44 protein-coding genes (1 of these 44 running past the window's edge) are annotated in these 57,671 nt (G+C 50.0%); 25 read left to right on the top strand and 19 right to left on the bottom strand.

The window, feature by feature from the left end; translation table 11 throughout:
* The 8 genes from sufC to B157_RS0120880 form a co-directional block, all read left to right on the top strand.
* A protein-coding gene (gene sufC / locus B157_RS0120915; protein WP_020605262.1) for a Fe-S cluster assembly ATPase SufC crosses the window boundary here: on the top strand, positions 1–747 show its 3' portion. It extends 3 nt beyond the left edge of the window; 747 of the gene's 750 nt are visible here — the last part of the coding sequence; the start codon falls outside the window, past its left edge; it ends in the stop codon at positions 745–747.
* A gap of 87 nt (positions 748–834) precedes the next feature.
* Entirely contained in the window at positions 835–2,157 is a 1,323-nt protein-coding gene (sufD, locus tag B157_RS0120910; protein WP_020605261.1) for a Fe-S cluster assembly protein SufD, read from the top strand.
* A gap of 175 nt (positions 2,158–2,332) precedes the next feature.
* Positions 2,333–3,571, top strand: a complete 1,239-nt coding sequence (locus B157_RS0120905; RefSeq protein WP_020605260.1) for a cysteine desulfurase — start codon at positions 2,333–2,335, stop codon at positions 3,569–3,571.
* A gap of 21 nt (positions 3,572–3,592) precedes the next feature.
* The gene (locus B157_RS35820) at positions 3,593–3,799 is read left to right on the top strand and encodes a hypothetical protein (RefSeq protein ID WP_020605259.1); all 207 of its coding nucleotides are present in this window, start codon (positions 3,593–3,595) and stop codon (positions 3,797–3,799) included.
* Positions 3,787–4,116 (top strand): type II toxin-antitoxin system RelE/ParE family toxin, encoded by a 330-nt coding sequence (locus B157_RS0120895; RefSeq protein ID WP_020605258.1) that lies wholly within the window; start codon positions 3,787–3,789, stop codon positions 4,114–4,116. Before B157_RS35820 ends, B157_RS0120895 begins: the two co-directional genes overlap by 13 nt.
* Positions 4,082–4,528 (top strand): SufE family protein, encoded by a 447-nt coding sequence (locus B157_RS0120890; RefSeq protein WP_020605257.1) that lies wholly within the window; start codon positions 4,082–4,084, stop codon positions 4,526–4,528. The genes B157_RS0120895 and B157_RS0120890 overlap by 35 nt, the downstream gene beginning before the upstream one ends.
* Before the next feature lie 20 nt (positions 4,529–4,548).
* The gene (locus B157_RS0120885; RefSeq protein ID WP_020605256.1) at positions 4,549–4,860 is read left to right on the top strand and encodes a DUF59 domain-containing protein; all 312 of its coding nucleotides are present in this window, start codon (positions 4,549–4,551) and stop codon (positions 4,858–4,860) included.
* Positions 4,861–4,958: 98 nt separating this feature from the next.
* Positions 4,959–5,390 carry a BrxA/BrxB family bacilliredoxin gene (locus tag B157_RS0120880; protein ID WP_026308854.1) on the top strand — a complete coding sequence of 144 codons (432 nt, stop codon included), beginning with the start codon at positions 4,959–4,961 and terminating at the stop codon, positions 5,388–5,390.
* Between the two features lie 116 nt (positions 5,391–5,506).
* Here B157_RS0120880 and eboC read toward each other — a convergent pair whose 3' ends face one another.
* Entirely contained in the window at positions 5,507–6,382 is an 876-nt protein-coding gene (eboC, locus tag B157_RS0120875) for a UbiA-like protein EboC (RefSeq protein ID WP_020605254.1), read from the bottom strand.
* A 72-nt stretch (positions 6,383–6,454) separates the two neighbouring features.
* The gene (locus tag B157_RS0120870) at positions 6,455–7,387 is read right to left on the bottom strand and encodes a TatD family hydrolase (RefSeq protein WP_020605253.1); all 933 of its coding nucleotides are present in this window, start codon (positions 7,385–7,387) and stop codon (positions 6,455–6,457) included.
* Between the two features lie 158 nt (positions 7,388–7,545).
* On the opposite strand from B157_RS0120870, the gene B157_RS0120865 reads away from it, so the two are divergent.
* Both B157_RS0120865 and B157_RS0120860 read left to right on the top strand, forming a co-directional pair.
* The gene (locus B157_RS0120865) at positions 7,546–8,226 is read left to right on the top strand and encodes a DUF4136 domain-containing protein (protein WP_026308853.1); all 681 of its coding nucleotides are present in this window, start codon (positions 7,546–7,548) and stop codon (positions 8,224–8,226) included.
* A gap of 6 nt (positions 8,227–8,232) precedes the next feature.
* Entirely contained in the window at positions 8,233–8,886 is a 654-nt protein-coding gene (locus tag B157_RS0120860; RefSeq protein ID WP_020605251.1) for a hypothetical protein, read from the top strand.
* A gap of 71 nt (positions 8,887–8,957) precedes the next feature.
* Here the strand turns inward: B157_RS0120860 and B157_RS0120855 are convergent, their stop codons facing one another.
* Entirely contained in the window at positions 8,958–9,632 is a 675-nt protein-coding gene (locus tag B157_RS0120855) for an EboA domain-containing protein (protein WP_026308852.1), read from the bottom strand.
* Between the two features lie 140 nt (positions 9,633–9,772).
* On the opposite strand from B157_RS0120855, the gene B157_RS0120850 reads away from it, so the two are divergent.
* From B157_RS0120850 to B157_RS0120835, 4 genes are all read left to right on the top strand, one after another.
* Positions 9,773–11,581, top strand: a complete 1,809-nt coding sequence (locus tag B157_RS0120850) for an SGNH/GDSL hydrolase family protein (RefSeq protein ID WP_020605249.1) — start codon at positions 9,773–9,775, stop codon at positions 11,579–11,581.
* 228 nt (positions 11,582–11,809) lie between these two features.
* A complete protein-coding gene (gene ileS, locus B157_RS0120845) occupies positions 11,810–15,277 on the top strand; it encodes an isoleucine--tRNA ligase (RefSeq protein WP_020605248.1) in 3,468 nt (1,155 codons plus the stop codon).
* Between the two features lie 262 nt (positions 15,278–15,539).
* A complete protein-coding gene (locus tag B157_RS0120840) occupies positions 15,540–15,941 on the top strand; it encodes a hypothetical protein (protein WP_245565176.1) in 402 nt (133 codons plus the stop codon).
* Positions 15,942–16,029: 88 nt separating this feature from the next.
* Entirely contained in the window at positions 16,030–18,363 is a 2,334-nt protein-coding gene (locus tag B157_RS0120835; protein WP_020605246.1) for a metallophosphoesterase, read from the top strand.
* 6 nt (positions 18,364–18,369) lie between these two features.
* Here the strand turns inward: B157_RS0120835 and B157_RS0120830 are convergent, their stop codons facing one another.
* From B157_RS0120830 to B157_RS0120805, 6 genes are all read right to left on the bottom strand, one after another.
* Entirely contained in the window at positions 18,370–19,263 is an 894-nt protein-coding gene (locus B157_RS0120830) for a 1,4-dihydroxy-2-naphthoate polyprenyltransferase (protein WP_026308850.1), read from the bottom strand.
* A gap of 106 nt (positions 19,264–19,369) precedes the next feature.
* Positions 19,370–19,990 (bottom strand): glutathione peroxidase, encoded by a 621-nt coding sequence (locus B157_RS0120825; RefSeq protein ID WP_020605244.1) that lies wholly within the window; start codon positions 19,988–19,990, stop codon positions 19,370–19,372.
* A gap of 22 nt (positions 19,991–20,012) precedes the next feature.
* Positions 20,013–21,797, bottom strand: a complete 1,785-nt coding sequence (gene argS, locus B157_RS0120820) for an arginine--tRNA ligase (protein WP_020605243.1) — start codon at positions 21,795–21,797, stop codon at positions 20,013–20,015.
* A 171-nt stretch (positions 21,798–21,968) separates the two neighbouring features.
* Positions 21,969–23,501 carry a SusD/RagB family nutrient-binding outer membrane lipoprotein gene (locus B157_RS0120815; RefSeq protein ID WP_020605242.1) on the bottom strand — a complete coding sequence of 511 codons (1,533 nt, stop codon included), beginning with the start codon at positions 23,499–23,501 and terminating at the stop codon, positions 21,969–21,971.
* 22 nt (positions 23,502–23,523) lie between these two features.
* Positions 23,524–26,760: a SusC/RagA family TonB-linked outer membrane protein gene (locus B157_RS0120810; protein WP_020605241.1), complete on the bottom strand. Its 3,237-nt coding sequence runs from the start codon at positions 26,758–26,760 to the stop codon at positions 23,524–23,526.
* 153 nt (positions 26,761–26,913) lie between these two features.
* On the bottom strand, positions 26,914–29,328 hold the full coding sequence (locus B157_RS0120805) for a penicillin acylase family protein (protein WP_020605240.1): 2,415 nt from the start codon (positions 29,326–29,328) through the stop codon (positions 26,914–26,916).
* Positions 29,329–29,480: 152 nt separating this feature from the next.
* Between B157_RS0120805 and B157_RS0120800 the strand changes: the two genes are divergently transcribed.
* A complete protein-coding gene (locus B157_RS0120800; RefSeq protein WP_245565174.1) occupies positions 29,481–29,969 on the top strand; it encodes a hypothetical protein in 489 nt (162 codons plus the stop codon).
* A gap of 19 nt (positions 29,970–29,988) precedes the next feature.
* Here the strand turns inward: B157_RS0120800 and B157_RS0120795 are convergent, their stop codons facing one another.
* The 4 genes from B157_RS0120795 to B157_RS0120780 form a co-directional block, all read right to left on the bottom strand.
* Positions 29,989–32,346: an ABC transporter permease gene (locus B157_RS0120795; RefSeq protein WP_020605238.1), complete on the bottom strand. Its 2,358-nt coding sequence runs from the start codon at positions 32,344–32,346 to the stop codon at positions 29,989–29,991.
* 78 nt (positions 32,347–32,424) lie between these two features.
* Positions 32,425–34,836 carry an ABC transporter permease gene (locus B157_RS0120790; RefSeq protein WP_020605237.1) on the bottom strand — a complete coding sequence of 804 codons (2,412 nt, stop codon included), beginning with the start codon at positions 34,834–34,836 and terminating at the stop codon, positions 32,425–32,427.
* 71 nt (positions 34,837–34,907) lie between these two features.
* Positions 34,908–37,340 carry an ABC transporter permease gene (locus B157_RS0120785; protein WP_020605236.1) on the bottom strand — a complete coding sequence of 811 codons (2,433 nt, stop codon included), beginning with the start codon at positions 37,338–37,340 and terminating at the stop codon, positions 34,908–34,910.
* 12 nt (positions 37,341–37,352) lie between these two features.
* Entirely contained in the window at positions 37,353–39,725 is a 2,373-nt protein-coding gene (locus tag B157_RS0120780; RefSeq protein WP_020605235.1) for an ABC transporter permease, read from the bottom strand.
* A 39-nt stretch (positions 39,726–39,764) separates the two neighbouring features.
* On the opposite strand from B157_RS0120780, the gene B157_RS0120775 reads away from it, so the two are divergent.
* On the top strand, positions 39,765–40,208 hold the full coding sequence (locus tag B157_RS0120775) for a PDDEXK family nuclease (RefSeq protein ID WP_020605234.1): 444 nt from the start codon (positions 39,765–39,767) through the stop codon (positions 40,206–40,208).
* A gap of 6 nt (positions 40,209–40,214) precedes the next feature.
* On the opposite strand, the gene B157_RS0120770 is transcribed toward B157_RS0120775, so the two are convergent.
* From B157_RS0120770 to B157_RS0120750, 4 genes are all read right to left on the bottom strand, one after another.
* Complete coding sequence (locus tag B157_RS0120770) at positions 40,215–40,739, bottom strand: hypothetical protein (protein WP_026308849.1); 525 nt, start codon at positions 40,737–40,739, stop codon at positions 40,215–40,217.
* Between the two features lie 21 nt (positions 40,740–40,760).
* Positions 40,761–41,438 carry an ABC transporter ATP-binding protein gene (locus B157_RS0120765; protein WP_020605232.1) on the bottom strand — a complete coding sequence of 226 codons (678 nt, stop codon included), beginning with the start codon at positions 41,436–41,438 and terminating at the stop codon, positions 40,761–40,763.
* Positions 41,439–41,479: 41 nt separating this feature from the next.
* Entirely contained in the window at positions 41,480–42,727 is a 1,248-nt protein-coding gene (locus B157_RS0120760; protein WP_026308848.1) for an efflux RND transporter periplasmic adaptor subunit, read from the bottom strand.
* A 236-nt stretch (positions 42,728–42,963) separates the two neighbouring features.
* Positions 42,964–44,664, bottom strand: coding sequence for an ArnT family glycosyltransferase (locus tag B157_RS0120750; RefSeq protein ID WP_020605229.1), 1,701 nt, complete (start codon positions 44,662–44,664; stop codon positions 42,964–42,966).
* Between the two features lie 249 nt (positions 44,665–44,913).
* Here B157_RS0120750 and B157_RS0120745 point away from each other — a divergent pair, with 249 nt between their 5' ends.
* The gene (locus B157_RS0120745) at positions 44,914–46,344 is read left to right on the top strand and encodes a sigma-54-dependent transcriptional regulator (RefSeq protein WP_020605228.1); all 1,431 of its coding nucleotides are present in this window, start codon (positions 44,914–44,916) and stop codon (positions 46,342–46,344) included.
* 31 nt (positions 46,345–46,375) lie between these two features.
* Here the strand turns inward: B157_RS0120745 and B157_RS0120740 are convergent, their stop codons facing one another.
* On the bottom strand, positions 46,376–47,152 hold the full coding sequence (locus B157_RS0120740) for a lysophospholipid acyltransferase family protein (protein WP_020605227.1): 777 nt from the start codon (positions 47,150–47,152) through the stop codon (positions 46,376–46,378).
* A gap of 187 nt (positions 47,153–47,339) precedes the next feature.
* On the opposite strand from B157_RS0120740, the gene B157_RS0120735 reads away from it, so the two are divergent.
* From B157_RS0120735 to B157_RS0120700, 8 genes are all read left to right on the top strand, one after another.
* The gene (locus B157_RS0120735) at positions 47,340–48,287 is read left to right on the top strand and encodes an acyl-ACP desaturase (RefSeq protein WP_020605226.1); all 948 of its coding nucleotides are present in this window, start codon (positions 47,340–47,342) and stop codon (positions 48,285–48,287) included.
* A 1-nt stretch (position 48,288) separates the two neighbouring features.
* On the top strand, positions 48,289–49,659 hold the full coding sequence (locus B157_RS0120730) for a sensor histidine kinase (RefSeq protein ID WP_020605225.1): 1,371 nt from the start codon (positions 48,289–48,291) through the stop codon (positions 49,657–49,659).
* 395 nt (positions 49,660–50,054) lie between these two features.
* The gene (locus B157_RS35815) at positions 50,055–51,410 is read left to right on the top strand and encodes a site-specific integrase (protein WP_041952222.1); all 1,356 of its coding nucleotides are present in this window, start codon (positions 50,055–50,057) and stop codon (positions 51,408–51,410) included.
* 72 nt (positions 51,411–51,482) lie between these two features.
* Positions 51,483–52,325 carry a hypothetical protein gene (locus tag B157_RS0120720; RefSeq protein WP_157618526.1) on the top strand — a complete coding sequence of 281 codons (843 nt, stop codon included), beginning with the start codon at positions 51,483–51,485 and terminating at the stop codon, positions 52,323–52,325.
* A gap of 82 nt (positions 52,326–52,407) precedes the next feature.
* Positions 52,408–52,707, top strand: a complete 300-nt coding sequence (locus tag B157_RS0120715) for a helix-turn-helix domain-containing protein (RefSeq protein ID WP_020605222.1) — start codon at positions 52,408–52,410, stop codon at positions 52,705–52,707.
* A complete protein-coding gene (locus tag B157_RS36935; RefSeq protein ID WP_020605221.1) occupies positions 52,704–53,228 on the top strand; it encodes a VRR-NUC domain-containing protein in 525 nt (174 codons plus the stop codon). Before B157_RS0120715 ends, B157_RS36935 begins: the two co-directional genes overlap by 4 nt.
* A gap of 65 nt (positions 53,229–53,293) precedes the next feature.
* Complete coding sequence (locus tag B157_RS0120705; protein WP_020605220.1) at positions 53,294–54,529, top strand: AAA family ATPase; 1,236 nt, start codon at positions 53,294–53,296, stop codon at positions 54,527–54,529.
* 103 nt (positions 54,530–54,632) lie between these two features.
* Entirely contained in the window at positions 54,633–55,550 is a 918-nt protein-coding gene (locus B157_RS0120700; protein ID WP_084761850.1) for a BT4734/BF3469 family protein, read from the top strand.
* 313 nt (positions 55,551–55,863) lie between these two features.
* Here B157_RS0120700 and B157_RS0120695 read toward each other — a convergent pair whose 3' ends face one another.
* The gene (locus tag B157_RS0120695; RefSeq protein ID WP_020605218.1) at positions 55,864–56,853 is read right to left on the bottom strand and encodes a phospholipase D-like domain-containing protein; all 990 of its coding nucleotides are present in this window, start codon (positions 56,851–56,853) and stop codon (positions 55,864–55,866) included.
* Positions 56,854–57,671 lie beyond the last annotated feature (818 nt).

Below are 57,671 nucleotides of genomic sequence, written 5' to 3'. Positions count from 1 at the left end.
TTATCCATCAGTAATTTACATGCCTCCATTGGCAACAAAGAAATACTACGAGGTCTCGATCTGGAAGTCAATGCCGGTGAGATACACGCCATTATGGGTCCGAATGGCGCGGGCAAGAGTACATTAGCCTCGGTACTTGCAGGTCGTGAAGATTATGAAGTAACGGATGGCAGCGTACGTTATGATGGAAAGGATTTACTGGACATGGCTATTGAAGAGCGCGCTGCCGAAGGCATTTTCCTGGCGTTTCAGTATCCGGTAGAAATTCCAGGAGTTAGTACAACCAACTTTCTGAAAACGGCCCTCAACGAAATCCGTAAATACCGCGGTCAGGAACCACTCGACGCTGTTCAGTTTCTGAAGTTGATGAAAGAAAAAATGAAGCTCGTCAACATCGACCAGTCGTTGCTGAGCCGTTCATTGAACGAAGGGTTTTCAGGCGGAGAAAAGAAGCGGAACGAAATATTTCAGATGGCCATGCTCGAACCGAAACTGGCTATTCTGGACGAAACGGATTCTGGCCTGGACATCGACGCGTTACGTATTGTGGCCGATGGTGTTAATCAACTCCGGTCTCCCGACCGGGCTACGATCGTGGTAACCCACTACCAGCGCCTTCTGGATTACATTGTTCCCGACTTCGTACATGTGCTGTACAAAGGACGAATCGTAAAATCAGGGCCTAAAGAACTGGCTCTCGAACTCGAAGAAAAGGGCTACGACTGGATTAAAGCCGAAGCAAACTGATGGATGAAGTATTATATATGATGTATAAAGCGTCTTGCTGACTGATACATACCATATACCATACATCATACACCATACATCAAAGATATGACCCCCTACGCATCCTATAACGATTTTAAAGAGCAATTGCTGGCCTCTTTCCGGGACAATGAAGAACGGATGAATGGTGAGCGAAAAGCGCCGTTGCACCAAATCAGACGGGCGGCCCTCAGGCAGTTTGACCAGTTGGGTTTTCCCACTATCCGGCACGAAGAGTGGAAATACTCGAATGTGAGCGGTCTGATGAAACAGGCTTTTGAGCTCGATGGAACAACAACGCTGACACCAGGTGACCTAGCCCCGCTCGAAATTCCAAACCTCGACGGTACTATTCTGTACTTTGTCAACGGTCGTTACCATCCGGAGCTTTCACGCATTGCCAGTCCTGCCAGTCAGTTACAGATTACAAGCTTTGCCAGTGCCCTCAAAAGCGAACCAGACCTGATAGACAGGCACTTTGCCCAGTACGCCAACTACCAGGAAAACAGCTTCACGGCCCTGAATACAGCCCTAGCCAGTGATGGCGTTGTGGTGCGGGTTCCGGACAATACAACGGTGGAACAACCCATTATCCTTCGCTTCATTACCGACTCCCGGACGAAGAACATTGCCTCGCAACCCCGTAACCTCATCGTGGTAGGCAGGAATTCAGAACTGATGCTGGCGGAATCTTATCGTACCCTGGGCGAAGGAGCCAGTTTTGTGAATGTCGTGACCGAAATTGTGCTGGACCACGATGCCCGGATGCAATACTACAAAGTGCAGGATGAGACCGAGAAGGCTTACCATATTGGCACGACGCAGGTTAACCAGAAGGACAATAGCCACTTCTATTCCGCAACGGTAACACTCAATGGCAGCTTTGTACGCAACAATCTGAATATCAGGCTCGACGGGCAATATACCGAAGCATTCATGTATGGCTTATACATGCCAAACGGTCGTCAGCACGTAGACAACCACACGCTTGTTGACCACGCCATGCCTAATTCGTATAGCAACGAACTCTACAAAGGCATTCTTGACGACAACAGTACGGGCGTATTCAACGGCAAGATTTTCGTTCGGCCTGACGCGCAGAAAACGAACGCCTACCAGTCGTGCAAAAATGTGGTACTGTCGCCCGGCGCAACGATGAATACGAAGCCCCAACTGGAAATCTATGCCGATGACGTGAAATGTTCGCACGGCACTACCACGGGTCAGCTCAACGATGAAGCCCTGTTTTACATGCGTTCACGCGGTATTCCCAAAGACGAAGCCCGGACACTGCTGCTCTACGCCTTCTCGCAGGACGTGCTGAGCCAGATCAAAATTCAGCCCATCCGCGAGTATCTGGAGCGGGTAGTAACAGCTAAACTGGGTAAGTAATTTCGCAGAAGGAATAATGGATAATGCACCGCGCAGGCGGCCCCGAATGAGTAATGGCTCTCAGTCTGGCATTCGGAGCCGCCCGAGCGGTGCATTATCCATTATTCGTTGAAAGGAGCACCTTTCCGCCTTCCAAATTGTTGTCTCTTTAGTAAAACACTTCCTACTATTGCCCATGCAATCAGCCATAGACAACGTCCTCGATATTCAGCAAATCCGCCGGGATTTCCCCATCCTTCATCAGGAAATAAACGGTCGGCCCCTGGTTTACTTCGACAATGCGGCTACCACTCAGAAACCGCAGTCAGTTATTGATGCCCTTACCCGGTATTATGAAGGCTATAATGCGAACATTCACCGGGGTATTCACCATCTGGCCGAGCAGGCAACGGCGGCTTTTGAAGACTCGCGCCGGGCGGTTCAAACGTTTTTGAATGCCCGACACTGGCAGGAAATCATTTTTACGTACGGTACTACCGACGGTATCAATCTGGTAGCTGACAGCTATGGTCGGCGGTTTTTAAAAGCGGGGGACGAGATAATTATCTCTACCATGGAGCACCACTCCAACATTGTTCCCTGGCAGATGCTCTGCGAGGAACGGGGCTGTGTGCTGCGGGTAATTCCGGTTGATGAAAATGGCGAACTGATTCTGGAGGAATACGAAAAGCTCCTTTCCGAAAAGACCAAGCTAGTTTCGGTGGTTCACGTTTCCAATTCGCTTGGCACCATCAATCCGGTCAAAACCATCATTGATAAGGCGCACGAAGTGGGTGCCGTTGTGTTGATTGATGGCGCCCAGGCCAGTTCGCACATGGAGCTGGACGTACAGGCGCTGGACGCTGATTTCTATGTTTTCTCGGCCCATAAGTTGTACGGTCCAACGGGCATGGGTGTTCTATATGGTAAGAAAGAAATTCTGGACGCCATGCCGCCCTACCGGGGTGGGGGCGAAATGATTAAGGAGGTAACGTTTGAAAAGACGACCTACAACGATATACCGTACAAATTTGAAGCAGGTACGCCTAATATTGCCGATGTAGTAGCGGTGAAGAGCGCGCTGGAGTATATGGCCGACTTGGGAAAAGAAATTATAGCCGCCCACGAAAACGACTTACTTCAGTACGGTACGGAGCAACTGAACGAGCTGGACGGATTGCGGATTATCGGACAGGCCAAACACAAAATTGGCGTCATTTCCTTTGTACTGGAAGGCATTCACCACCAGGATACGGGCGTTATTCTGGACCAGCAGGGCATCGCCGTCCGGACGGGACATCACTGCACCATGCCGCTGATGCAACGCTTCGGCATTGCCGGAACTACGCGGGCCTCCTTTGCCGTTTATAACACCAGAGACGAAATTGACCGGCTTATAGTAGGGTTGAAACGGGTTCAGAAGATGATGTTGTAAGCAACAAACTCCACGAAAGATATGACACCGATAGTAACTGAAACGCTGCTCAGCAAAGCGCAGGTTCTGGATAGCCTAAAGGAATTACCGGACCAAATATCTGCTGACGCGCTAATTGAGCACATTTTGTTTATTCAAAGTATTGCGACTGGAATTGAACAGGCAGAAGCGGGGCATGTAACACCTCACAAAGATGCTATGCTTGACATTCGCTCATGGAAGAAATAAAGCTTGTTTGGGAAGATAAAGCCAAAGAGAACGCTCGCACTATATATGGCTATCTGTTTGAAGGGAGTGCAACTTATGCAGCAAGCTGGGCAGATGAAATTGAACGTAAGCTAGACAACCTACTTGTTTTTCCCGAAATGGGACGAATGGTACCTGAACTAAATGTTTCATTTATCCGCGAGATATTTGCAGGACAGTACAGGATCGTTTACACATTTCAGAATAATACCATTACGATTGTTACTGTTCGGTCCATGCAGCAACCACTCGGAAAATATAAATATGACAATCAACGAGAAGCAGGACGAAATCATTGAGGAATTTGACTTGTTCGACGATCAACTCGACAAGACGCAGTATATCATTGATTTAGGCAAAAAACTGTCCCCAATGCCGGAAGCCCAGAAAACCGACGAAAACCGGATTATGGGCTGTCAGTCAAAAGTATGGGTGGATGCTGAACTAAAAGATGACCGGGCTGGCGTGCCCCGGCTGTATTTTTACGGAGATAGCGAACCGACCGCCCAGATTTCTAAAGGCCTGGTTGGCTTGCTGGTCAGGGTCTTGTCGGGGCAGAAACCAGAAGACGTTGCCAATGCCGACTTGTATTTTATCCCTCAGGTAGGCATGGGTAATCTGATTACCTCGTTGCGGGCTGGTGGACTGGCCTCTATGATTGAACGCATGAAAGCATTTGGAAAGGCCTATTCCGTGGCCGAGAACAGGTAGCAATGATACAGACAATGACAATGACAGACGAAGAACTAAAAGAACAGGTTGTACTGGCTCTCAAAGGCGTATATGATCCCGAAATTCCGGTGGATGTGTACGAACTGGGCCTCATTTACGACATCAAGATATTCCCGGTTAACAATGTCTATATCCTCATGACACTCACCTCCCCCTCCTGCCCATCGGCAGGCGAGATTCCGGCAGAGATTGAAGAGAAGGTACGGGCTATAGAGGGAGTGAGCGACGTTAGCGTCGAACTTACGTTCGATCCCCCCTACTCCACCGAACTAATGTCGGAAGTAGCCAAACTGGAACTGGGATTTATGTAAAAAAAGTTGGTCAGTTAAACAGTCTGCCAGTCGATCATCGTTATCGAATTGTGTGACTTTTACTGACCGACTACCAACTGTTTAACTGATAACTAATTATGTATCCTCCTCATTTGCTTATCCCCATGCGGGAAGACCTGACCAGTGTTGGGTTCGAAGAATTAACCACTGAAGAAGAAGTGGTCAACACCATGGAAAATGCCGAAGGTACCATGCTTGTCGTGGTCAATTCGGTATGTGGCTGTGCCGCCGGTGCGGCCCGTCCGGGTGTGAAGGCGGCTCTGGCAGCCAGCCCGGTAAAACCAGACAAAATGGTATCCGTATTTGCCGGTGGTGACCTGGAAGCCACGGCTAAAATGCGCGAATACCTGTTACCCTATCCTCCATCGTCGCCAGCCATCGGCATTTTCAAAGATGGTGATCTGGTGCATTTTATTGAGCGGCACCACATTGAAGGCCGTTCGGCGCAAATGATTGCCCAGCACCTGGAAATGGCCCTGGAAGAGTTTTGCACCCCAGCGAACGCTTAGATACTAGTGTTCATTTTTTAGTCATTGGTTGTCATTTTCCGTCATTAATTGTCATTAGGTCGATAACAACGACGAATGAACACGAATGACGAAAAATGATAGCCAATGACTTTTTTTTAGGTTACAGCAAATACTTTGGCCATCAATCGGGATAGTGGCAACAGGCAGAAAACCAGGAAAGCCAGCGGAAAGGAGGCAAAAGCCGCTACCCAGGCCGCATTCATAACGATGAGGGACAACACACCTGCTTTTACCGCCAGGCCAATATTCCGCCCTACGGGATCTTTCACGGCCCGCCAGAGGGGAGGGAAGATGTAGTAACCAAACAGGAGTAAAAAGGGAAGCGCCGTTCCCAACTGCTGCTGCCGTTGCGCCAGGGCTGCTACACAACCAATTACCAGCGCATACAGTAACCCCGCCACCCGGAGCGTAACCGGACTTCCGCCGTGTACCTCTCCCCGGCTAATCATTGTAATAGCCGCAATGTAGGCAATGGGCACTACACCAACCCAAATCCAGGGTATCACCTCTTCGGGTAAAATGCTAACACCCAGCAATAAGTTAAGGCCACGACAAAGCCCCATATTGACCGGCCCCAGCCAGGAATGATGCTTTCCGAAGCGATCATATACTAACGAAGCAACCGTAATGCCAATGGCCAGGAACCCGGCGGTCTGGTTAACCAGAAACGAAGCGGCTATACCTACAAACAGCAGGCCAATACCCAGCAAAACAGCTGTTTGTTTTTGAACAACGCCACTTGGAATGGGTCTCTCGGGTCGTTCGATGGCATCCAGTTCGGCATCAAAAACGTCGTTGAATACGACTCCTCCGCCATACAGACCAACCGTGGCCAGCGCAAGCCAGCCAACGGGAGCAGCGGCTGGTTCAGGCAATAAAAAATAACCCGCGATAGCCATACCGGCCAGCACATCGGCAATGGCAGTAACCAGATTTGCAGGCCGGGTGAGGGAGAGAAGCGCTTTTAACATAAAGAGCGAAAGAGTGAACGGGTGAAAGAGCAAAAGCTATTCGGCAGTAATCGCTCTTTCACCCGTTCACCATTATTTAATTATCGTTGATTCTTTATCTACCCTCGGTGCCTGACCGCCACGCAGTACAGAACTACCATTGAAACGCTGACTCTGGTCGATGCCGATGGGCTGGGTAAGTTCTTCCAGACTAAGCTGGCCACTCTGTGCAAAGGCCGTAACGGCATTCGTAAACGTTACGAGTTTGATAGCTTCGTCCGAAATACCACGCTGCTTCATCAGGGCGGCTGTTTTGGGTACGGCCAACGGATCGCTGATACCCCAGTCGGCAGCGGAGTTGATCATGATACGTTCCGGTCCATACTGCTTCACAATCTCTACCATACGCTCATTACCCATTTTGGTGAACGGATAAATGGTAAAGCCCGCCCAGAAGCCCCGGTCGAGCACGTCCCGAACCGTTTCTTCATTGTTATGATCAACGATCACCATGCCCGGCTCCAGACCGTGTTCCAGCGCAATTTCCATACTACGGATAGTACCCTGTTTTTTATCCCGGTGGGGCGTATGGATCTGTACGGGCAGACCCGCTTCTTTGGCCAGGTCCAGTTGCGCCCGGTAATATTTCTCTTCGGCGGCTGTCTGGTCATCGAACCCAATTTCACCTACGCCCACCACGCCTTCTTTGTAGATGAAGAGCGGCAGGATTTCCATGACCTGCTCAGCCAGCTCTTCCTGATTGGCTTCTTTGGAGTTCAGACCGATGGTACAATAATGCCGAATACCAAACTGCGACGCCCGAAATCGCTCCCATCCGACGAGACTGGCAAAATAATCGCGGAAAGAGTCGATACCCGTGCGAGGTTGCCCCAGCCAGAAAGCGGGTTCAATCAGGGCAACCACACCTGCATCGGCCATAGCCTGATAATCGTCGGTGGTTCGGGAGGTCATATGAACGTGCATATCGAAAAACGACATACCGCGAATGGAATCTATAAAATCCATAATACGTCTGGGTTAACCGCGTTGGCCTGTGCGGTAATGAGCGGGCAAAGTTCTTAAAAATCTGTCTTCTACCCATATGATTTTTAGGCAGATTTTAATGCAATTCTATAACCTTCATCATAGTCTATTCGTTTTATAGATAGACAACAAATAAACGTATGAATACAAGTAAACAACACACAGTAGGGAAAGGTAGTATCTGGATGATCCTACTTTTGCTGGCCGCAGGTGGGGTATTGACCAGTTGCCGCGACAGTGCCATTAATGATCTAAGCCCTGCTGACAGCCCGGTATACATTACCAACTACGACAATTCGATCAACTTTAGTCAGTATAAAACGTTCAGCCTGCCCGACTCAGTCGTTATTCAGTCGAATGACAACTACCAGACCGTTCGGAGTAGCGTTGCCGATCAATTTGTTTCGAATGTAGCCGCAGCCCTGACCGCCAGGGGGTATCAGCGCGTGGCGAAAGGCCAACCCGCCGATCTGGGCGTTGCCGTTATCCGGGTCGATAATCAGTACACGGGTATCGCGTCGAATCCGTATTCCTACTACTCAAACTACTGGGGTGGTGGCTATGGGTACGGAGGGCTGGGTGGCTATGGCTATTCGCCCTATTATCAAAGCTATTACACGTATCAGGTATCGGAACAGTACTGGGAGATTCAGATGGTCGATTTAAAAAATGCGCCCACCACTTCCGGTACCGACAAACCCCAACTGAATGTTATCTACGATGCAACAGTGCGGGGATCCGATGTTACCGACACGCAGGCCGTTAATACGGCTACTAATGCCATTTTTAGTCAATCGCCTTATTTGAAGGCTGCTCAATAAAAAATCATGAAACGTATCATTGCACTCATTACCCTGCTCAGTCTGACAACTGCGGCCTGGGCACAGTATCAGAATATTTATTCCGGCGAATCGTCCCTGTATGATCGCTATGTCACATTCAACATTGCCGCCCGATACGGTGTATCCATGCCATTGGGTGGTCAGAAAGGGTACATCGACAAGCTATCGCCGACCAACCTGGCCCTGGAAGGGGAATGGTTATTTCCGCAGCGGTTTTCGGTAGGCATCAAAACCGGTTATCAGTACACAAGCCAGCGGATACCCCGGCAGGTATATCAATACGACAATCAGTCAGTTTCAGCCGTGCAGACCCGCACGCTGTCCGTAATTCCGGCTATGGCTTCCCTGTCGTATTATTTTGCCGGGAATGCTGATGCCATCCGACCCTACATACAAATGGCGGGTGGTGGTGCTTACATTGATTATACAAACTATTTTGGCCCATTATCCGATCAGAAAAATGGGTTTAAAGGAGCCATCGCGCCCGCTATTGGGCTGAAATACTATGGCAAACGGGAGCAGGGGTTGGGTGCCGAAATTCAGGCGCAATACCAGAACATCTTCTTCAACTACGACCAGCTAAAAGACTCCGCGCCATCGCTGATGCTTTCGGCCGGTATTTCGTACCGGTTCCACTAAGGTTGGTGTTTTCAGTTTATGGTTGGCTGACGCAAACATTACTTTTCATATGCATCAGCCAGCCATAAACCTTACATCAACTCCTCAATGTGAGGGGGTAAACTGCGCCCGGCAGCCCGGCGTTCGGCGGCATAGTCCGCCAACGTTTGAGCGAGCCGGGCGTTTTTGCGTTCATTCAATCCGGTAATCTGCGTAACGTCTTTATCCGTAAAGAAGGCTTTCAGCACCATCTGATTCCAGGCTGCCTCGTCGAAATAATCCCGTGGATATGGATTGTGCAGCATAATAGCCGATTGTACATCGGCAATATTATTCCGAATGCCTTCGGTTGCCTGAAACCGCCAGGCTTCCGGATGAGCCAATACCGGCAGGGCCGAGTAAAGAGCCACCAGCTCATTGAGTTCGCCCGCCTTAAAAAGCTGGCTGATGGTGTTGACGTACGCAGTCTGATCATCGACCGGCAGTTGAAGTAACCACCAGACCCGTGCCAGCCGATCCAGCGTCCACCCCGTCACCGTGAATCCTGGCCGAACGCGCTCCAGTGCGAAAGCCATGTCGGCCGGAACCTCAATGGGTTGTTTACCTACAAAACGCGGCAAAGCTGTGAACACACGATAGAAGGTAGCGTTCTTTGGTTCAGCCTGTAACGCATCCGTCTGCTGACGCAGGTAGGTGACCGCTTTTTCGCTGTTAGCTTGCTGTTCAATGAGGTAAAACAGCGTCTGGCTCATTTGGGAGATAGTCATAGGACAAAAATAAGGGCGGAATTCGTACCCTTATGCATCAAAATCACATTAGTAGTTGCCTATACTTGCCTTTCATCAATCAGAACACGTTCTGACTGTCTGGTTTCGTTTCGCGTAACTCCTACCCTTCACGGTTACTCATGAAAAAAATAGTACTCATTTTAGTCGCATTCCTTTGTTCAGCGAACCTGATCATCCTTGCCCAACCGGTAACGGACTATGTTTGGTGGAATCCTGCCCAGAGCACTATACCCGTTATTGAAGGGCAGGGATGGTCGGGGAAGGATGTCCAGAACCCCTACGACAGGCTACCCGCTAAGGCCGAAAAAAGCGTTCGCCCAGTGGTATGGAACTTAGCGCATAATGCAGCCGGGCTGATGATCCGGTTTCGGGCCAGTACAGACCAGGTTGTAGTCCGATACACGGTTTCAGGCAAACAGGCACTCCCGCACATGCCCGCTACGGGCGTTAGCGGGGTTGATTTGTACGGGGTAAACAGCGACGGCGACGCGCTTTGGTGTGCGGGTAAATACACGTTTGGGGATACCATTCAATACCGGTTTACCAACCTGGAGCCGAACGATGCCTACCATAAAAAAGGGCGTGAATACCGACTTTACCTGCCTTTATATAACTCCGTTCAGTGGCTCGAAATCGGAGTACCGACGGGTGTAACGCTAACACCGTTGCCCGTTCGGAACGATAAGCCCATCGTTATTTACGGCACGTCCATTGCGCAGGGTGCCTGTGCCTCGCGGCCGGGTATGGCCTGGACCGCTATTCTGGGGCGCAAACTTGACCGGCCCGTTATCAACCTCGGCTTTTCGGGCAATGGTCGGCTGGAAAAAGAAGTCGTTGAGTTGCTCCCGGACATCGACGCAAAACTGTATGTGCTGGACTGCCTGCCGAACCTGGTAGCAACGGTCGGTATTAAACCCGACGAAATAAAAGCCCGGATTAGTGAATCGGTGAAAACGCTCCGGAAACAAAAACCCAATACGCCGATTCTGCTGGTTGAACACGCGGGGTATTCGGAGGGCGGCCTTAACCCCGGCCGACGGCGACTTTACACGGAAGTAAATGAGTTGATGCAACAGGCGTTTGCGCAACTGAAAAGCGAGGGCATTCAGAAGCTGTATCTCCTGCCCAAATCGGCCATTAATCTGGATGCCGATGCCACGGTAGATGGCACCCACCCTACTGACCTGGGCATGCAGCAATACGCTGATGCCTATGAACGCATCATTCGCTTTATCCTGAACGAACCCGTCGGTGAACTGTCCACCATGAAGCCCCGAACGCAATACCGGGATGCCAATGTATATGACTGGGAAACTAGGCACAACGACATTTTGGACCGGCTGAAAAATAAACCACCCCGCATTCTTTTCTTCGGTAACTCCATAACCCATTTCTGGGGGGGTGAACCCCAGGGGGCCCCGGCAAGGGGAGCCGATAGCTGGAATGCGGTCATGAAACCCCTGGGCGTTCAAAATATGGGCTATGGCTGGGACCGGATTGAAAACGTGCTTTGGCGGGTTTACCACGGGGAACTGGATGGTTATGCCCCAGCCCAAATTATGCTGATGATTGGCACCAACAACCTGCAACTCAACACAGACGCAGAAATCAGTGACGGTCTTGCCTTTCTGATACGGGCTATACAGGCCCGACAGCCCAATGCCGATATTTTGTTGATTGGCATATTACCCCGCCAACAACTGGAAGGGCGGGTGGCAGCTCTGAACCATCGCATCGCCCAGGTAGCAGGCGAACTAAACGCAACGTTCATTCAGCCGGGCACCATGTTCTTACAGCCCGATAGTAAAATCAACGAGTCGCTATTCGGTGACGGCCTGCATCCCAACGCTGAAGGCTATCGGCAGTTGGCCACCAAATTAGTACCTTATCTGAAAGCGACCGAACCAGTCATTAAAGGGAAGAAATAAGCCAGCGTCGCTCAAACATCCGTATAACACAGTTCCCCCCCTGTAGATACACCTGATGGGTACGTTGAACCGTACACCCACTGTCTGGTGTTGACATGTGGACGGCCCGTTGACCCGACCGTATACAGCCGACAGGTTTTCCGGCTCCCGTCGTTTCCGTATCTTTGCCGCTAATTTTACCCGCACGCCCGTTGACAATCCGTATGCAGGGCGCGCGTTTTTTCGCTTATGACCGTCGTGAAGTACCAACAATACGAATCCCTCGATTACGCACAGCTAGCCGCCGAGGTGCTGACTTACTGGAATAAAAATCAGGTGTTTGAGCAGTCCGTCGCTATTCGCGATGGGCAACCCGGCTACACATTTTACGAAGGCCCGCCGTCGGCCAATGGAGCACCCGGCATTCACCATGTGATGGCCCGGACGATAAAAGATATTTTTTGCCGCTACAAAACCCTGCAGGGCTTTCAGGTAGAGCGCAAAGGAGGCTGGGATACGCACGGCCTGCCCATCGAATTGCAGGTCGAAAAAGAACTGGGCATCACCAAAGACGATATTGGCAAAACCATCAGCGTTGAGGCATACAACCAGAAATGCCGCGAAACGGTCATGCGGTTTACGGACCAGTGGAACGGCCTTACCCAGAAAATGGGCTACTGGGTAGACCTAGACAACCCGTACGTCACGTACAAAAACGAGTACATAGAATCCGTCTGGTGGCTGCTCAAGCAACTATATGACACAAAGGTTGATGGGCAGCGAATGTTGTATAAAGGGTACACCATTCAGCCGTATTCGCCGAAGGCCGGAACGGGCCTGAGCTCCCACGAGTTGAACATGCCGGGTACGTACAAAGACGTACGCGATACCACCGTTGTGGCTCAGTTTAAGGTGAAACCCACCGGTAAATCGGGCTTCCTCTTTTTCGATTCGATGGATGCCGATATATTCATCCTGGCCTGGACCACTACGCCCTGGACGTTGCCCGCCAACTCAGCGCTGACGGTGGGCGCCAACATCGACTACGTGATGGTGAAGACGTTTAACCCGTATACCCACCTTCCAGTACACGTGGTGCTGGCCAAAAACCTGGTGAGTCGCTGGCTGAACGAGAAAGGGCAGGTCGATTCGCCCAATGATCCGGCTTTTGGGACGTATTTACCAACCGCCGGACCGGTGATACCCTGGGCCATTGTTTCTGACTTTAAAGGAAAGTTTCTCGAAGGCATCGAGTACGAGCAATTGATGCCGTACGTTACGCCGGAAATACCCGCTTTTCGCGTTATCCTGGGCGATTTCGTCACGACCGAAGACGGTACCGGTATCGTGCATACCTCTCCCACCTTCGGGGCCGACGACTTTCGGGTGGCGCAGGCGGCTGGCATCCCACCCATTATGGTGAAGGACGAAACGGGAAAAGATGTCCCCATTGTGGATAAACACGGTCAGTTCGTAGCGGAAATCACGGATTATGCGGGTCGCTACGTAAAAGAAGAGTATTACTCCGACGAAGAACGGGCCGACCCCGATTTCAAGCCGACGGATGTGCTGATTGCCATCCAACTGAAAGAGGAAAACAAAGCCTTTCGGGTAGAGAAGTACGAACACCCCTACCCGCACTGCTGGCGCACAGACAAACCCATTTTGTATTATCCGCTCGATAGCTGGTTTATCCGGACAACGGCCAAAAAAGACCGACTGGTCGAACTCAACAAAACCATCAACTGGCAACCCGAAAGCACCGGAACGGGCCGCTTTGGCAACTGGCTCGAAAACCTCGTGGACTGGAACCTGAGCCGCAGCCGCTTCTGGGGTACACCGTTACCCATCTGGCGGAGCGAATCTGCCGTTGGCGGTCGCCAGGAAGAGGTATGCATCGGTTCAGTTGCGGAACTCATCTCAATGAGTGAGTTAGCGAATGAGCAAATGAGCGAATGGGTTCGGGAAGGCAAAACTAAATACCAGCCTTACATTGATAAGAACACCGCGTTTTTAAACGCGCATACCAACGGGAGCTACGACCTCCACCGTCCTTATTCAGACGAAATTTATTTTGTGTCGGAAAGTGGTCAACTTATGCAGCGCGAACCTGACCTGATCGACGTCTGGTTCGATTCGGGGGCAATGCCCTATGCGCAATGGCATTATCCGTTCGAGAATAAGGACGTGTTCGCCAAAGCGTTTCCGGCCGATTTCATCTCGGAAGGGGTGGACCAGACGCGGGGCTGGTTCTTTACCCTCCACGCCATTGCGGGGATGCTCTTCGATTCGGTTGCCTTCAAAAATGTCGTATCAACCGGCCTGGTGCTAGACAAAAACGGGAACAAAATGTCGAAGCGGCTGGGTAATGCTGTCGATCCGTTCGAAACACTGGCGAAGTACGGTCCCGACGCCACGCGCTGGTATATGATTACCAACGCCGAACCGTGGGACAACCTCAAATTCAACAGCGAAGGCATTGGCGAAGTGCAACGGAAACTGTTTGGCACGTTGTCGAATACCTATAATTTCTTTGCGCTTTACGCCAACCTGGATGCCTTCTCCTTTTCCGGGCGCACCGTGCCCGTAGCCGAACGCCCGGAGCTTGACCGCTGGATTATATCCAAACTACAATCGCTGATACTGGAAGTAGAAGAGCAGTTTGAAACGTATAACCCAACCAAAGCAGGCCGGGCCGTTCAGGAATTTGTCAACGACCAGTTATCGAACTGGTACGTTCGCCTGTCGCGCCGGCGCTTCTGGTCCGGGGTCGCGTCCGACGGTGAAATGACCCCCGACAAACGGGCGGCTTACGAAACGCTGCACGAGTGCCTCTCAACGGTAACGCAGTTAATGTCGCCTATCGCGCCGTTTTATGCGGACTGGCTCTACCGCAACCTGAACCCGGAGGCAACGTCGGTACACCTGACGGATTTCCCGATGGCAGAACAGGCTTTGATTGATACAGAACTGGAGCGTTCGATGGAGTTGGCCCAGCAGGTATCGTCGCTGGTGCATTCGTTACGGAAAGGACACAAATTAAAGGTCAGACAACCGCTGAGCCGGGTGTTGATTCCGGTATTGAATGCTGATACCCGTCGGCAAATTGAGCACGTATCGCTCATCGTTATGTCGGAGGTGAACGTGAAAGCCATTGAGTTTGTCGATGATGCCAGTGGTATTCTGAAAAAGCGAGTGAAGCCTAACTTCAAAGCCCTTGGTCCTAAGTTTGGTAAACAGATGAAGGAGGTGGCAACCATCATTACCGCTATGACGGATAATCAGCTGAAAGAACTGGAGACGGTGGGTAGCTGGCAATCGCCCGTGGGTACCTTATCACTGGCCGATGTCGAAATCGTGACGGAAGATATTCCGGGCTGGCTTGTGGCTAGTGATGGTGGATTAACCGTTGCGCTGGATGTGAACCTGACGGATGAGCTACGCGGAGAAGGAATTGCCCGTGATTTTGTGAACCGCATTCAGAACCTGCGTAAAGACAGTGACTTCCAGGTAACCGACAAAATCAGGATTCAACTGGAACGGAACGACGAAACCCTGGCCAATGCCATCGAAGCCAATAAGGTGTACATCTGCCAGGAAGTACAGGCAGTATCGCTCGATTTGGTTAATAACCTGAATGGCACCACAGACGCGAATGCGGTAGCAGAAATCGAAATGGATGAGTTCCAGCTACGCGTTACGGTACAGCGGGCGTAGTAAATTTTATTTTTCAGGAAAAGCCACTTCAAAAGAAAGTGGCTTTTTTATTTATATATTTCTAATTTTGTAAACATATAAAAACTATTTGTTACCAATAAATTATATCGGCACGGATTTTGTACACATCATAACCATTAGTGAATAGTCGTTTCATTGCTGTTTTCGGGCCAATGAAGCGGTCAAACTATAAACAATTATCCTGACCCATTTCATAAGTATGTCCGCGTTGATTCGTTACGCCCACTAAATTTTTACAACATTGGTAGAACATTTACGTACAACATTACACACGTTTGTCAATAATTATCAGGCCGTTATGTGGCGGCTACGCGAGTGTTCGCTCAATGATGAGCAGCTGGGCAATGCCGTAGGTTTAAGTGGCAATGCTATCCGAAACCGGCGTTCAAAACCTGGTGTCTGGAAATTATCCGATGTGGAACGGTTAGCCACTCACTTTTCCCTCCCCGTTACGGCCTGTAACCAGCTGGAACAGGCACTCAAAGATTTACCAAAAACTATGAGAACGCTTCCGTCCGACGAACGCCGACGAACTGAACGACAACTGCTTACGAAAATTGCTCAACTGGAACTGTATAATCAGAGCGACTGGCCAGTTAAGTGCTTACTGAAAATGCATCAGGCCTTGTACAAAGGGTTTTAGGGAACAGATGACCCCCGGATAGATTAAATTGTCGGCAGTAAATATCGGTCAGGCAGTGTAAATTTACGGTGACTTCATTCTTCATCGTATGCGAACCTGTATCTACCTGGCTATATCATTTCTACTTTTTTTTAGCGAAACTACTTTTGCCCAATCCCCGACTATAACGCGAGGGCCGTACTTGCAGGTCGTTACGCCCACATCGGTTATTGTCCGGTGGCGTACCGACCAGCCAACTACGGGGCGCGTATGGTATGGACCGTCAGCCAATCAGTTGACAGCCAGCGTACGCGAATCGCAGCCCACTCAGGAACATGTAGTAACGCTCACCGGCCTGCAACCCAATACGCGCTATGCATACGCGGCCGGTTACGATGATACGCAACTAGCTGCCGGTCCGGGTTATTACGTTAAAACAGCAGCACCGACCGGCGACAAAAGCCCGGTGCGCTTATGGGTACTGGGCGATTTTGGTAGCGGTACCGACAACCAGCGAGCCGTTTACCAGGCCTACCAGAATGCTACCGCAAGCCACCCGGCCGACCTTTGGCTCTGGCTGGGCGATAATGCCTACTCCTACGGGCTGGAAGATGAATACCAGCGAAACGTTTTCTCGGTGTACGGGCCTACCTTTCGGAATACCCCGTTGTTTCCCTCCCCCGGCAATCACGATTATGCTGGAAGCGAGACGAATTTCAATATTCCCTACTACAACCTGTTTTCGTTTCCCCAGAATGGTGAAGCCGGGGGCGTTCCTTCCGGCTCCAAGTCCTTTTATTCGGCCAACTACGGTACTGTTCACCTAATCTCCCTCGATTCGCAGGGGCGGCAGGATGGGCTTCGGCTATACGACACCACCAGTACGCAGGTGCAGTGGCTCAAACGCGACCTCGAAGCGAATCGTACATCAGCCAACCCCATTCCCTGGACAATCGTTATTTTTCACCATCCACCCTACAGCAAGGGCAGCCACGACTCCGATACGGAGGAATCCATGCGGCTCCTCCGGGAAAACCTGACGCCCATTTTTGAACGCTATGGAGTCGATTTGGTCATGAACGGTCATAGCCACGCGTACGAACGTACGTATCGCATCAAAGACCTGCGCGGATTGGCCGCTACCTTCAACAGGGACGTAAACGTAACGGCCAACACAACCGGCCGCTACGACGGCTCGCCCAACTCCTGCCCAATCCTTACCAGGCAGGGTACTGTTTACGTAGTCAATGGGTCGGGCGGGCAATTAGGTGGACAATCACCCGGTTTTCCGCACCCTGCTACCGTGTACAACAATGTTACGACCGGTGGCTCCATGCTGCTGGACGTGACCGATAATCGCCTGGATGCCCAGTTCCTGCAATCGGACGGTACGGTGCAGGAGAAGTTCACCCTTATGAAAAATGTGAACCGAACCACTACCCTCACCGCTGAATATGCCGATACGCTTCAGTTAGGGGCTTCCTGGCCGGGAGAATACCAGTGGCCGGGTGGGCAAACCAGCCGCAATATCCGGTACGTAGCCGACAAAGCGGGGACCTATCCGGTTCAGGTTACGGATAAGCAGCAATGCCTCACCGATCAGTTCACGCTAACCGTCCAGCAACCGCCCAAACTAACGACCAAACTCGCTGCCGCTACCGCCGTTTGTGCGGGTGGCATCGTAGCCGTAACGGCTACGCCCGAAAATACGACCAAAGCGGCTGGCTGGCAGTACGATGTGTTACTCTCCGACGCGTCGGGTAATTTCACCACCGAACAGGTTGTTGGGTCGGGTTCGTTAACTAACCTAAAAGCAACCATTCCGGCTAGTGTGCTGCCCGGTGCAGGCTACCGGTTGCGCGTCAGACCACGCGGCATTTCGTACGCGCAACTTACGGCAAGTGATGTTTTTTCGGTAAAGCCGTTACCAACCGCTACGCTGTCCGGCTCGACGACCGTGTTGCAGGGACAGTCCATTTCGCTAACCCTTGCCTTTACAGGCGATGGCCCCTGGACGGGCGCGCTATCCGATGGCACTACGTTTTCTAGTAGTGTATCACCAACCATTCTAACGGTTCAGCCGACAAAATCCGTCAGTTATTCCATTACCAGCGTGGAGAATAGTTGTGGGAAAGGGACCTACTCGGGTCAGGCTTCTATAACGGTACTGCTCCCAACGGCTGAAGAAATATTTGCCGACGGCCAGCTTCGCATTTATCCGAACCCGGCTCACGACGTGGTACAGGTCGATTTAGTCGTCAACAAGAAACAGGAAGTTAGCCTAACGCTGATTGACCAGCAGGGCCGAACGGTCGTGCAAAAGCCGTTTGGCGTAGTGCAGTCGCTTTCCGAAACCATAGCCCTGCCACCGGTTACGGGAACCTATATGCTCAAAATTCAGGCAGGTTCAACTACGCTCACGCGGAAGGTAGTACGGCAGTGAAGCCCTTCAGAGAATCTGTCCGATCCCAAACAGGAGGACGAATAGCAGCGTCGTTAGGGCCAGTTGGCCCAGCCGGGCGTTGAGTTCTGCCGGGCGTTTGTGGGTGGCAATGGCCCGCCCGTTCAGAATAAAAAGCGGGAACGCCAGTATATACACGTAACTAAACCAGTTGGCCCCCGTCAGGAATGAATACGCCACTGCGCAGGCCATCCCGGCAATGAGCAGCCCCCAGTGGTAGCGAATGGCCAGCAGCAAGCCCAGACGTGCCGGAATAGACCTTTTTCCGGTCATGGTGTCGGTTTCAATATCCCGAATGTTGTTGACGTTCAGCACGCCCGTAGCGAACAAACCAACGCTCGTAGCGGGCAGAAGCAACAATATATTGAACGAAAGCGTGTGTAGAAAATACGTTCCCAGAACGCCCACCCAGCCGAAAAACAGTAGTACGGCAATGTCGCCGAAACCCGCGTAACCGTAGGGGCGTTTGCCGTTGGTATAGCCAATTGCAGCCGCTATACTCAATATACCCAACACCAGAAAGAACCAGAAAACAGACGCACCGGCCTCCCGAAAGGCCAGCACGAGCAGGCTGATTCCGCAGACCAGCGACAGCACCGACGTCAGCACAATACCGCGCATCATGGCTTCTTTAGTGATATCGCCCGTGGCTACTGCCCGGCGGGGCCCAACGCGCAGTTCGGTATCTTTACCCGAAACGGCGTCGCCATAGTCATTGGCGAAGTTGGAGAGAATTTGCAGGAAAATGGTCGTCAGAGCGGCCAGCAGCGCAATGGGCCAGCTAAACTTGTGCGCAGCCGATGCCAGAAAGCTTCCGAGAATGATACTAGCCAGCGAGAGCGGCAACGTGCGCGGCCGGGCAGCCGCAATCCAGGACTTCATCATTTTCAATGAGTGAGTGAATGAATGAGCGAATGGGCGAATGAATTTTGCGCAAGCTATTCAGCGCACCACTCATTCACTCATTCGCTCATTTACTCATTCCTAATTACATACCAACTGCCTTTTTGAATTCGGGGCTGTCGGGCTTTACGCTGGATGCGAAGAAGTTCGTCAGTTCGCCTTTTTCGTTGACGACGTACTTACAGAAGTTCCAGGTTGGTACTTTGTCGTTCCAGCCGTTCAGCGACTTTGTTGTCAGCCACTTGTAGAGCGGAGCCTGATTGGCACCCAAAACGTCTACTTTCTCGAACATCGGGAATGTAACGCCGTAATTTTTTTGACAGAAGGCGCCGATTTCTTCGCTCGTGCCCGGTTCCTGACTACCAAAGTTATTGGCAGGGAAACCCAGTACCACAACTTTGTCGCCGTGTTCTTTGTAAAACTTTTCCCAGTCGGCGTACTGTGGCGTGAAGCCGCACTTAGATGCTACGTTCAGGATAACCACTTTCTTGCCCTTGTAGGCGTTCAGTGCTACGGGCTTACCTTCCAGTGATTTAACCGTAAAATCGTACAAACTTTTGGTGGGGGCAGCCGCATTTTTCGGCGCACTGACCATTTCGCTTTTATCCGCGAAGAGGCCTTTAACAAGTGTTGATAGTGACATAAAACTGGTGAGGGTCACGACCAGCGCGACACCGATTAGCGTAAAAACAAGATTCTTTTTCATCCTTAATTTAACGGTTTGGGGGTTACATCTTCTCCGGTACTTCTATGCCCAATAAACCCATTGATCGCTGAATAGTTTCACCAACAACTCTGGCCATCGTAAGGCGGGTTTGTAGTGTTAACGGATTGGCTTCCTTGAGTATAGATAACTTATCGTAAAACTGGTTAAACGTTTTGGCCAGTTCGTAGGCGTACTGCGCAATGTACGAGGGCGCATAGTCTGCACCTGCTTCGGCCAGCCGCTGCGGATACTGACTCAGCAAAAACAACAACTGCTGCTCCACCTCATCCAGTTGTCCGGCTTCGACCGTATCACTCAGCACAATATCCATCTCGGCTGCCTTCCGCAAAATAGACCGAATCCGGGCGTGAACGTACTGGATATACGGCCCCGTATTCCCGTGCAAATCCACCGATTCTTCCGGATTGAACTGCATCCGTTTCTGCGGGTCTACTTTCAGCAGGTAATATTTCAAGGCACCCAAACCAAGCATTTGGAACAAAGCCGATTTCTCCATTTCGCTAAACTGGTCGAGCTTTCCCTTGGCGGCTTCGTCGGCCGCGGCAGAAGCTGCATTGGTCGTTTCCTCAATCAAATCATCAGCATCTACCACGGTACCCTCGCGGGATTTCATTTTTCCCGTTGGTAAATCGACCATTCCATACGACAGATGATACAATCCATGGGAGTATTCCCGCCCCAACCGGCGCAGAATGGCAAACAGGACGTTGAAATGGTAGTCCTGCTCATTCCCGACAACCCATATCTGCCGGTTGGTATGGAAATCATGGTCTTTCAAGTCCGTTGTACCGAGGTCCTGCGTTATATAAACCGAGGTGCCATCCGAACGAAGTACTAACTTATGGTCCAGCCCTTCAGCGGTCAGGTCAATCCAGACAGAATTGTCTTCTTTTTTATAAAATACGCCTTTCTGCAAGCCTTCTTCTACTACCTCCTTACCCAACAGGTAGGTATTTGATTCGTAGTACGTTTTATCGAAACTGGTACCGATGCTTTTATAAGTGGCATCGAATCCGGCGTATACCCAGTTGTTGAGTTTGCGCCAGAGAGACACCGTTTCGGAGTCGCCCTGTTCCCATTGGCGCAGCATCTGCTGAACTTCCTGCATGAGGGGCGCCTGCTTTTCGGCTTCTTCTTTCGGCGTTCCGGCCGCGACCATTTCTTCTACCTGCGCCTTATACGCTTTGTCGAACAGGACGTAGTATTTACCAATCAGGTGATCGCCTTTCAATCCCGATGAGCCTGGTGTTTCACCGTCGCCGAAACGCTGGTAGGCAAGCATGGATTTGCAGATATGAACGCCCCGGTCGTTGACAATGCAGGTTTTCACCACATCGTAGCCGTTTACTTTCAAAATCCGGCTCACGGAATCCCCCAGAAAAATATTACGCAGGTGGCCCAGGTGAAGCGGTTTATTCGTATTCGGCGAGGCAAACTCCACCATAACGGTTTCCCCTTTTTTGGGCAGCGTGCCAAAATCAGGATTACCGGCAATATCGTTCAACACCGCCACCCAGGCAGCATCGGCAATACTGATGTTCAGAAAGCCCTGCACCACATTGAATGCGCTGACAACGGCACTGTTTTCGAGTAGCCAGGCACCAATCGTTTGCCCAATCTGGGCCGGTGCCTGTCGGAGTACTTTTGTTAGTGGGAAGGTGACGAAGGTGTATTGCCCTTCAAACTCTTTCTTGGTCGGCGACAGTTGCACTACGGCCGACTGGCCCGGATAGCATTCGGCTATGGCCCGTAAAATATCGGTCTCTACTTTTTCCTGAATATCCATTAGACCGCAAAAATACGAAATGTATAGTGGATGTACGTTTTCAGATATACGGATAACGGGGCTTAAGCAGATTTTATCCGCACCACCGAACACGTTTACGAGTCGTATGACACAAAAAAGGGGAGATTGCCCGGTTGGCAACCTCCCCTTTCTAAAAACAATCAGGACTGATTAATCCACATCCCAGAACAGCTTCGTGCTGAATGGATCGATGGTACCCTGCGCTGCTACGTTCGCTACGTTTGAACCAGCTTCCGAGTTTGGATAGAAAAGCCGCAACGGACGCTTGGTGGCTTCCGGAACCTGAATACTTTGTGGAATAACCGGTAGGTTCGTGCGCCGGTACTCAGCCCAGGCTTCCAGACCGCTGAAGTTGGTCAGGGCAATCCATTTCTGGATGGCAATAGCCGTCAGTTTATCCGTCGACGCAACCCAGTCGTAGTTCTGAATACCACTCCCTTTGTAGGCGGTGGCTCCGGCCGTGTTAGCGCCCAGTACGCGGAAGGACTGCGTAATGCCATTCTCGAAGTATACCTGCGCCGTATTTGGCAGGGTCACATCCGAATAGCGTTGTTTGGCTTCGGCCAGCAGGAACTGAACTTCGGCGGCAGTCATGATGATGAACTTCCGGTTGAAATCGCCCTTCACGAGCAGGCTTGGCCCTACAGATGAGGTGTTTGCTGGCAGGTAGCCCGAACTGGCGCCAAAGGGCGTCCCCGAATAGTTGGCAGCAATTTCCGCTTTCGTACTGACACCAGGATTGTTTGCGTTCTCACCACCGGTAGCATACGCGATCCGCTTCATGCGGAGCGTGTCGCCCGATGCTTTGAGGCTGTTGATCAGGAACTGCGTTGGTCGGGGGTAGTTATTCAACGCCCGTTTCGCACCCGTTTCGCTATAACCCCAACGGTCGTAGATGGGATTCAACTGACCGGCCGCAGGCTGGTAGAAAGAGGCACCACCGACACCAACATCTTCGCCCGTGATGAAGCCTGACCCCTGCGTTACAATTTTATTGATTTCGGTTTTGATGTACGTATCCCGACCAGAAACTTTGGACTGACGAATCAGAATCCGCATCTTGAGTGAGTTGGCAAACTGCGCCCACTTCGTTACGTTACCCGCGAAAACAATGTCGGAGGTGCCGAAGCTACCTGTAAACGGATTTGTTTTCAAATCAACGATGGCTTCGTCCAGCAGGGTAATCAATGATTCGTAGATGGCTTTCTGATCGTCAAATTTTGGAGCCAGCACAGCAGCTCCTTTCAGTGCATCCGTGTAGGGAACGTTGCCGTACAAATCAACCAGTTGCTGAAACAGCATAGCTTTCATCACCTTGGCTGGTCCTTTCAGAAACATCTGACCATTGGCATCCGCATTGTTGATCACGAACTGATAATCCTGCAGGTTGTCGTAATATCCGTCCCAGTAGTTGAAATCACCATTCGTAAACTGGTAGGCAAACTGCTGTGTACTGATGATGTACCCGTTGCCCTGCGACCATTGACCCGACCAATACGTACCTAATTCGTTGGTGGCGAGCATGTTTGTTGCCGTAACGTTCAACGCATTGGTGAACAGGTAGTTCGGCGATGCAGTTGGTAACTGATTTGGGTTGGTATTTATATTCAGGAAATCTTTGGTTTTACAACCATTACCAACCAGTGCCACCATAGTGGCTATAATAAGTGCTTTGACTTTCATAGTAAGTTAATATTACCGTTCACTAAAATGTGAGGTTGATGTTTACACCATACTGACGCACGGGTGGCGTTTGTCCCGTCGTGTTGATCCCAATACCAATCGACGAGTTGGTGGTGGGTACCGACGACGACTGACTGCCTGGTCCTGGATTACCCTGATAACTGAATTCGGGGTCCGTATAGTAGTTCAGCTTGTCGACAATCGTAATCAGGTTACGACCGTATACCGCAACGCTGGCCGCCGAGAAAATCTTCGTTTTGCTCATCAGGCTTTGTGGTAACCGGTACGACAGGTTAATATCACGCAGTTTGATGAACCAGGCGGGTGCCACAAAATTCTCCGAAATGAGCCGGTAGTTATCAACCCATAACGAATACTCCGCTTCGCGTACTTGCGTTGTATTAGCCGACACGGTACCGTCTGTATTCAGGATAGCCGAGTTCGGAAAGATTTGTGGTGTCCGGTTTTCGGTCCACTTACCCGTTCCGGTAAAGGTCATCTGACGCCCCAGGTCACTAAACATCACGTTGCCACCCCGGTATTCGAAATTGAACGTGAAGCCAAAATTACCGTACTCCATCTTCGATCCCAGACCGGCAATATGCCGGGGCAGTACACCACCCCGTGGCAACAGCGAGGTATTGCGCAGGGGGTAGCCCGTGGTGGCGTTAACCAACACGCGGCCTGAGCCATCCGGTGCGTACTGATAGCCATCCGTTTTCAGGATTGGGAAGCGTGAATCTTTGATAACGTTCGTATTAGCGTACGAAAAACCGCCAATCTGGAATTCGTTGATGCCGGGATACAGGTCTAGTACCTTGTTGTCGTTGTAAGAGTACCGAATACTGGCATCCCACGTAAACTTACCGCCCCGGGCAATCAAATATTTCAGTTCAGCTTCGTAGCCCCAGTTCTTGGTTTCGCCCACGTTGATCAGCAGGTTGCTGAACCCGGTCGAGTTCGGTACCCGAACCGTAATTACCTGACCTTTTGAGTTCTGCGTATAGGCAGATACGTCGATATTAATCCGGTTATTCAGCAATTGAAATTCACCACCCACTTCGGCCGAGTAAACTTGCTCAGGTCTTAAGTTTGGATCCGGCAGGACGTTACCAACCGTCAGACCAACGGTGTTGCCATAAGGGAAGTTACCGCCGTTCGGGTAGTTTAGATCCAGACCATACAGCGGGATGTTGTCATTGGCGTTTTTGTTGTAGTTCGCCCGAAGTTTAGCATAGTTCAGAACATTGCTGCGGATGGCCGGAAACGCATCGGTCGCGATGAACGACACGGCTGCCCCGTAGTAGGGGTACGACCAGTAATTGGATGGACGGTCGGGCTTGTAAAACTTGGACGTCTGGTCGAAGCGGAACGACCCGTTCAAAATCAGCCAGTTTTTGTAATTGGCCGTGTAGTCAGCATAATAGCCTAACCGACGCTCCTGCGTTAGAATCTGACCACCCGTCAGATTGCCCTGCCGGTTCGATACGTTGTACACCTCGGGCACCACAATGGAGCTGGAACCAACACCAATGTTGTTGGTTGTGCGCTGGTACAGGCTGTTACCCAGAATCAGTCGGTTCGATACGGGGCCAAACTCTTTCGCCAACTGAATCTGGAACTCGTTGTTAAGTACGTTTTCGGTACCGGAGTAATCAAAGACGGAGCCCTGAATATCGCCAATGGCCCGGTAGATACCCGTACCATCCCCATCCCGGTAGAACGGAGCCGGAATGTACGATTTGCTTTTTGCCCAGTCCGAGTACGTAAATTTACCCGTCGTGTTCTTACCCGTCCGGGAGTTGTTCAGAATGCCCACCCGCTCGGTAAAGGTCAGCCAGGTAGTTGCTTTGAAGTTCAGATTCAGGTTGCCGTTTATATTGGCGTCCTTGTAGTTTAACCGGTTGTTATCGGCCTCAAAATAGGGGTTGCTGTAATAATCGTTGTAAAATCCGTTCGGGTTAGCGAGCGAATTATTGCGCCAGTCGCGCAGGTCGCTCAACGGCAGGTTAGCAGGCTGATTGAGTACGTTATTGTAGAAATCAGACGACGTACGGTTGTAGATTGCCTGTACGTAAGCCGCGTTGAAGCTGGCCGTTAGTTTACCATACTCCTTCGTAGCCGACAGACGCGTACCGGTCCGGTTGCTTTTGTCGCCCGGCACAATACCATTAACCGACTGGTTTTCAATCGACATGTAGAACGAACTGGTTTCGTCGCCCCCCTGGAAACTGATCTGATTATTTACCGAAACGCCCGTGTTGAACGCTTTCCGACGTGCGTTGGGAACAGGCGAATAAGGGATAAGCAATCGACTGCTGTCCTGCGCGGTACGCCCCTGAATCCGGATAGAGCCATCGAAGGCATCGCCATATTGCTGGTTTTCATAGGCACGCCAGTTGTCTTTCATGCGCTCCAAGTAATCAGCTTTATAGCCGGCAGTACCAAACGCCGTGGCATAGTGCGAACCGGAACCATATTTATCCTGAATCTGAGGCAGGAAGCTGATCTGCTCGAAGTTAGTACTGTTAGAATAGTTAACTTTCAACTTGCCTTTTGCCCCTTTCTTGGTTGTAATAATCAGGGCACCGTTGATACCTGCCGAGCCGTACAGTGTGGCAGCCTGACCACCTTTCAGAATCGACACACTTTCGATGTCGTTCGGGTTGATGGTAGACAATACCGTCGAGGTCGTCTGCATGCCATCGAGTACCACCAGCGCTTCGTTATTACCCGTTAGCGAACGGTAACCACGCAGGACGATTTTCACCGCCGGATCAACGCTGTTGTTAACGTTGTAAACGGCCAGGCCCGTCACCTTACCCGATAAAGCCTGCGCCAGCTGCGGGGAACGGCCAACCGTTACGTCTTCGTTCTTGATTGTCGAAACGGCATAACCGATTTCACGCGGGGTTTTCCGAATACCTTGTGCCGTTACAATGATCTCGTTCAATTGCGAGGCATCGGCTGCCATCAGGGCATTGATTACGGTTTTGTTCCCGATGGCAATTTCCTGGCTCTTGAATCCGATGAATGAGAAGACTAGTGTGGTAACGTCTGATGGCACCGTGAGGCTATAGTTGCCATCGGCATTACTCGTTGTTCCGCGGGAGGTGCCTTTGATGGTTACGTTGACGCCCGGCAGGGATGCACCGTCTTCTGATGAAGTGATTTTTCCGCTGATGACCCGATCTTGAGCCAGCAAGGGAAAAGCAAATAGCATGACCAATAGCCAGCTACCAAGTAAACTTTTTTTCATGTGGTGGTTTACCTAATAAGTTAAGAAATACTGAAAGATTAATACAAAATTAATGCAAAGCTAATCACTCAAAGGAGAATATTAATCTGTATACATACAACAAATAGATATTTTCTTTCGAATATGCAGAAGCCGCCCTTTCTTCCTGTCGCGTTAGGGGTTTAATACCGTAGTTCCATCGGCAACAGACTGTATTTTCTGTTTGGAGAAGAAGACCGGGAAGTAGCCATTCTCGGCCCAAATGGGGAACAGATTCCCATAATACGGGCTCTCGGGATTGCCCGACTGACCGGGGCTGTTAACGCCAAGGGTCTTGTCCCAGTCTTCGGTATCGACCAGTATCCGAAATGTAGCGCCGTGCGTCTGGTTGAGGTTACTGGAGGTTGCATTGACGGTTTCGCCATAGCCACCGCGAGCTACCGGGCCGAAATTGATTTTTGTCCGCATCGCTTTATCAACCATACCGGAGAGGGGATGCGAAATGGTGATGTGCTTATTCTTTCGCTGCCCGTAGGACCAGTCGTCCATATCGGCACCAAGTCGGGCAGTTAGTTCGGCTACGGCTTTATCCATACAGGTCAGCAGCAAACTGTCGCGGGCGGGGGTGGGGATGGACAGGGCATCCAGCACGCGCTTCGTGGATAGGTTGCGGAAATAGGGCTGGGCCGGGGCCGGTACTTTCTGGGCGTAGACGGCTTTTCTCAACTGACCTTCCCAAGCCACATAAATGGCAGCCGCTACGGCATTCGGGTCCAGCTTGTAATCCCACCGGCGCAGGTAAGCCGTAGCCTGTTCGGTTCGTTCATTGAAGGAAACCAGGTCCCGCATGAGTGGTACCAGCGTCCGGGCGGGCATAGCCAGATAGTCGGCCTGCAGGGCCATAAAATCAGTCATCGTTTTTCGTTTCCCGTCATTCAGCACTTCTTCGATCCGGTGCGCCCGAGACGGCCCAGACCAGGTCCAGCCAACCGCATTCCTGTTAGGAAAATCCACTGGTGTAAGGTTGTTGTTTGCCGTTACCACGTAGCCTTCCGGCGGGTTATGTTTGTTGGGCAACTTACTGATAGGCAGGTAGCCACCCCATTCAAACCGACCATCGCCCGGCACAGGAACCAGGCCCGTAAAATTTGGCCGTATGGGGGCCAGCCCTACCGCCTGCCAGCCTATTTCGGCCGGTTTACCCGCTTTAGGCCTCTCGGCCCATATCATGTTTTCGCCCGGTACCCGGCTGAAATAACAGGCCTGCCGAAACTCTGTCCAGTTGCGGGCCTGGTTCATGCGTAAACTGGCCAGATAGGGCGCCCCCCCCACTTCCAGACTCCCCGACCGGATGGCGTATGCTTTATGATGCACTGAATCCTCGAACACCACTGGTCCGTGGCGGGTATATTTGAGGGTGGCTTTTACCGGTTGCCCCCCTTTTACCGGAACCGTTTCGGTCAGTATTTTCATGGGCACCCAGTTTCCTTTGTAACGATAGAGGTTGGGGTTGGCGGGGTTGGTTTCATACACGTAGAGGTCTTCATTGTCGGTCTCAAAAATTGTCAGACCCCACGCCCCGTACTCATTGTGCCCCACCGAAATACCCGGTAGCGTTGGCTCACCCGCTCCCACCACATCCCAACCCGGCGCATTCAGGTGAACCCAATACCGGAGCGATGGGGTAGAAACGGACCGGTGTGGGTCGTTGGCCAGCATGGGGTAGCCACTTGCCGATTTATCACCCGCTATAACCCAGTTATTGGAGCCGGTGTATTGTTTATCGGTATCAAAGAAGGAGTCAACCCATTTCTGTTTCTCAGCGGGTGTCCTGAACAGTACGGCTTCGTCTTCGTCCGCTTTCGTAGCCACTCCCGCAAATTTTATGGGTAGCCGAAAGGCTTCGTACAGTTCCAGAATTGGTTGAAACAGTTCGTCGCCATTCACGCGTAGCGTCAGGTCGGGCTTTGCGGGGTCGGCAGTGGGGTGAAACCATTCCAGTTCGCGTAGTTTATCGGGGCCAATCAATTTCACTAACCGGCCGTAGTTCAGTTCTTCCCGAATGTTGCCCAAAAGTCCCTGATGGCGGCTAATGACCACTTCGGGCGTCCACAGGCCGGGTTTCGTGTCGAGCACGCGAAATTCGAACGGTAGCTTTTCAGGCGTTTTCAGGATTTGTATTACGTAAGCATTGATACCGTCAACAAAGGCCCGAACAATCTGCGGGCCGTGCGGGTGATAGTGGGTCAGTTCCTGCTCCAGACTGACACGGGCCGCAGCCGGTCGGAACCGAAATAGCCGGGCACCAATGTCGCGTTTGATTTCCTGCGGACCCAGCAGTTCGGCTACCGTTCCCGTAGCCTGCCGACGCCAGATTTCTAACTGAAAGAGCCGGTCCTGAGCGGCCGAGTAACCCTGAGCAAAAAACAGGTCATGCTCGTTTTTAGCGTAGATATGATTGACACCCCATTTGTCGCGGATAATTTCGACGGGTTGCTTCAGGCCGGGCGTTTTTAAGGTTTGGGATGACTGAGCCTGGCAATAGGGTACCAGTACAGTTGCAAGGAGAAGGAAAAAAAGTTGGCGCATGTGTTGACGAATTTGTGCGTAAGATAGCCCAAAAACGAAACAGCTACATTTTAACATGCGTTTAACCAACTCAAACGAAGTATATCGTTACTTTAGTGGGGCAATTAAACCGCACTATCATGAAAATAATGACTCCACTTTTAGCGATCTGTTTGGCCTCAATTTTAACTGGCTGCCTATCTGTTAACATACAGTCGAATACAAAAACGGAGGCAACACCGGAGTTCCATCGCATACTGATTGAATCCCGATTACCGGAAACCGACAACGCGTATCTAAACCAGTTTTTGACTGCTTTTCCGGCAGGTTACCAGGTTTGCACCGTACTGAACAGCCCTACTTCATTTGAGAGCCCGGCGGAGGCCATCGAAAAACAGCGGCATACCTGCCAGAGCGAAGTGCTTTTAACCATCGATTTTTACCGAAACTACACGTCAGGGAGTGGTAAATACATCACTACGACCAACGAGCTGCTGCTGGAGATGAAGAACTTAAGCAACGGCCAGTCTTTCTGGAAGGCACTCGTCAAGACAAGCGGCAGCAACGAGGTCCCACCCAACCGGATTGTCAGCAAGCTGATTGACGACGGCCTCGTTGAAGGCAGGCTACCGGGCAGCAAGCCGGTGCAGGCAGCAAACTAAACTTGCCCGGATCATGGCCTTACTCGGACCGTAACGACTCCACCGGGTCCATCAGGGCCGCTTTTATGCTTTGAAAACTTACTGTCAGCAGGGCAATACCCACCGCCAGCAAACCAGCTACCGCAAAGACCCACCAGCCAATTTCAGTTTTGTAAGCAAAGCCCTGCAACCATCGATTCATAGCGTACCAGGCCAGCGGGCTGGCGATAACAATCGCGACCAGTACCAGTTTAAGGAAATCTTTGGAGAGCAGCGTTATAATGCTGCCCACACTCGCGCCTAACACCTTACGAATCCCAATTTCTTTAGTGCGCTGCTCAGCAGTGAAGGCGGCCAAACCGAACAGACCCAGACAGGCGATGAAAATAATCAGAATGGAAAACCCGCTTAATACGGTTTTAGCCTTCTCCTCACGCCGATACTGCTCGTTGAATGACAGGTCTAAAAAAGTAGCTTCAAACGAATAATTCGGCACTAAACTCGTCCAGATTGACCGTACATTGTCCACACCTGCCGGGTTGATGCGTACCAGTACATTTGGGGGATTATCAGTTAGATAGTGCAACATGAGCGGTTCAACCCGGTTGTGTAGTGATGCAAAATGATAATCAGCTACCACGCCAATCACCTGCCGAACGAGTGTATCGCCTTTAGGTGGATTGATGATACGACCCACCGCATCACCGGCATGCCAACCCATCCATTTTACGAAACTTTCGTTGATGATAACGTTGCGATTCTTGTCGGACGGAATGGCCGGGTTGAAATTCCGACCTGCCAATAGGTTTATCTTTAGAAGAGAAAGATAGTTTTCGTCGATACGGGCGAGAAAGACGAATAGCTCGGTTTTCTCGCCCGGTGTTTCTTTAAGAATACCAGCTTTGGCATCGAGCGTAATGGGATTTAACCCCAGCGATACAGCATCGATGCGGCTGTCTTTGGCTAATGCTGTTTTAAAGACCTGCATTTGCTGCCGAACGGATTCTTCTGCCGGTACGCTCACTACCAATACCTGCTCTTTGCTGAATCCCGGATTTTTGTTTAACAAATAGTCAGTTTGCTGACTCACGACCAGCGTACTGATAACCAATGCGATGGAAATGGTAAACTGAAGAACCACCAGCGTTTTTCGGACGTATTGTTTGCCTATCTGCCCCGATTGTCCCTTTAGCATCATTGAAGGCGGACTGGCTGATAAAAACAGAGCAGGGTACAAACCAACTAACAAACCAATCAGTGCGACCACGCTGATACAAACGCCCAAAAATGGCCAGCCGGGGAATTTTAGCGGTATGGCCGTAAGCTGCTCGAATACAGGTCGAATAGCCAGCATGACTACCAGCGACAAACCGGCACTGATACTGATAATCAGGCTGGCCTCGCCCAGAAACTGCCCCATCAACTGCCTTTTGCCGGCACCAATCACCTTGCGAACGCCAACCTCTTTGAGCCGTTTGGTTGATTGAGCCACGTACATGTTCACGAAATTGATACACGCCACGAGCAGGATGAACAACGCCACAATAGTAAAAATAATGAGATAAGTTCGATTGCCTTTGGGGGTATCATCGTAGAGTCCATCGACAAAGTGCAAACTGGTAAGGGCCTGAATCTGATGCTCGATTTGAATATCGTACCCTAATGCTTTAATGCGGGGCGCAACTTGATTTTGATCAAATTGGGCCAGTTTCCTGTCAAAATTGGCGGCCTTTGCCTGATTCTGAAACAGCACATACGTGTAAGAGGTGAAATTGAAGACATCCTCTGCGGAAACAGGTTCATCTTTCCAGGACAGCAGCGCACTGAATTTTAAATCTGTATTGGCTGGCAGGTCCTGCAAAACGCCCGTAACGAGATAAGGCTGCTTATTGATTGGCAGCATTTTTCCGATGGGGTCATTTTCACCGAAGTATTTCTTAGCCAGACGTTGCGTAAGTACAACGCTGCTTGGCTTATCCAATGCCGTTGTACCACCCGAAAGCAGCCGATACGAAAACACCGTGAAGACACTCCGGTCAGCCTGATAGATGTCGCCTTCGTTTATCAGTTCACTACCGTTTTTGACCGTAGCAATCGGCAACGACCTGAACCGAACTGTCTCGACTATTTCGGGATAGGTCTGTTTAAGACGGAGGCCAACGTCATGACTCGAAGTGGCCAGCCCATCATCAGAACCGGCCATTTTAAATCGGGTGGTGACCCGGTATATAGAGTCGGCCTTATCGTGAAACCGATCGAAGCTGAGTTCGTTCCAGACATAGAGCGTAATAAGCAGGCAACAAGCCATACTGACTGACATCCCGATGATGTTGATTGCGCTGTACAGTCGATTTGCCTGTACCGTTCGCCAGGCGATTTTGAGGTAGTTTTTAAGCATAAATGTCCGTACCAGATTACACTATCAAGGTACGGACATTGCTTATAGACAGGCTGTTAATAATTGTTAAGCTTAATCTCACTCCGAGCGTAAACTCTTAACGGGGTTCATCAGGGCGGCCCTGATACTCTGAAAGCTCACCGTCAGTAACGCGATGCCCAGCACAGTCAGGCCTACCAGGCCAAACAGCCAGCCGTTCAGCTCCATGCGATACACAAACGTATCGAGCCACTGGCGGGCGGCATACCAGCCCAGGGGTGCGGCAATCAGGAACGCCAGCAAAACCAGTTTCAGGAAGTTGATGGACAGCGTCTGGCTAATATCCAGGACACTGGCACCCAGTACTTTCCGAATACCGATTTCTTTGGTCCGCTGTTCAACCGTGAGCGTAACCAGCCCGAACAGGCCCAGCCCGGCAATCAGGATAGCCAGCAGGGTGGCATCGGTGATGAGTTCTTTCCAGCGGGCCTCGTCGGCGTAATCATTCAGGCGGTCATCCTCCATAAAACTGTAAGAGAAGGGCTGGTACGGAATCAGGCGTTTGAACGTACTCTCAAGGGCCTGCAATCCTGCCTGCGACTGACCTGGCGTCAGTTTGGCGTACAACTGATTCATCTGTTCGGGTCGACCGAGCTGAAACAGGACCGGCTCTGGTTTGTCGCGCAGGGAGCGGTACTGATAGTCGCGTACTACGCCCACTACGGTCAGATCACTCCGGGTATCGTCCTGTTCCTGCCGCTGAATTACCTGCCCCACAGCGGGTTTGCCAGCCGTCAGAAATTGCCGGACGAAGGTTTCATTAACCAGAATATTGGACAGACTATCGGCGGGGTTGGCCGCACTGAGCCCCCGACCTGCCAGAATTGGAATATTTACAAAATTCAGGTACTGGTCATCAATCCACTCGTTGCCCGACTTAACGGCTTTGTTCTGAATGTAATACGTACCGGCTTTGTGTCCACCTGATTTTCGGGCCACGGCATCGATACCGGACTGTTGCCGCAGCGCCTGCTTCACCAGCTCGCCTTGTTTCTCCCGTCCCCAGGGCACATAAACCCGAACCCGGTTGGCCCGGTCGTAACCCACGCTGGCCTTCTGAATGTAGCTAAACTGCCCCCGCAGAACCACCGTGCCAATGAGCAACACAATGGCAATCACAAACTGTAGCACCAGCAATGATTTACCCACCCGGTTCCGCTCGGTCAGGCGTACGCGGCCATACAGAATCTGAGTCGGATTAAAACCGGAGAGTACCAGTGCCGGATAAAAACCTGCCAGCAGCGTGACCAGTAGAATTAGCCCCCCAAACAGACCCAGCGTTTGTGGCGTGAACAGAAAACCGATTTGGAGTGCCTTGTTGGCCAGCGTCGAGAACTGGGGCAGCAGGGCGTAAACCAGTATCAGCGCCGGAAGAAAAGACAGCAGAGTCAGCAAAAACGTTTCGCCCACAAACTGCCCGATAAGTTGCCGACGGGTACTGCCGGTTACTTTGCGAATACCGATTTCCTTGGTTCGGCGCAGGGACCGGGCCAGAGTCAGGTTGACGAAGTTAATGCCTGCCAAAAGCAGAATAAGTCCGGCAATACCGCTCAGCAGGTACGAATATACCGACGATGACCCCTGAGAAAGGCCATTTTCCCGGCCGTACCGGTTGTCGAGGTGCATGGACAGAAAGGGCTGCAGGTGATACGCCAGACTGAACGGACCGTTTTCCCTCCGCAGCTGCGCCAGTTGCGGGCCATTATATTTCTCCAGCACGGACGCCATTTTACGTTCCGTTGCCATTGGATCAGTGGCGTCGACACGTAACAGCAAAAAGGTATTCAGAAAACCGTCCGACCAGTCAGTCTCGTGCCAGTCTTTACGATCGGGCGGGAGCGAGGTCACAAAGGGGCGCAGCAGGTCGAAGCGGATACTTGAATTCATGGGGGGCGTTTTTACAACACCCGTAATGCGATAATTTTCGAAGGCCCCGCCGGCATCAACCAGCAGGAGTTGGTTCAGCACGTCTGTCGTACCAAAGTAGGTACGGGCCATATCGTCGGTAATAACCACACTCCCCGGGTCATTCAGCAGCGTATTCGGATTACCCGCCAGCAAATCGAAACTAAACAGCTTGAGGAAGGATGGGTCTACGTACATGACCTGCTGGTAGATGGCCTCTTCTTTTTTACGAACCAGCATCTCATAGCCTTGCACCCGGCAAAAACCGGCTACTTCCGGCAACTCAGCCACAAAGGTTGGTCCCTGCGGCAGTCCCGTTGCACCAGTCTTGATTTCGTTGCCATCGGGCGTTGTTGTATCCAGCACAACCCGGTACAGCTGACCGGCCTGCGCATGGAAGCGGTCGTACGACACCTCGTCCTGTACAAACAGCAGAATGAACATCACCGCCGTCAAGCCCGCGCTCAGCCCAACAATGTTGATGGTACTCAGGGCCCGGTTGCGAACCAGATTCCGCCAGGCAATTTTGAGGTAGTTTCTGAACATCGTTGTATTGTATTTATTCCGTAAACGGACGATTTAAATCCGGGACGTGTAGTCGTCCGCCTACGGAAAGTTTACTCACTCCGTAATGATTTCACCGGATCCATCAGCGCAGCTTTTATGCTTTGAAAACTTACTGTCAGCAGGGCAATACCCACGGCAATCAGGCCCGCCAGCGCAAACACCCACCACTCGATGTCAATTTTGTAGGCAAAGTCCTGCAACCACTGGTTCATAAGATACCAGGCAATGGGACTGGCAATGACGATAGCTACCAGCACCAGTCTGAGGAAGTCTCTGGAGAGCAGCGTGACGATATTACCCACCGACGCGCCCAGTACTTTACGCACCCCAATCTCTTTGGTCCGCTGCTGAATCGAAATCAGGGCAATGGCAAACAAACCCATGCACGACAGAAGGATGGCAACCCCGGCCGCCGAGGAGAAAATAGTGGCCAGCCGCTGCTCTTTTTTGTACCAGCGTTCGGTATTCTCGTCCAGAAAAGAGCCGATAAACTCCTGCTTCGGGGCTACGGTTTTCCAGGCCGCTTTGATGGTTTCCATGGCACCCGTCAGGTTCTGCGGATTTACCCGAATCAGTATGTAATCAACCGGGCTGGCCGACTGCATCTGTAGGGTTATGGGTTTGGCTTCCTGATGCAGCGAATACAGGTTAAAGTCCGAGACAACACCAATAATCTGAAACGATTTTTCATCGGGTTTGATGAACTTACCAACCGGATTTTTCTCCCCAAGGGCTTTTGCCATACTTTGGGTAATGAGTACGGACGAACTGCTGTCGGTACCGAACGTTGTGCTGAAATCACGCCCCTGAAGTAATTTGATACCCATGGTTTTCAGGTAATCCGTATCCACTCGAAGCCAGTCGCAGGTGACGTCGTGTTTGCCGTAGAGGAAGCCAAACATCGTTCGTGATGAACTACCATCCAGGCCCGCACCAATATTAACGCCCGTTCCCGATACGGCTACAATGTTCGGCTGGCTGGCTAACCGGTCGCGCATGGTTTTCAGCGCGGCATTACCGTTCAGTTCGTTGCCAACCGGAATGCTCACCACCTGCTCTTTATCCATCCCCATCGGTTTCTGCTGGAGATAACTGATCTGCTGCCGCACAATCAGCGTAGAAATAATGAGCAGGCAGGCAATGGCAAACTGAGTAACAATCAGCGAATTGCGCAACAAACCCGGTCGGCTCGATTTACCCCGGAGGGCTGCGCCATTACCCTTCAGCACATCCACGACGTTGAAGCGCGTCACAAACCAGGACGGGTACCCGCCTGCCACCAGGGTGATGAGCAAAAAGCCCAGTCCTGTAGCGATTAACGTGGTTGGCTTCAGGAAATCGGCCAGCAGCAAATGACTTCTGAATAGCTGATTGAACGTTGGTAAAACCAGGAAAGCCATCCCCAAACCCAGCAGCAGCGCAACCAGACAAAGCAGGATGGTTTCGCCCCAGATCTGGCCGAACAGCTGCCCCCGTTGCGCGCCCAGCGATTTACGAACGCCCACCTCCCGCGCCCGGGTGAGTGACTGAGCGATGGTCAGGTTAATAAAATTGATGCAGGCGATAGCCAGAATGAATAATCCCACCAGCATCAGTGTGTACACGTACGTCCGGCTGATGGCGTGACCGTTCATGGTTTCCGTATCGAAATGAATATCGGCCAGCGATTCCAGCAGGAGGCTCCGCTGAAAGCCAAGTTCATTTTTCGGGTAGCCCTGCGCCTTATTTTCTTCGTTGTCTTTCGCGAAGTATTTATCCACGAATGCCTGGGTTCGCCGTTGCAGCGTCTGCGGATCGGTACCGGCTTTCAGTTTAACGTATACGTCGTGGTTACCATGGTCCCAACGACTTTTGAATTCCTGGTAATCGCCCGCGTTTTCACTACGAATCAGGGCATCGTACTGAAGGGTGGAGTTTTCTGAAAAATCCGTGACGACACCGGAAACATTAAACGTTTGCCAGTTTCCGTTCATGCGTAACTGAATGGGTTTGCCCACCGGGTCCTCTTTCCCGAACATATCCTTTGCCATAGTCTGGCTGATGACAATGTCGCTCAGGCTGTTCATGGCCGTTTGCGGGTTGCCTTTCAACAGCGGAAAAGTGAACATGCGCAGAAAATCGGCATCCACCATCCGCACACTCTTGCTGTAGGTCTGTTCATTCCGACGAACGCTCGAATTGCTGTTGAAGAATCGCGTTACCCCTTCTATTTCCAGAAACTCGGCTTTAATGGTCGTTGCCATCGGGTAAGCCATGGTGGCACTACGGCTAGGGGTCCCATCGCGGTTGGATTCCAGAAAATTAAGCCGGAAGATGCGGTTGCCATCGGCATGAAAACGGTCGAATGATAGCTCAAACGTGGCGGTCAGAAACAGCAGTACGCAGGTGCCAAAGGCTACGGACAGGCCCACAATGTTGATGAGTGTATGCGTCCGGTTTTTCCAGAGTGTGCGGAAGGCGATTTTGAGGTAGTTGCGAAACATGGTTGTAGGTGTTTATTCGGAACGGAGTGATTTGACGGGGTTCATCAGGGCGGCTTTGATCGACTGGAACGAGACCGTCAACAGCGCGATGCCCACCGCTAGCAGACCCGCCAAAGCGAACACCCACCAGTTTAGCGGGGTACTGTAGACGAACGTACCCAGCCATTTGCTCACTGCCCACCACGCCAGAGGTGAGGACAGGAGGAGGGCGATCACTACTAATTTCAGGAAGTCTTTGGAGAGCAGTCCAACGATACTGGCAACGCTTGCACCCAGTACTTTACGCACGCCTATTTCCTTCGTGCGCTGCTCGGCGGTAAATGCAGCCAGCCCGAACAGGCCCAGGCATGAAATCAAAATGGCGAGTAATCCGAAATAATTAACGAGTGTATTAACCTGCTGTTCATTGCGGTAAAGTTTCTCGTAATCTTCATCCAGAAAGTGGTACGTGAAGGGATAGTTGGGGTTGAACTGTTTGGTTATTCGTTCCAGATCGGCAATGGCGCGGGTGGTTTGTCTGGAGTTGGTTTTTACCAGCAGGTAACTTGTATTGCGGGCATCGAAGGCCAAGATCAACGGGGTGATGGCCTGATGCATAGAGCCAATATGAAAATCTTTCATCAGCCCAATGATTCTGCCTTTACCTGGCCAGAATTGAACCTCTTCACCAACGGGCTTTTTCATTCCCATCAGTTTGGCGGCTGCTTCATTGATGAGGTAATTTGACGTGTCGGCAGGGCTATTTAGTCGAAAGTCGCGGCCATCGAGTAGTTGTATGTTCATGGTCCGGACAAAATCACCACCCACAAACATGCAGGAAACGTTAGTTTGCAAGTTGGGATCTTTGCCGGGCCACTGTAGGTCGCCCGATGTACTTTGCACGTTTATCGGAAGCATCATGGAGGTGGTTGCCGCCGAAACAGATGGCTGGCCCATCACTTCCTGCCGAAATGCTTCTATTCGTTTCGGTTGCGCAATATCCCCTTCCAGCGGTACATAAATTACATTCTCCCGGTCGAGACCCAGGTTTTTTGTACGCAGATAATCCATCTGCCGACCAACGGCCAGCATCCCGACAATCAGGAAAATGGACAGCGAAAACTGAAACACTACTAATGCCCGACGAAACAGGGCCGGTCCAGCACCAAACTGCAATCGACCTTTAAGAATTTTGATCGGTTGCAGCGACGACAGAAACAAGGCTGGATAACTGCCCGACACAAACCCGGTGATCAATACCAGGCCCAGAATAGTGAGCCACAAAACTGGTTCGGTCAGGTCAAGAGCGAGCTGTTTATCGAATAGAGCATTGAATGTTGGCAGCACCAGCCAAACCAGTATCAGAGCCAGCAAAACGGCCAATAGGCTCGTTAATACCGACTCGCTCAGGAATTGCCCAACCAGTGAGGTGCGCCCAGCTCCTACTACTTTCCGAACCCCTACTTCCTTCGCCCGCATGGCTGAGCGGGCCGTGGCTAAGTTCATGAAATTGATGCAGGCAATCAGCAGAATAAACAGGGCAACGATGGAGAAAATACGGACGTACTCAATGCGCCCGCCAACACTTTTGCCCTTTTTGAATTCGGAGTAAAGATGATAATCCGTGAAGGGTTGTAGTGTAGGGCGAGCCGTTTCAAAGTTTTTCCCCGCGAAACGCGGATAAACAGTACTCATGACGGCTTCGGTCTGCTCCAGGGTGGTATTGGGGTTCAACCGTACAAACGTTTGAAACGAATTATTACCCCACGTTTTCATCCAGTCCTCTTCCTGCACCTTCCAGTTAACCAGCCAGTCGAATTGCAGGGTCGAGTTTGCGGGGAGATCGTCAATCACGGCACCCACTACATAGAATTTTTTGTTATCGAGTTGCAGCGTTTTGCCGATTGCCAGGCCATTCGGAAAGAATTTCTCCGCCAATTTTCGGGTAATAACAATCTGATTGGTTTGGGCTAGTGCCGTTTTAGGATTACCATAAACGACGGGTAGATCGAACACACCAAAAAAGTCAGCCGTAGCAAAATGCCCCTTTTCTTTAGTGGATTTTTCGCCAAACGGACTGTCGACCGCTTTAACCAGGTATTCGGGGCCGTAGTTGATTTTGGTTACAGCCGCCACTTCCGGCACGCTCTGCGCAATGGCCTCCTGTAGTGGGCCCGGTGTTACCGAATTTGTTGTAGTATCGCCATTGTACGGAAAGTTTACCCGCACAAAACAGATACGGTCGGCATCAGGCAGGAAACGGTCGTAGCTAAGTTCGTCGTGTACCCAAAGGCCAATGAGCAGCGCACAGGCCATACCCAGCGCCAGCCCAAACACGTTGATACCGGAGTAGAGTTTTTGCTTCAGCAGGCTTCTGAGAGCGACTTTGAGGTAGTTGCGAAACATGGTGCTTTTGGGTAAGTTTGTGTAAATCAATAACCAGCTATGTATTTTCCCCCATCGACCTTACCCTCGCTTGCCCATGAAGATCAAGGCGTTTGGGCTCCTGCTGATCATCAGCGAATTATTTCCAAACTGACAATTGGTCTGGGCATTCGCTACTATCATCAGAAGACGATTCAACTGGAACCACTTCCTGAAACAATGCTCGATGATGCAAAAGCCAGTCCTGTTCCTGATCTGTCACTAGTTGACAACAATACCGACGAAACGCCGATCATTATTGAGGTCTGTAAAAGCAAAGGAAAAAAGGACGATATGAAGAAAGTTGTTCAATTGATTGACAACGATCTGTATGGCATCCGCGAAGGATTCGTTTACAATTACAAAACCAAACAGTGGTTTCGATACTGCTTCGGCGATGGTGGGCTACCAACCGAATCATCATTCTCCGAATTGCTGCAACTGGATTTGAACACCTTCCTATAAATTCCCTTACTTCACCTGCACCGTGTTTTTCTGACCGGTTTTCACCAAAAAGGGCAATTGCATCTGTAGCACATCATTCTGCCGGTACTCATACCGGTAAGCACCCGGCGGTATTTCCAGATCGAACGGAAACGCCGGTTTATTTTTATCGTCCTCTATCTCGCGCTCTGCCGAAAATCCGTTTCCGCTGATGCTGATTTTGGTTTTCCCTGTACAGGTCGGGCAGGTGAAACTAACCTTCTCCACGCCTGAGGTCATCGGTGTATTTGGCTGGGCCGGTCGGGGTGGTTCCTCCCCCAGACCCAGCGAATCCAGCACCCGGTTTTTCATCGCTTCTTTTTGTTCCTGGCTCATACCAGCTACATCGAATGTTCGCTTATAATGGACGGCCTTACCATTACTGTCGCCATCAATCTGGATCGAGAACGTTTTTCCGTTGTCGTTAACCGACGTATTCAAATTTGAGTGTGCAGGTGTCTGCGCCAGCATTGTAAAACTGGTTAGTAGCAGACCGAGAAGCAGAGTTTTCATAATCTCATTCGGGTAATGATGCTACACATGAAAATTCTCCGTTACCACTTTCCCATCAAACAGGTTTACAATCCGATGCGCGAAACCAGCATCGTAGGGTGAGTGGGTTACCATAATGATGGTTGTGCCTTCGTCATTCAGTTCGCTCAGTACTTTCATCACCTCCTCGCCATTTTTCGAGTCGAGATTACCCGTCGGTTCATCGGCCAGAATCAGCTTGGGTTTGGCTACCACCGCCCGGGCAATGGCTGTACGCTGTTGCTGACCACCCGATAGCTGCTGCGGGAAGTGGTTGCGTCGGTGCATGATACCCATCCGCTCCAGTGCCGTTTCTACCCGGCTTTTACGCTCGTCGGCGGGGGTTTTCAGGTAGAGCAGCGGAAGTTCTACGTTCTCGTATACGGTCAGTTCGTCAATCAGGTTGAAGCTCTGGAACACGAAGCCGATGGAGCCTTTGCGCAGCTGTGCCCGTTGCCGTTCGGTCATGTTGGCTACCGCCGTTCCGTAAAAATTGTACTCTCCGTCGCTGGGATTATCAAGTAGGCCCAGGATGTTGAGCAGGGTCGATTTGCCACAGCCGGATGGTCCCATGATGGCCACAAACTCGCCATCTTTCACCTCCATGTTAATACCATTTAGGGCGGTGGTTTCTACTTCTTCGGTAGCGAAGAGTTTCTGAAGATTAAGTGTTTGGATCATGATCTGTAAAAATGTCTGAACGGGGATTTAAAATCTAGAAGTTAAAACTCCAATACCTCATTGTCACCAAAATTTTCGTAGCTACTCGTAATGACCTGATCGCCGGGTTGGAGCCCCTCCAGCACTTCGTAATATTCGGGATTTTTACGACCCAGGGTAATGTTTCGCTTCACTGCCCGGTTGCCGGCCTTACTCACGACGTAGACCCAGTTTCCACCCGTATCGGAGAAGAAACCGCCAACGGGCAACAGCGTGGCTTTGGCCGCTTTCCCCAGTTCTAACTGGATGGGCGTCGACTGACCGCGCTTGAGTCCTTTGGGGGCTTCTTTCAGGAACTTCATATCCACATCGATACGGCCATTACGGGATTCTGGATAAACGCGGGTAACTTCCAGTTCGTGCTGTTGTCCGTTATACTCGAAGGAGCCGGTTAGCCCCGTAAACAGGCGGTTATTGTAGTGTTCATCGACACCAACCCGCATTTTAAACCCGTTGAGATCATCAATCTGACCAATGTTCTGCCCCTGGTTGATATTTGAGCCAACTTCAATATCCATAGATGATAACAGGCCGGACACGGGCGCTTTCACCACCAGGTTATTGAGCGTTTGCTGCCAGAGCGCCACGTTTTTCTGCGTACGGGCCAGCGTACCTTCCAGCAGTTTAATCTGCGTACGGGCGTTGTCATCCTGGTACTTCTGGGATTCGACCTCAATTTTCCGTTGTTCAATCAGCCGTTCGTAATCCAGTTTGGCTTTCGTGTATTCCTGGGCCGAAATAACTTTCTGGTTGTATAAAGTTGCCTGCCGGTCGAACACGTCTTTGGCCTGATTGATCTGAAAATCGAGGTCCGACAGCGTTTTGCGCAGGGAAAACCGTTCCACACGCAGCCGTTGCCGGGTATTCTGCAAGTCATTCACCAGCCGGTTGGCTTCGGTTTCTGACTGGAGAAAGTTGAGTCGCAGGGTTTGGTTTTCCAGGCGCAGCAATACATCGCCCTGCTTTACTTTGGTACCACCTTCTACGAGTTTCTCGGTAACATAACCGCCGGCAATGGCATCGAGCCGGATTGTTTTCAGCGGTTGTGCTACACCGGTTACGGCAATGAAATCCTCAAATGGTCCGGTTGAGACGGTCGAGACAGTTATTTTATCTTTTTCAACGTTCAGTTTCGACCGGCGGTCAGTAAAAAAGAACGTATACACCAATAAGCCCAGAATCAGCGCACTGCCCCCGAATAGAGCCATGCGTTGGGTTGTCCAAAATCGTTTAGGTAAGACGCGATCCATTGTTCAATGAGTGATTTAATGAATGAGTGAATGAGTGAATAGTCTGGAGGCCGTGTTATTCAATCCTGAACTCATTGCTCAAAAGGTCTTGTGCCAATAGTCATGCCAGTTAGATCTTGCCTTTGACTATCAGTTTATTAAGCGATACAAAGGCTGTATACCTGTCCGCTTTCGGACGGAAAATGTCCGTTTTTGGAACGCAGGTCAGGCCGGTATGCCCCTTGCTCATTCACGATTTACTCATTTGCAATTGACACGAGCACGTAAGCCGACAGCGTTTGGGACCGGGTGGTAGGATTCAGGAAATCATACGTCAGCTGACTAACGTGGTAATAGGGGAACACGGCCAGCGTACGAACGGTGAAGCCCCGATTGCTAAGGGAATCGGCCAGTTCAGCCGATGTAAATACCTGTTGGGAACCTGTCTGTAGCTGCGCACTCAGGGTAGAATCGGTGCGGGCATACTGCGTAGGGGCTTTTGCATAAAATTCATACGACCAGAAACTACCGCCCCCCACGCCCGTACCAGGTTCATACAAAATGGTTGAGTGGCTGGCTGTGGTCGGCTGAGTATTTGCATAGTCGGCGGCTGCACTACCGGCCTGATAACGCAGAAAAGTAGGGTATAAAAACAAGTTCAATGCACTGGCCAGCACGAACATAACCCCAACCATCCGACCCGTTAACCCCATTAAATTATTTTGCCGGAAGAGCAGAAAGGCACTAATGGCACTAACCAGCATGAATGCCAGGGCCAGTTGACGATGTTCCGGTTGTACCAGGTTCAGCAGCCAGGCCATTACCGCAATCAGCAATAGTCCGATGATGGTTTGAGCAATAGCCCACCGTTGCAGGGCAATTGGTTTCAGACCAACTAAAAACTGCGCTGTCAGGATGGCAAAGAAAGGAAAAACGATGTTCAGATAATGGGGTAGCTGAAAACCTGACAGGGAGAAAAGGGCAAAGGTAGCCAGCCCGGAACCGAGTGATACATACTCAGGACCCGGCTGGTTAAAGAACTGTTTTCGTTGTTGGAACAGTCCCGCCAATGCTTTTCCTACCCCCGCGTACAGGGGTAACGACCAGGGAATAAATGCCCACAGCAGGGTATGGACGAAGAAAAACTTGTCGCCTTCTCCCTTGATAGGACCTGTATTGAAGAATCGCCCAAACTGACTATCCCAAAAGAAAAAACGGATACCCGATACGCCTGTTTGGCCAAAGATTACCTTCTCCGGGTGCAAATCGAACTGTTGATACAGGCAGTAAACCTCAGGGAGAGTGAAAACGAATGACAGCGCAACAGCCACGTACCAGCGTGGTTTCAGTAATTCGCGCCAATGGCCGATCAGTATCCAGTGCAAGACCAAACCTGCACCAATGGGGATAAGTACAAAAACACCTTTGGTCATCAGGGCGCAGCCCGTGAGGAGAGAGCCCACCAGCACATGGAAGTTGCTGGCGGGTGTACCCTTAAACACCCGCCAGAAATGGTACACAGCCCCGATGATAAGCGGCATCAGGTAGGGTTCGGCCCGCACATCGCTGTTGGATAAAACGCCGTGAAACGCTGTCAACAGCACCAGAGAAGCCACTTGTGCTACTATCTTCGGGTAAACCAGCCGGGCAAAATGATAGGTGTAAGCCACACTGCCCAGAAAAAAAAGCAGGGCCGGAAACTTGTATGCGAAGGTATTGATACCGAAAACCCGAAAACTCAGGGCCGCGACCCAAAACGGGAAGTGAGGTTTGTCGAGCCAATCGGTACCTACTGCGTAGAGGTTGACAAAATCACCCGTTTGCGCCATCTGTTTGGCAATACAGGCATACAGTGCTCCGTCAAGTTCCATGATGGGCGGAAACAGCCCCGTCATGTTCAGCAGTACACCAACGGCTACAAGCCCATAAAACCAACGATCAGGAAGAGAATCATTCATTTGGCGGTCTTTACGCTTCGCTGTCATTATACTTTGCTGTCATTACTGGTCCTTACGCTTCGCCGTCATTACTGCCCAAGATTACCAATTAATGACCAACAATGACAACTCAATGACTATTAATGACCACCTAATGATAATAATGACCATTTACGACAATTTGAGAATCAAAGTACGGAAGAAAACCGTAATTCGTTCTTGAATCGAGGTCGGCGTGCAACAAATTCGCCAGTCCGTTATCTTTATACTATGCAAGATGCCAAACTCTTACTCGTTGATGACGACCCAGACGTGTTGCTGGCTGCCCGATTATTGCTCAAACGGCACGTTGGCTCGGTAGATATTGAAAAAAACCCCGAAAAACTGCCGTTCCTGCTCAATAACAATCGATACGATGCCATTGTACTCGACATGAATTTTCAGCGGGATGTGAGCAGCGGACGCGAAGGCTTTGCCTGGCTCGACCGTATTCTGGACCTCGACCCCAAAGCGCGGGTTGTGCTGTTTACCGCCTATGGCGATGTTGAAATGGCCGTGCGGGCGATCAAAGCCGGTGCCGTTGATTTTGTGCTGAAACCCTGGCAAAACGATAAGTTTCTGGACACTATTCGCGGGGCTGTCCGTAAAGGGGAAGTAGATAAAAATCAGCCTGAGGCAGATGGGCAGGGTTCCTCAGCCCGAAAAACCGGTAAGCAGTCTGGTATCATCGGGGCAGCCATGCGGCCTATTCTGGATACAGTTGCCCAGGTCGCTCCCACCGATGCCAATGTGTTGATTCTGGGCGAAAACGGCACCGGGAAAGACCTGATTGCCCGCGCTATTCACGACCAGTCGAACCGGCACAACAAACCTTACGTGAGTGTTGACGTGGGTGCCCTGACCGAAAGCTTGTTTGAAAGTGAGTTGTTCGGCCACGTGAAAGGAGCCTTTACCGATGCCCGCGACGACCGGGCCGGACGCTTTGAAGAAGCCAACGGGGGCACTATTTTCCTGGACGAAATTGGAAACCTGAGCGCATCGCAGCAAGCCAAACTGCTCACCGTACTGCAACACCGTCAGGTAACGCGTGTTGGCTCGAACAAAGCCCGCCCGATTGATGTACGGCTCATCTGCGCGACTAACGCCGACATCTCTGAACGGGTAAGTTCCCGGGACGGTCCGACGGTTCGGTTCCGGCAGGATTTACTGTACCGAATCAACACGATTGAATTTAACTTACCCCCCTTGCGTAGCCGCCCCTCCGACATTGGGCCATTAGCTGACCATTTCCTGAAAAAATACGCGAAGCAGTACAACCGGCCCGTTTCTGGCCTGAGTCCGGCCTTACTGGCCGATATGAAGCAATATCAATGGCCGGGTAACGTGCGTGAGTTACAACATGCCATCGAACGAGCCGTTATCCTTGCCCGTCCTGGTATGGACCGGCCTGACGTGGCCCGACCTGGCGAGGTTCCAACAAATGAAAATTCGGGAGTCTTGCTGGAACCCGACCATTTTATCTTCAAAAATGGGTCGGCCGCGGCATCACCGGTTAACGAAACGCTGCAACTGGAAGATATGGAACGCCAACTGATTCAACAGGCGATGCAGAAACACCGGGGCAGCATCACCGATGTAGCCCGGGAACTGGGCTTGTCGAGGCAGGCACTTTATAGGCGGCTGGAGAAGTTCGGGCTCTAATGAACAAGAAACCGCGTTAACTTAGGCCCTATTACTCCTCCTCAAGTTGCCCTAACTCCCGGGCAATCATTGTCCGGGCTAGCTGCACGACTTCATCCACCGAGCGGTTGGCGGGTTCAATGCCGGGCAGCACCTGCCACGACATCTGCGAAAAAGACCGGAGTGGAAACAAGCCTGTGGGGTTGAAGTGGCCCGTGCCCCGAATGGCAACCGGAACCACCAGCGCATTAGGTGCCCGTTTTAGCAGTGTGGCAACGCCACCCGCCACAAACGGGCGCATAGGATAGGCGGCAGAATATGTTTTTCCATCTTTGGGAGCGCGGCTTCTCGTCCCCTCCGGAAAAATCACCGCCGAATGGTTAGTGTCCTTGATAAGTTTTCCCAGACGGGCAATTTCTACGATAGCCTGCTTTGAGTCTTTCCGATTGATGAGGGCCGCTCCACTTTTACGCAGATTGTAGGAAATTCCCGGTATGCCGTGAGCCAGCTCTATTTTCGATACAAAAAGGGGCGTGTGTCGGCGCAGAAACCAGATAATAGGCGAAATATCGAACATACTCTGGTGGTTAGCCACGAAAATAATCGGTCGGTCGGTAGGCGTATCGGTCCGGTCGTTGAACTGGATGGTACTACCGGTCAAATACCAGCCATAGGCGATAAAGGCATTCATCCAGTCGACCGATTTCTTATGCGCCCGTCTCCCAAACCCGTGCCAGGCAACAACCTGCGCCAGGTGAAAAAAACACAGCACCAGGCCGAAGTAAACCAGGTAAATAACGGTTAGTATATAATCGAGGAGTTTTTTCATACAGTATAATCTGTCAGGATTCGACGCACCAAAATTAATGCACCGATACGGTTCTCCACACAGAAAAAGCGAAGTCCAACCCAATTCAATCAGTTATATTGTCGAACTTTACCCAATCATTTAACTAGTCGTTCATTTTTTTTTGTTTGATCAGTCCATGAGTTTATCTGGCACACGTTTGGAAGTTATGCGATTCGTCGGTGAAAAAATCGACGCGTCCATCGATGCATATTTGAAACCCGTTGAAACAAACTGGCAACCCGCCGATTTTCTGCCCGATACGACCAGAGAAACGTTTCTGGACGAAGTAAAACAGTTACGGGAGAGCACCCGCGAACTGTCGTACGATTATGTAGCGGTGCTGGTAGGCGATACGATTACGGAGGAAGCGTTACCCACCTACGAATCGTGGCTGATGGATATGGAAGGCGTCAATCAGGCAGAGCCCAATAGCTGGACACGCTGGATTAGAAGCTGGACTGCCGAAGAAAACCGGCACGGCGATTTACTGAACAAGTTTTTATACCTGTCGGGGCGGGTCAATATGCGGGCGATGGAAGTATCGACCCAATACCTGATTGCCGACGGTTTCGATATTGGCACCGGCCGCGACCCCTACCGGAATTTCATTTATACCTCCTTTCAGGAACTGGCTACCAACGTATCGCACCGCCGTACGGCTACGCTGGCCAAGCAGGCTGGCTGCGTGCAGTTGTCGAAGATTTGTGGCGTCATTGCCTCCGACGAATTACGACACGCCAAGGCCTACAAAGCATTCGTGTCCCAGATTCTCGAAGTTGACCCGACTGGTATGATGCTGGCTTTTGAGGATATGATGCGCAAGAAAATTGTGATGCCCGCTCACTTCCTGCGCGAAACAGGCGTAAAAATCAGCGAAACGTTCAGCCATTTTTCCGATGCCGCCCAGCGTCTGGGTGTATACACAACGATGGATTACATCGAGATTGCCGAATCGCTGCTGGTCGACTGGAACATCGAGTCTGTCAATGACCTCAGCGATGCCGGTCAGCGCGCCCGCGATTACCTGATGGCCCTGCCCGGCCGGTTGCGCCGGGTAGCCGAACGGACCAAAGTCCCGATGCTGGAGTACCCCTTTAGCTGGATTGCTGCTTAATATGAATCGGTTCGCTATCGGTATCGGCTGGCGTATCGTTAGTATTATCCTTCTGGTCAGTGCCCTTACATACTATTGGCTACAGGCGGTGAATGGGTTACTGCTTTTTCCTTTAGGCGTAGCCCTGTTTTCTATTGTTATCAGTCTATACCGGTTTGTTACCAGCTTAAACCGAAAACTAACCCGGTTTCTGGAATCGGTACGTTACTCTGACTTTGCCGTTGCTTTCCGTGCCGACAGTAATCTTGGCCCTTCTTTCCACGAACTCAACAGCCAGTTTAACGAGGTACTAGATGCATTCCGGCAGGCACGGGCTGAGAAAGAAGCAAACCTGCACTATGTCAACACGATCGTACAACACGTTGGCGTCGGACTACTAACCTTCGATGCCGCCGGGCAGGTGGAGTTAGTTAATCAGGCCGCCCTCCGGTTACTCAGTATTTACCGGCTCCGCACCCTGAATGATCTTGATGCCACGCACCCGGAACTAAGTCATTTGCTGAGTTCGGCCAAGACATCGTCCACCCCGGTTTCGTATCAGACCGGTGCCGATGGTGAACTGTCGGTGCGCTGTACATCGGTTCGGTTGCGCGGGCGTTTGGTCACGGTCGTTTCCTTACAAAACATCCGAACAGAGCTACAACAGCGCGAACTGGAAGCCTGGCAAAACCTGACAAAAGTTCTTCGGCACGAGATCATGAACTCCATTACGCCCATTGTATCTCTGGCTGGTACCATGCGCGATATTGTGGAAATTGATTTGATGGGGAAAGGAGAGGAGGATAAGAAAGAGGGAAAATTGCTCTCCTCCTCTCTTTTTCTCCCTTCCTCCCCCCTTGATGATTTACGTGATGCGTTGACGACAATTGAACAGCGGGGCGAGGGCATTATGCGGTTTGTGGATGCATATCGGAACTTCACGACCATTCCCCAACCCGTTTTTTCTGACGTGCCGGTTGAGCCTTTTCTGCGCAAAGTATGCCAATTAGCGCAGGCCAATGCGCCCCAGTGCCAGCTGACTGTTCGGGTTACCTCGCCAAACCTGGCCATACGGGCTGACGCAGCCCAAATTGAAATGGTGTTGCTGAATCTGATTAAGAACGCGGTGGAAAGTTTGGGAGAGGTAGTGCAACCAACCATTCAGCTCGAAGCCGAATCAGTAGGAGCGCGGGTCGTGCTTCGGGTTATCGATAATGGGCCAGGCATTGAACCAGAAGCCATGGAACAGATTTTCATCCCGTTCTACACCACCAAAAAAACAGGTTCCGGAATCGGCCTAAGTCTATCGCGCCAGATTATGCAACTTCATAATGGCCAACTCACGGCCCTCTCCACCCCAAAGGCCGGGAGTACATTCAGCCTTAATTTCTAGAAGAATGAGCTGGCACATCGCTTGAGTATATTCGCTAAACCACTTTAAAGGGATATCTGACGGCACCTTGGCTAACGGATTTTGAATGACGAATCTGCCATTCCCTTGGCATCAACGCCGATTCAACAAAAAAACGGTCTGTAAGTAGTTAACTTACAGACCGTTGTAATGTGCCGAAGGCGAGACACAAACCTAGTTAATTTTACCATTACGATAGTCCGCTAAAAACACTCAAAAAGCCGCCTTATTTAATCGTATAGGCGGCTTTTCATTTTACACTGATTAAGTAAAATTAAGCTGGATTCAAATAAATCAACTCATTCCGTACACCATTCCGTACACCGTTTCGTATATCTATTTATATTTGGTATATAAACTAAACGAACATACGGACTATGCCACGCACAACTAACAGCCCCGTTACATACCTGCTTCGTGACCCAAAAGCAAAGAAGCCTACTCCAATCACTTGTGCTGTTCGGTTCAATAACGAGCGTATTAATATTGGTACTGGCTTTAAGGTATTGCCTACTCATTGGGACACCCGCAAGAGCCGGGTAAAAAACGTAGTTGACGCTTTGGACAAAGACCAGATCAACGACTACCTGAACAACATAGAGACAGCTATCAGCAGCATCATTACCGATCTGAAATCCAAGCAAATCGAACTGACCAAAGAAAACGTAAAGGCACGTATCGACGCTTTTCTAAATCCCGTTGCCGAGGAACAGAAACCGACCGACCTGTTAGCATTCATTCGATGGTATATTGATACCTGCCCTACCCGGCTTGTACGTGGCTCAAAGGCAAGGTCAGGACGCTTTATTTCACCCGATACAATACGACGCTATAAAACGACGCTGAACGGCTTGGAAGCGTTCGCAGCGACTTACCCGCGCTCACTTGATTTTGACAAAATAGATGCCGGGTTCTACAAAGCATTTACGGTGTGGCTAACAGCAAAAAACTACGCCACCAACAACGTCAGCAAATATATTGAGAATGTCAAAGGCTTTATGAGTGCTGCCGTTGATGAGGACTTTACCACAAATATGGCATTCCGAAAGTTTGCCAATTTGCGGGAAGATTCCGAGAACGTCTATCTAACCGAAACGGAGTTAGAGCGTATCTACTCCTATGACCTGACCAAAACACACCGGCTGGAGAAAGTACGCGATCTGTTCATTTTTGCCGCTTGGACTGGTTTACGCTTTTCCGACTTTTCGACGTTGCAGCCGGAACATATCAAAACGGATGACTACGGAAACCAGTACGTTGATTTACGCCAGCGCAAAACAGGAGGACGGGTGCAGATTCCGATTGTTAACGATGCCGTTACGCAACTACTCGCCAAGTACAATAACTGTCTGCCAGCGGGTATATCGAACCAGAAAACGAACGACTACTTAAAGGAAGTCTGCCAGTTGACCGAGATTAACGAGCGCGTTCTAAAGCACGTGACAAAAGGCGGTAAAGCCGTAGTCAAAACGTCGGACGGTTACAGTAGCGGTCTTTCGTCAGGTGTGGAAAAATGGGAGTTAGTCACAACGCACACGGCTCGCCGTTCTTTCGCTACCAATATGTTTAAACGGGGGATGCCGACGCTGTTAATAATGAAGTTGACCGGCCATAAGAAAGAATCCGAGTTTTTGAAGTACATCAAGATTGATGCTACAGAAACCCTTGATCTGATGCGGCACTATCTTGGACAGAAGCCCGCAGCGACCTTGCCACTGCGCAAAGTATCCTGACCTTATTCACTCAAAAAGCCCACCGAGGTCTGAACACCTACGGTGGGCTGTATCACTTATCGCAGTATGACAATGCCCTACACGGAGAAACAGCTTAACAAACTATTCGCCACTGCAATACGTGCCGCCAATAGTCAGACCTGGACCTCAATATTGGCTGCTAATGACTGGCAATCGGTCTTACCTCTACCTACACTACCAACCCCGCTTCTGGCTTTAGGTGGTGAGCAAATTGCTATAAGTGCATTAAGTGCATCAAAAATACATCGTACTCCACTACGTGAGCAGTGGGAGCCTAAAGCAACCGAGTGGCTACAAAGGACGAAAGATCTCATTGCCCGGCGCAGTATCCATTTAGAACAACTTGTGGGTAATTTACTGCCCAAGATTCAACAGCAGGCTTTTGAAGTGACCGAAAGACGGGCGGTTAAACACTTGTTCCATGCCGTTAAAGATTGGACGCTGGAAGAATTTCTTTACGAGCCACCGTTTACAGAGGATAAAGATTTTCCAGAGGATAAACCGGCTCGCTACTTCTATTATGATTTTGTTATCCAGCTATTCAGTCAGCTATCTGTTAGCGTGAAGGCAGCAGGACCTGCGAAGGATTTACTACCTCAATATACTTCTTTTGAGGAACTGTTCAAAGATCCCACTGATATTGCCCCATGCGTTAAGGTGCTGCATCAATACGAGGCAGGAAAAAGTAAAAAGGGCTTCAAAAAGTTTGTAGTATTGGCTTGGATTGACTGGCTATACGATAAGAAAAAGATTCGCACTAACAGCTTTGAGATAGTTGCACCCATATTGACTAAAGAGTTGGACGGATTTACCGTAAGCAAGCGTACCTACTACGATACGGCCAAAGGTAGCAAGGACGCAAATCTTTTTTTTAAAATCAATATTCCGCACTAACCGCATCAGTGCGGAATGTGCAAGTTTTCGCCTAAACGGTGAGCCAATTTTGTCCCATGTCTAACGCAAAATTTGCAAAAACATGGATGCAAATAACTTCATTCTAACAACTCCCGACCAACTGAAAAACTTGGTTGTTGAATCGGTGGCCGTTGCCTTTCAATACCACCGCCCGGCCATTACTCCAGCCCCCGATGCCGACGAACTTTTAACGCCCGAAGAAACGGCCACCTTGTTGAAGGTTAGTAAAGTCACCGTATGGCAATGGAGCAAACCCACCCCCGGCATTCTTAACCCGCGTCGGATTGGAAACCAAGTTCGGTATCTACGCTCTGAGGTGATAGCAGCAGCCCGCCCAACTAAAAAGGGGACAGCAGCATGAGTCAGCACCAGACCCCCGGCATGGATAAGCCCGTCCCCGGTTTCCGTCAATTACAGGCTTTCATTACGGAACAAACCGCCCGCAAGTCCCGAAGTACTTCCAAGCCGAGGAACGAAACGGCGAATGCATTAACGCGCCGTATAGTCCAATACGTGCGGGCCAACGGTGGGTGGGCTTCACGAATCAACAGCACCGGAACGTATAGAGCCGACTTGAAAAAGTTTGTCAATAGTCAGCAGGTTTCGGGCTTGCCAGATGTGCTAGCTTGCATAAACGGGCAATTTGTTGGTATCGAGGTCAAAGTCGGGAAAGACCGTCTGTCAGAAATGCAAAAACAGACACACGCGGACTTAACTGATGCAGGGGCAATTATCTATGTGGCTCACTCATTTGATGAATTTACGGCGTGGTTCAAATCCTATATTATACCTATTCCTCAAAGGCCAATCCCCATTTACCACCAACGGCACCCAATTCCGCACCTGGCTACCCCTGATCTCGATAGCTTCAAAAAGAATTAAGGCCAGATTATTCAAAAAAAGGGCCGTATGCCTGCCAGCATCGGCCCATCTAAAACTTTATTGCTATGTATCAGCAACACGACAAAGATAGGCCCTACGACGTTCATATCGACGGGTTCGACCCAGCGCAATTTGAACAGCACAAGAGCGAGAATGCCATTAAAGAAACCCTACAGAAGCAGATCGCCACCAACAATGAAGAAGCCGCTAGACAGCAATTATTAGCTCCCTTGCTGGAACGGGAACGGCTCTTATCGGATGCCGCTACTAAAGCCGTTGTTTTTAGCCCTCCTTTGATTAGTCGAGCCGATACCGGAATTATTGGACGCGGAACGATCAATATCATTCAGGGTGCTTACGGTAGTCATAAGTCAAGACTGGCTGAACTCTTAGCCGCGCTGATGTTGACAAGTGAACCTGATAACCCGCAATTTCTGAATTTTGAACGGGCAGTCATGGAGCGGTTTAGTATCTGCTACATCGATACCGAACGAAATCAGAGCGAGGAATTGCCCTTTGCTATTCAGGGAATCAAACTAAGAGCAGGTTACTCTTTGTTAGATTTACCCGCTGACTTTCGCTTTACGTCCATTAAAGCAACTGAGCGCTCTCGACGTTTCGGTGCTATAGAAGCGTTTATTAGCCACGTTCGCAATACTACGGCATTGCATCTATTCGTCCTGATTGACGTGGTCACCGATGCTGTAGGAGACTTTAACGACGCGAAAGAATCCATGCGGCTCTATGACTTTATCGGCAATCTGTGCGATAAACATAACGCTACCTTTTTGCTTGTTATCCACCAGAACCCCGGCACCGAAAAAGCCAGAGGGCACACTGGCACCGAAGCCGCCAACAAAGCCAGCACCGTTTTACAGATTGGTTTCGAAAAAGATACCAGCGGCAATGATACCGACTTGATACGATTGCGCTATCTGAAACTACGGCGAGGCAAACGACCTGAACCTCTCTATCTGCAATTTAGAAAAGAATCCAACGGTCTGGATTTGGCCGGAGCCGATCAGGTAGCCGCACACATCAACCACCGCAAACTAAAAGCCGATACAGAGGATATAGCCGACCGGTTGATTAGTTTGCTTACAGATGGGCCTATGATTAAAGGAGCAGTGTTCAAGGCGCTAGAAAGCGAGTTTAGAGCCAAAAACGCTACCATCCGGGAACGGCTGAAAACTATTCGGGAGGAACAACCGACCATGTTCGATGAGGAAAGCCGCTCCGTTCGATTGGATGAGTTTCGCAAAGGACGCGATCAGTTTTACCAATTGACGCCGATTGACTAAAAAAGTGTCTGCCAACTGCCAAATCCCCTATATGGCCTTTGGCAGTTGGCAGACACTTTCTGTACTGCTAAAATATGTCTAGCACCTGCTTTGGCAGTTAGCAATGACTGACCTATCCGACATAAAGATGCCTACTTACCAACTAACACAAGACGTGCTGAATGTATCGGTTAGTTGTTTCAAAAACTATGAGACCCCCGCCAACCCCGTAACGATTAACCTGCTTACTTGGATTCGTTCGGAAAAGCACCGCCCTAAGATTGAAGCCTTGCGGCTAGTTGATGATAAGGTCCTACGTGATAGCATCAAAGCCACCTTGCCCGCTATTACCCCAAGTGGGGTATTTACCTACCGGAAAGAATCCGACCTAGTGCCGGGTAGTCATACCCGCCTGATCCAGTTCGATATTGATTTGGCCGATAACCGCCAAATACGCAACTATGCCAGCCTGAAACTCCAAATTAGCAAACTCCCCTTTGTGGCTTATTGCGGCCTGTCAGCATCAGGAAAAGGGTATTGGGGACTGGTGCCGATAGCGTACCCCGAACGGCACGGTCAGCACTTTGACCGACTCAAACGGGTATTTGCTCACTACGGTATTCACATTGATACGAAGCCCCGTAACGTGGCCAGCCTACGCGGTTACTCGTACGACCCTGCCCCGTACCAGTCTGACAAAGTGATGCTTTTTGAATGGCACGACTTACCTAAACCTCAATCCCACCCCACCTGGAGTAATTCGGCCGTTCAGAGTCGCCTTAAGGGGCTATATGAGGATGAACTACAAAACCGGCTGATACGCTTCACACAAGCCGCTGGTGAGGGGCAACGGCACGAAACATTATTGAAAGCGGCAACGGTAGCAGGTGGATACATAGGAGCGGGCCGACTGGATGAGCAGACCGCCATTTACGCGCTAGAGACAGTAGCGAGTGGATGGCCGACGTTCACCAAATCCCAAAAAACTATTCGGGATGGTATTCGATACGGTATGACAAAACCCATTTATTTAGGTACCTAAACCTATTCATACAGTCATTACCTGACCACATTCTGTATCCAGTTAAAGTTAATACAATTACAGAATGAGCAGATAATCCTAGATCGATATTTAAACCTGACAAATCACAAGTAGAGTAACTGACTACCCAATTTTGTGCTAAATATCTTTGATAACAGCAAAACAACCAGAAATCATAAGCTTCAATAAAGTACAATATTATATGGCACTGTTAAACAATATTATACATGAAATATATCATATTAGATGTATTTCATGAAGCACCTGGAGGTAAATTTTACTGATAAAGAAAACAACAAAAATTGACAGCAAACTAATAAACCAAGCTGTTATTCTCATAAGTTTGAACAAATACTTCTGCTGTATCATTGTTGTGAGCGGATACAGTTAGTTTGCCAGTTTCATCTAAGTGTAAAGTTACAGTCATGCTAGATTTTCCAGCAATATCAGGTATGAAGCCTGTTACCTTAAATTGAAGATGGTTATTAACATCAATATTATCTTCAGTACTACAAATAATGACATTACCAATACTCATGTTATCAAAGCCACTGTTTAGTGTTATTGTTTTATTGCAAGGTACTACTTGGTTTTTTTCTATAAACCTTAAAAATTTCCCTGATATCCCGCCAATTATAGCAATCATACCTAGGGATAAGCTTGCCTTTTTCTCCATTTTAAGAGCAAGTACATCTTGCTCCTTACTAACTAACATTTTTGAATCAGTCAATAAATTTGGTGCAATTTCAAAAATTACGGGTGGGTCATTTTTTTCGTTCTTGTATTGAAGATCATAGATTATATATTCGTTAATACCACCTTTCTCATGAGTGCTTTCGGGCATTACTTTCCTTTCGATTTTTCCTTGAACTATATCTAATGTGGAACATAACTTTAGAAAAAATTCCGAGAATTGACTAATGATATGCTTATTGCCTTTTGTAACTACTATGTTTTCGTAATTTCTTTTCTCAGAAAAATATGTCCAGTTATATGACCCATTTATTAAAACATCTTCATCAATTAAACAAAATTTATGATGAATTGGCTTGTCGGGATGGCAAAACATTAACTTTCCTTTCATGTCAATGAATTTTTGAAAATCTAATCCATCAACTCTATTATTAATATAGTCATCTAGTATTATAATCTGTATATCCAAACCGGCAGATTTTTTCTCGATAATCTTCTCGAATAGTTCTTGGCTAGTAAACCAAGCAACAGCTATTTTAATAGATTTTTCTGCTAGGTCAAGTTCATTAATGATAGCCTGTCTAATTCCTGAAAAATATGCTGTTTCCATGCTTTATTAAAATAATACCTTTTTTGCTTAGCCACCGCCTTCGTGCCTTATAAAACGTGGTATTATAAGGCTGTTTCAGTTAGGTAACGATATAGTAAAGTCCTTTTTTGTGCCCAGCATTTAAACGATAATAGTCTATTCTGTATCAGGCATAAGCTTCTCGAACTCATTTTTATCAATCGGAACGATTGTTTTATTCTTATAATATTTTACATAATATTTTTTCAGACTTTCCATGTCAGTTTTTAGTAATTTGATATAATCCTTTAAATAATCCTCTGATATTACGTCAATAAGTAGAGTTTCAGGCTGGTCTTGGAACCTATTAAACTCATATATTATATGTTTCTTTTTTTGTATGTCAATAATTTCTCCATCTTGAGAAGCTTCGTATAAATCATTTTGAAGTATTAGAAGAGGATAATGAATCTTTGCGTAAACTTCATTTCTAAAAACCGACTTTGGAAGCCAATCACTAAAGTCCTCATTAACTTGAACTGTACAATCTAATAGTTTATTGAAAGTATCGTAAAGTGCATCAGGATGAGAGGCTAACCATTCATCGTTTTTTGCTTTTTTAGGAGAAAAAGAACAATATTGAGTATTAGATTTAATCTGATTATAGTGAAATCTTTTATCTTTAGTTGGCTTTGTTGCATGGCTACGTAGGTACTCGCATTACAGCTTTGGGCATCCCTAATTTTGTGAATCGGTTTAGGCAGTTTGCCTTCACGTGAGCTTCAGCTTGTTGATTGGCCAGCAAACGGGTTGATAACCGCTCCCCGAAGGTCGTCTTCCAGCGGAACATGCCCGTTTCC

Origin of the sequence: Spirosoma spitsbergense DSM 19989, from assembly GCF_000374085.1 — a bacterium.
Taxonomy (GTDB): Bacteria; Bacteroidota; Bacteroidia; order Cytophagales; family Spirosomataceae; genus Spirosoma; species Spirosoma spitsbergense.
The sequence above is the reverse complement of the archived record's forward strand: the minus strand, read 5'-3'. Positions and strand labels throughout refer to the sequence as shown.

What these genes read in the sequence shown, in the direction of transcription:
- sufD (WP_020605261.1), top strand. Translation starts at nt 835, where the DNA reads ATGACCCCCTACGCATCCTATAACGATTTTAAAGAGCAATTGCTGGCC.
- B157_RS0120905 (WP_020605260.1), top strand. Translation starts at nt 2,333, where the DNA reads ATGCAATCAGCCATAGACAACGTCCTCGATATTCAGCAAATCCGCCGG.
- B157_RS35820 (WP_020605259.1), top strand. Translation starts at nt 3,593, where the DNA reads ATGACACCGATAGTAACTGAAACGCTGCTCAGCAAAGCGCAGGTTCTG.
- B157_RS0120895 (WP_020605258.1), top strand. Translation starts at nt 3,787, where the DNA reads ATGGAAGAAATAAAGCTTGTTTGGGAAGATAAAGCCAAAGAGAACGCT.
- B157_RS0120890 (WP_020605257.1), top strand. Translation starts at nt 4,082, where the DNA reads ATGACAATCAACGAGAAGCAGGACGAAATCATTGAGGAATTTGACTTG.
- B157_RS0120885 (WP_020605256.1), top strand. Translation starts at nt 4,549, where the DNA reads ATGACAGACGAAGAACTAAAAGAACAGGTTGTACTGGCTCTCAAAGGC.
- B157_RS0120880 (WP_026308854.1), top strand. Translation starts at nt 4,959, where the DNA reads ATGTATCCTCCTCATTTGCTTATCCCCATGCGGGAAGACCTGACCAGT.
- eboC (WP_020605254.1), bottom strand. Translation starts at nt 6,382, where the DNA reads ATGTTAAAAGCGCTTCTCTCCCTCACCCGGCCTGCAAATCTGGTTACT.
- B157_RS0120870 (WP_020605253.1), bottom strand. Translation starts at nt 7,387, where the DNA reads ATGGATTTTATAGATTCCATTCGCGGTATGTCGTTTTTCGATATGCAC.
- B157_RS0120865 (WP_026308853.1), top strand. Translation starts at nt 7,546, where the DNA reads ATGAATACAAGTAAACAACACACAGTAGGGAAAGGTAGTATCTGGATG.
- B157_RS0120860 (WP_020605251.1), top strand. Translation starts at nt 8,233, where the DNA reads ATGAAACGTATCATTGCACTCATTACCCTGCTCAGTCTGACAACTGCG.
- B157_RS0120855 (WP_026308852.1), bottom strand. Translation starts at nt 9,632, where the DNA reads ATGACTATCTCCCAAATGAGCCAGACGCTGTTTTACCTCATTGAACAG.
- B157_RS0120850 (WP_020605249.1), top strand. Translation starts at nt 9,773, where the DNA reads ATGAAAAAAATAGTACTCATTTTAGTCGCATTCCTTTGTTCAGCGAAC.
- ileS (WP_020605248.1), top strand. Translation starts at nt 11,810, where the DNA reads ATGACCGTCGTGAAGTACCAACAATACGAATCCCTCGATTACGCACAG.
- B157_RS0120835 (WP_020605246.1), top strand. Translation starts at nt 16,030, where the DNA reads ATGCGAACCTGTATCTACCTGGCTATATCATTTCTACTTTTTTTTAGC.
- B157_RS0120830 (WP_026308850.1), bottom strand. Translation starts at nt 19,263, where the DNA reads ATGAAGTCCTGGATTGCGGCTGCCCGGCCGCGCACGTTGCCGCTCTCG.
- B157_RS0120825 (WP_020605244.1), bottom strand. Translation starts at nt 19,990, where the DNA reads ATGAAAAAGAATCTTGTTTTTACGCTAATCGGTGTCGCGCTGGTCGTG.
- argS (WP_020605243.1), bottom strand. Translation starts at nt 21,797, where the DNA reads ATGGATATTCAGGAAAAAGTAGAGACCGATATTTTACGGGCCATAGCC.
- B157_RS0120815 (WP_020605242.1), bottom strand. Translation starts at nt 23,501, where the DNA reads ATGAAAGTCAAAGCACTTATTATAGCCACTATGGTGGCACTGGTTGGT.
- B157_RS0120810 (WP_020605241.1), bottom strand. Translation starts at nt 26,760, where the DNA reads ATGAAAAAAAGTTTACTTGGTAGCTGGCTATTGGTCATGCTATTTGCT.
- B157_RS0120805 (WP_020605240.1), bottom strand. Translation starts at nt 29,328, where the DNA reads ATGCGCCAACTTTTTTTCCTTCTCCTTGCAACTGTACTGGTACCCTAT.
- B157_RS0120795 (WP_020605238.1), bottom strand. Translation starts at nt 32,346, where the DNA reads ATGCTTAAAAACTACCTCAAAATCGCCTGGCGAACGGTACAGGCAAAT.
- B157_RS0120790 (WP_020605237.1), bottom strand. Translation starts at nt 34,836, where the DNA reads ATGTTCAGAAACTACCTCAAAATTGCCTGGCGGAATCTGGTTCGCAAC.
- B157_RS0120785 (WP_020605236.1), bottom strand. Translation starts at nt 37,340, where the DNA reads ATGTTTCGCAACTACCTCAAAATCGCCTTCCGCACACTCTGGAAAAAC.
- B157_RS0120780 (WP_020605235.1), bottom strand. Translation starts at nt 39,725, where the DNA reads ATGTTTCGCAACTACCTCAAAGTCGCTCTCAGAAGCCTGCTGAAGCAA.
- B157_RS0120775 (WP_020605234.1), top strand. Translation starts at nt 39,765, where the DNA reads ATGTATTTTCCCCCATCGACCTTACCCTCGCTTGCCCATGAAGATCAA.
- B157_RS0120770 (WP_026308849.1), bottom strand. Translation starts at nt 40,739, where the DNA reads ATGAAAACTCTGCTTCTCGGTCTGCTACTAACCAGTTTTACAATGCTG.
- B157_RS0120765 (WP_020605232.1), bottom strand. Translation starts at nt 41,438, where the DNA reads ATGATCCAAACACTTAATCTTCAGAAACTCTTCGCTACCGAAGAAGTA.
- B157_RS0120760 (WP_026308848.1), bottom strand. Translation starts at nt 42,727, where the DNA reads ATGGATCGCGTCTTACCTAAACGATTTTGGACAACCCAACGCATGGCT.
- B157_RS0120750 (WP_020605229.1), bottom strand. Translation starts at nt 44,664, where the DNA reads ATGAATGATTCTCTTCCTGATCGTTGGTTTTATGGGCTTGTAGCCGTT.
- B157_RS0120745 (WP_020605228.1), top strand. Translation starts at nt 44,914, where the DNA reads ATGCAAGATGCCAAACTCTTACTCGTTGATGACGACCCAGACGTGTTG.
- B157_RS0120740 (WP_020605227.1), bottom strand. Translation starts at nt 47,152, where the DNA reads ATGAAAAAACTCCTCGATTATATACTAACCGTTATTTACCTGGTTTAC.
- B157_RS0120735 (WP_020605226.1), top strand. Translation starts at nt 47,340, where the DNA reads ATGCGATTCGTCGGTGAAAAAATCGACGCGTCCATCGATGCATATTTG.
- B157_RS0120730 (WP_020605225.1), top strand. Translation starts at nt 48,289, where the DNA reads ATGAATCGGTTCGCTATCGGTATCGGCTGGCGTATCGTTAGTATTATC.
- B157_RS35815 (WP_041952222.1), top strand. Translation starts at nt 50,055, where the DNA reads ATGCCACGCACAACTAACAGCCCCGTTACATACCTGCTTCGTGACCCA.
- B157_RS0120720 (WP_157618526.1), top strand. Translation starts at nt 51,483, where the DNA reads ATGCCCTACACGGAGAAACAGCTTAACAAACTATTCGCCACTGCAATA.
- B157_RS0120715 (WP_020605222.1), top strand. Translation starts at nt 52,408, where the DNA reads ATGGATGCAAATAACTTCATTCTAACAACTCCCGACCAACTGAAAAAC.
- B157_RS36935 (WP_020605221.1), top strand. Translation starts at nt 52,704, where the DNA reads ATGAGTCAGCACCAGACCCCCGGCATGGATAAGCCCGTCCCCGGTTTC.
- B157_RS0120705 (WP_020605220.1), top strand. Translation starts at nt 53,294, where the DNA reads ATGTATCAGCAACACGACAAAGATAGGCCCTACGACGTTCATATCGAC.
- B157_RS0120700 (WP_084761850.1), top strand. Translation starts at nt 54,633, where the DNA reads ATGACTGACCTATCCGACATAAAGATGCCTACTTACCAACTAACACAA.
- B157_RS0120695 (WP_020605218.1), bottom strand. Translation starts at nt 56,853, where the DNA reads ATGGAAACAGCATATTTTTCAGGAATTAGACAGGCTATCATTAATGAA.